Raw genomic sequence first — 55005 nt, forward strand, 5'->3', positions numbered from 1 at the left:
AGGCCCAGCCCCCTCGGGGGGCAGCGGACCTCGCGCAGCGGGGGAGCGTGGGGGCTTCCGGATCCGGCTCCGGGCCGCCCCAAGCCGGATCAGCCCCCTCGGGGGGCAGCGGACCTCGCGAAGCGGGGGAGCGTGGGGGCACGCAGATCCGGCGCCGGGCCGCCCCAAGCCGGATCAGCCCCCTCGGGGGGCAGCGGACCTCGCGAAGCGGGGCAGCGTGGGGGCCCTACTTCCGGTCCGGCAATTCGATCTTGACTTCCAGCACATCCAGGTTGTCCTGGCGGTCGAGCTGGACCTTGATGTCGTCCGGGTTGATCTTGATGTATTTGCTGATCACGGCGACCAGTTCACGCTGCAGCGCGGGCAGGTAGTCGGGTTCGGAGGCGCTTCGGCCGCTGCGTTCGTGGGCCAGGATGATCTGCAGCCGCTCCTTGGCCACGCTGGCGGTTTTTTTCTTCTCGCCGAGCAGAAAGGAAAAGATCGACATGCGTCACTTCCCCCCGAACAGGCGTTTGAAAAAACCGGCCTTCTCGGCCTCGATGAAACGCAGCGGCTTGTCTGCGCCCAGAAAGCGGTCGATCACATCGCTGTAGGCCTCGGCCACATCGGTGCCCTTGAGGTGGATCGCGGGCGTGCCCTGGTTGGACGCGGTCAGCACGTTTTCGCTTTCGGGGATCACGCCGATGAGCTTGATGCGCAGGATGTCCTGGATGTCCTCGAGCGAGAGCATCTGCCCGTCAGCCACGCGCGTGGGGTTGTAGCGCGTGATCAGCAGGTGTTCCTTGATGGGTTCCTTGCCTTCGATGGCGCGCTGCGTCTTGCTGCCCAGCATGCCCAGGATGCGGTCGGAATCGCGCACGCTGGAGACCTCGGGGTTGGTCACGATCAATGCTTCGTCGGCGTAGTGCATGGCCATGAGCGCACCGGTCTCGATGCCGGCGGGCGAATCGCACACGATGTACTCGAAGCCCATGGCAGCGAGGTCGTTGAGCACCTTGTGCACGCCTTCCTGGCTGAGCGCGTCCTTGTCCCGCGTCTGGCTGGCGGCCAGCACGAACAGGTTGTCGCACTGCTTGTCCTTGATCAGCGCCTGATTCAGGTTGGCTTCACCCTGGATCACATTGATCAGGTCATACACCACGCGCCGCTCGCACCCCATGATCAGGTCGAGGTTGCGCAGGCCGACGTCGAAGTCGATGACGGCGGTCTTGTGACCGCGCATGGCAAGGCCGGAGGCAAAGCTGGCGCTGGTGGTGGTCTTGCCCACACCGCCCTTGCCGGAGGTGACGACAACGATTTTGGTCATGGTGAAGGTCCTTCTGTTCGAAAAATGGGGGGTGTCAAACGCCGAGGGCGTCGATCACCAGCTTGTCGCCGTCGGGCCCGGGCAGCAGACGCACCTGGGCCGGCTTGCCCTGGATGGTGTCGGGCAAGGGCACTTCGCTGGTGCGGTAGATGCCGGCGATCGAGATCAGCTCGGGTGCCATGCCCAGGGCAAAGATGCGTGCATCGGTGTTGCCACGGGCGCCGGCGATGGCCTTGCCGCGCAGCGGTGCGTACACATGGATGTGGCCGTCGGCAATCACCTCGGCACCCGGGTTGACCATGGCCATCATCACCAGATCGCGCCCGCGGGCATACACCTGCTGGCCCGAGCGCAGGGGTTTGTCGATGACCAGCGCGCCGGGCGCGAACGCCGGGGTAGCGGGCGCTGCGGCGGCCACCGGCTCGGGCGGCACGACCATGTCGGTCGGCATCACGGACGGTGGTGCGCGCTGCACCGATGCGTCGGGTGTGTTGGTCAGACCGGCGGCCAGGGCCAGCCGGGTCTGTTCGATGGTGCCGCCGCGCACCGCCAGCGGCACCAGCCGGTACTGGCGCAACAAGGCCTGCAAGGCACCGAAATCGGGCAAGGCCTGGGCCTCGGCCACGTTCAGGGGGTGCAGGTCGATGACCAGTGGATCGTGGTCGAAAAAGTCAGGAATGTCGCCAAAGCGCTGGGCCAGTTCGAGTGCCAGGCGATCGAGGTCGGACGACTTGAGCATGAGCGCCACCAGGGGCAGGTGGGCGCTTTTGATTTCAAAGGTGGTGGGCGCGTTTCCTGCGAGGGCAACAGACATGGGCGGAACAGGCTCACAAAAAAGGCCGCCGGCCCGCGCGTCGCAAAGCGCCGGGGGTCGGTCATGAAGCGGCGCAGTTTAACAGCCGGGCTGCACGGCGCCGGCAAGCGCATGTGCCCAGGTGTCAGGGCATGTTTCCGCCGTTCGGACAACAAACCTGTGTATATCTTTTGAACAAGCCAGCACTTATCCACAGGGCGGTTGAAAACCTGGCGGTTATCCTTTTTTCGGCCGACCGGGCCAGGGGTGCTTCACACAGCCTTTGAACGGGGCCAAGTCCTTGATCGGACAAGAGAAAGGGCGCTTGTCCACAGTGGACAGCGCCCTCTACTACTACTGCTATCTTGTATTAAAGGAATCTATAAGAACAAGCGCAGAGAAGTCCCCCGGCTTGGGAGCCGGTCAGATCGTGCTGCCCATGCGGTGGTGTCCGCCGCCGTGGTGGTGGTTTTTGCCGTGACCTTTCATGCCGGCGCGCTGGTAACCCTGCATCTGCCTGGCATCGAACACCTTTTGCTGTTCGGCATTGAGTGCGGCGTAAAAACTCTTGATCGCGTCGTGGCGCTGGCCCATGCGGGCATCACGTTCGGCCTTCATGGCCGCCATCTTGTCGAGCCGCTGGGGTGTGGTCAGTGCCGACCAGTCTTCGCGCGGACCCTGACGCGCCGGTCGTGCCTGTGGCTGTGTGCGGGCCACAAAGGCGTTCCAGGCGGGCTCCTGGTCGGCGGTGATCTTCAGTTCGGCCTTCAGGGCCGCCTGACGCTCGGCCATGCGCTGCTGCATGCGGGCCATGCGCTCGGCGCGTTTTGCATCGCGCTGGCCATCCCTGGCGCCTTCCTGCGCTTGCTGGGTGGTGGTGGGTGCTGCGGGAGCCGCCGGGGTGTTCTGGGCGATGGCGGTGGCCGAGAGGCCGGCAAAGGCAGCTGCCAGGGCGGCAGCCATCAGTGCACGTTTGGGAATCGATGTCATGTTCACTCCTTGTGACCGTTGAAGAAAAATCACCACAGCCATGGGAAGCGGCTCTGGAATGGCTTCAGTGTGGTCGGGGGGTGTTTCTGCGCGGTGCGGCCGTTGTGGCGGGCTTGTAAAGTTTTGTTCCGCTTTTCGCGGCCGTTGCCGGCTCGTCGGGCGCATGCGCGAAGTTGTCCAGGATCGGACAGTCCGGGCGGCCATCGCCCGGGCACAGGTGCATCAGGCTGTCGAGCGTTCGCTGCATGGCCTGCAAGGCCTGGATGCGCTGCGCGAGTTCGTCCAGGTGCTTGCGGGTGATGCGTTTGACGGTCGCGCTGCTGCGCTTGCGGTTGTGCCACAGGCTCACCAGCTCCGCGATGGCGTCCAGGCCGAAGCCCATGTCGCGGGCGCGGCGGATGAAGCGCAGCGTGTGGACATCGGCCAGCGTGTACTGGCGGTAGTTGCTGTCGGTGCGCACCACGCCACCGAGCAGCCCCGATGCTTCGTAGTGGCGCAGCATCTTGGGTGAGATGCCGCTGAGCGCTGCGGCCTTGCCGATGTTGATCGGCCAGGCAATCCGCAGTTCGGGTGCTTCGTCCTGCAGGGTGTTCATGGCGCCGGCGGTGATCAGGCGGCCACCTGGTAGCCCTCTTCGCGAATGGCCTCGGCCAGCGCGTCGCGGTCTTGTGTGGTGTCGACTTCGACGCGGTTCTGTGCCCGGTCGATCGTGACCTGTGCCTTGGGGTCGAGTCGTCGGATGGCGATGGTCACGGCCTTCTCGCAGTGACCGCAGGTCATGCCTTGCACGGTGAAGATTTCGCTCATGGGAATTCCTTGATGGATTGGAGAGAGCGCATTGTCATCCTTGACACCATGTGAAGGTCAAGCGCAGACCCTGCTTGACCTTCCCATGGTGGTAAAGCTTATGCTGGCTCGATGAACACGATGACCACCACAGACACTTCCCAACCGCCCGGTCGAATCGACATCGGCATTGGCGGCATGACCTGCGCCTCGTGCGTGCTTCGCGTCGAGAAGGCGTTGAAGAAACAGCCGGGCGTGTCCGAAGCCACGGTGAACCTGGCCACCGAATCGGCCCGGGTGCTGATCGAAGGTGGCGATGCGCCCGCATCGCTGGCCCGCATCAAGCGTGCGGTGCGCGATGCGGGTTACGAGCCGCGCTCGATGGATGCCATCGAAGAGGCCGCCGTGGTTGGTTGGCTCGGCTTGCCACGCGATGTTCTGCCGGTGCTGATCGGCATCGTGCTGTCGGCACCCCTGGTGCTGCCCATGGTGGGAGACCTGTTCGGCGGGCACTGGATGCTGCCGGCGTGGATGCAGTTTGTGCTGGCCACGCCGGTGCAGTTCGTGCTGGGCGCACGCTTCTACCGCGCCGGCTGGCACGCCCTCAAGGCGCGCACCGGCAACATGGAACTGCTGGTCGCGATCGGCACCACGGCGGCCTGGGCGCTGTCCGTCTGGTTGTGGTGGCGTGCCGCTGCGGGCGACATGCCGCACCTGTATTTCGAGGCCTCGGCCGTGGTGATCACACTGGTGCTGCTGGGCAAGTGGCTTGAAGCGCGCGCCAAGCGCCAGACCACCAGCGCGATCCGGGCCTTGCAGTCCTTGCGTCCCGAGCGCGCGCACCTGTTGCCCGATGGCCTTGTGCGCACCGAGATCACCGATGTGGCGGTGGACGAGTTGTTGCCGGGTGACGTGGTGCGCGTGTTGCCGGGTGAGCGGTTCGCAGCCGATGGCACGGTGGTGCAGGGCAGCACGCAGGCCGACGAATCCATGCTCACGGGTGAGGCCATGCCGGTGCCCAAGGAAGTGGGTGACGGTGTGACCGGCGGTTCGCTCAACGGCGAAGGAGCGGTGGAGGTGAAGGTGCGCGCCATCGGTGCGCACAGCGTGCTCGCGCAGATCATTGCGCTGGTGCAGGACGCGCAGGCCGGCAAGGCGCCGGTGCAGCGGCTGGTCGACCAGGTGGCGGCCGTGTTTGTTCCAGTGGTGCTCGTGATTGCGCTGCTCACCATGCTGGGCTGGCTGTGGACCGGCACGCCCATGGAGGAAGCGTTGATCCACGCGGTGGCCGTGCTCGTGATTGCCTGCCCGTGTGCCCTGGGTCTGGCCACACCGGCGGCCATCATGGCGGGCACGGGCGTGGCGGCGAAGCACGGCATCCTGATCAAGGACGCACAGGCGCTGGAGATCGCGCACAAGGTCGACACCGTGGCGTTCGACAAGACCGGCACCCTGACCGAGGGGCATCCGCGCCTGTTGCTGATCGAAGCGGCCCCAGGCGTTGACGAGGTGTCGGTGCTGCAGACGGCGGCGGCCCTGCAGGCACAGAGTGCGCACCCGCTGGCCCGCGCTGTGCTGGATGCTGCCCACGCCCGTTCGCTGGCGGTGGCACCCGATGCGGCGCAGGACGTGCAGGCCGTGTCGGGCCGCGGCAGCCAGGGCACGGTGCAGGGCACCCGCCTGTCGCTGGGCAGTTTGCGCTGGATGGCGCAGCTCGGCATCGATCTGGGGCCACTGGCCGCGCGGGCCCAGGCGCTGCAGCAACAAGGGTCGACCGTGTCGGTGCTGGCCAGCCAGGCTGCCGGCGGCACCGGATGGTCTCCGCTGGCCTTGCTGGCCTTTGGCGACGAACCCAAGGTGGGTGCAGCCGCGGCCATCGCCGAACTGCGCGCGGCCGGCATGCGGCTGTTCATGGTGTCGGGTGACAACCAGGGCGCGGCCCTGGCCATGGCCACGCGCCTGGGTCTGCGCGCGGCCGACGGCGAGGTGATTGCCGAGGTGTTGCCGGGTGACAAGGCGGCGGTGGTCAGCCGCTTGAAGCAGGGCGGCCATGTTGTGGTCATGGTGGGCGATGGTGTGAACGATGCCCCCGCATTGGCGGTGGCCGATGTCGGCATGGCCATGAGCCACAGCCAGGGCGGCAGCTCCGACGTGGCCATGCACGCGGCCGGCATCACGCTGATGCGGGGCGACCCGCTGATGGTGGCGGCCGCGCTCGACATCTCGCGCCGCACCGTGAGCAAGATCCGGCAGAACCTGTTCTGGGCCTTTGCCTACAACGTGGCCGGCATTCCGCTCGCGGCGCTGGGTTTCCTGAGTCCGGTGGTGGCGGGCGCGGCCATGGCGCTGAGCTCGGTCAGCGTGGTGAGCAACGCCTTGCTGCTCAAGCGCTGGAAGCCGCCACAGCGCCGGGCCCCGGGCCCGATGCCTTGACCTGTGTCAAGGCAGGCCGGTGAATGCTGGGAGAAGCTCGGGACCTTGTTGAAGTGCATCCCAGGAGACAACCATGAACCACAGTGCCCTGCGCGTGATCCGTGACGAACACGCGAGCCTGGCCGCGATGCTGAAGTCGATGCTGCAGATGATCCAGCGAGGGCCCGACGCCGATGGCAAGCACGCGCCCGAACAGTACTTCGACGTGCTGCGCGCCATGCTGTTCTACATCGACGAGTTTCCCGAGAAGCTGCACCATCCCAAGGAGTCGGACTTGCTGTTCCCGCGTGTGGCACGTGTGGCGCCGCACGTGATGTCGACCATCGAACGCCTCGAGAGCGACCACATGAGCGGCGAGGTCCGGGTGCGCGGACTGATGCACCTGCTGATGGCCTGGGAGTACCTGGGCGAGAGCCGGCGCGCGGCGTTCGAGGAAGAAGCGCTGCGCTATGTGCAGTTCTACCTGGAGCACATGCGGCTCGAAGAATCGGTGCTCCTGCCGGAGGCCGAGAAGGGCCTGACCGAGGCCGACTGGCACGCACTCAACGTGGCCTTTGCCACCCACCGCGACCCACTTGACGAGAAGGGCGCGCGCGACCCGCAGTTCGACCGCCTGTTCACCCGGATCGTGATGCGGGCACCCGCTCCCGTGGGCCTCGGGGACTGAGGGAGGACTCCCCGCGACGCCGGTGCGGCCTGTGGGTGCTCAGGACCGCGCCAGGGCGTCCAGCCATTCGTCGAACACGCCCAGCAGCCGCGCCACATCGCTCGGGGTCGTGGCGGGTGAGATCAGCATCATGCTGTGGAAGGGCGTGAGCAGCACGCCCCGGTTGAGCATGAAAAGGTGGACGAGGGCCTCGAGCTCGCCTTGCGCCTGATCGCGCACGTCCTGGGCGTTGCGCGGGGTGTGCGCCATGAACTGCAGTTCCATGCGGGCGCCCAGTCGGGTGACGGTCCATGGCCTGCCGGCTGCGTGGATGCGCTCGCGCAGGCCCTGCTCCAGCGCGGCCGCCACAGTCAGCATGTGGCTGTAGCTGGCCTCGGTGTGCAGGTGGTCGAGCGAGGCCTGCAGCGCGGCCAGCGTGAGCGCGTTGCCGGCGAGCGTGGTGCCGATGCCGCTGTGGCCTTCGGGAGCCGCGTTCTTGGACCGCAGCATGCGTTCGGCCACGGCCTGTGTGAAGCCGTACACCGCACACGGCAGGCCGCCCGCCACCGCCTTGCCGACGACCATGAAGTCGGGGTCCAGCGCATGGGCACGGGCGTAGCCGCCGCGCGCGGTGGAGATGGTGTGGGTTTCGTCGCAGACGAAGAGCGCACCGTGCTCGCGGCACAGCGCGCGGGCCACCGCCCAGAAACCGGGCTCTGGCGGGACCAGGCCGAAGTTGGTGAGCGCGGGCTCGGCCAGCAGGCAGGCCACGTCGCCCTGCTTCAACGCCGTTTCCAGTGCATCCAGGTCGTTGAACGGCACCACGCGGGTGAAGGCGGCGTGGTTGTGCACCTGCCCCAGCACCGACGGACGTGCCAGCGTGGCGCCGCTGGACGGGTCCCTGTCGACCAGCGTGTCGTCGACCGCGCCGTGGTAGCAGCCGTCGAACACCAGCAGCTGGCTGCGGCCGGTGATGGCGCGCGCCCAGCGCAGCACGAAACGGTTGGCGTCGCTGGCCGACAAGGCCATCTGCCACATGGGCAGGCCGAAGGTGTTGGCGAGCGCTTCACCCACGTCGGCAGCGTTGGTGGCCGGCAGCATGCAGGTCAGTCCCCGAGCCGCCTGCGCGGCGATGGCCCGCGCCAGCGGCGGCGGGCTGTGGCCGAACATGGCGCCGGTGTCGCCAAGGCAGAAGTCGCTGTGGTGCAGGCCGTCGGCACAGGTCAGCGTGGCACCCTGCGCCTGTGCCACGAACAGGGTGGCCGGGCTGGGCCAGTCGCGCATCCAGTGCAGGGGCACGCCGAACAGGTAGTGCCGATGGGCGGCGCGTGCCAGCGCCATCGATTGCGGGTGGCTGGCGATGAAGCGTTCGCGCTCCGTGTGCAGCATCGCGCGCAGGGTGTCGGTGGCCAGTGGTTTCATGGCGGGCAGCTTAAGCCGGGCGCGGGGGCCGTGGGCGCCGCGCGCGCATTGGTTGTCTGCGGCGACCGTGAATTGGCACCGACAATGGCAGACCCATGCGCGCCACCCCCTCCCCCGCAGCGAACACCGCCGACCTCGCGTCCTGCATCCGCCTGGCGCTGGCGCTGTCGCTGGGCGCGGCCGTCTCGCTGGGCATCACGCGCTTTGCCTATGGCCTGCTGCTGCCGCCGATGCGCGACGACCTCGGCTGGAGCTACACCCTGGCCGGTGCCATGAACACCTTCAACGCGGTGGGTTACCTCATCGGTGCGCTCGCCACGCCCTGGCTCATGCGGCGGTTCTCGCCCACCGGGCTGTTGATCGCGGGGTCGCTGGGCGCATCGCTGTTCATGGGTCTGAGCGGGTTTTTCACGGCGCCTGCACCGCTGCTCGTGCAGCGCCTGCTGGCCGGTGTGGCCAGTGCGCTGGTGTTCATCGCCGGCGGGCTGCTGGCGGCGCGGCTGGGTGCGCGACAGCCGCAGCGCAGCGGTTTCCTGCTCGGCATCTACTACGGTGGCACGGGTTTGGGCATCGTGATCTCGGCGCTGGGCGTGCCGCCGGTGCTGGCCGCGGCCGCCGGGCAGCCGCACGGCTGGGCCTGGGCCTGGTGGGCGCTGGCGGCTGTGTGCCTGCTGGCCACGGCGCTGATGGCCTGGCCGGCGCGCGCGCTGGCGAACCAGCCGGCGCCCGTGGCCAGCACGGCCGCCGGCGGACAGCGCGCGTTCCGCCTGCGCGACTTCGCCTTCGCGCTGGCCGGCTACGCCGGCTTCGGCGTGGGCTACATCGGCTACATGACCTTTGTGATCGCGCTGCTGCGCGAGCAGGGCAGCTCCAGCGGCGCCATCACCCTGTTCTATGCCCTGCTCGGCCTGGCGGTGGTGGCGTCCTCGCGCATCTGGGCCGGCCTGCTGGACCGGCACCGCAACGGGCAGGCGCTGGCGCGCCTGAACGCGCTGCTGGGCCTCGCGGCAATCGTGCCGGCGCTCACCCGGGATCCTGTGTGGGTGATCGCCTCGGGCCTGCTGTTTGGTGGCGTGTTTCTGTCGGTGGTGGCGTCCACCACCGCGCTGGTGCGGCACAACCTGCCGCCGGCGCAGTGGGCGGCGGGCATCAGTGCCTTCACCATCGTGTTCGCGGCCGGACAGATCGTCGGGCCCACGGTGGTGGGCTTCATCGCCGACGGGTCCAGTGGCGCGCAGGGGCTGCGCGAAGGGCTGGTGTTTTCGGCGGTGGCGCTGTGGATCGGTGCGGCACTGGCGCTGCGCCAGCGCGCGCTCTGATCCGCTGGGCACAATCCGCCCATGCGTCGATTTTTCATCTGGACGGGGTCCGTGTCGGGGCTGGTGGTGCTGCTCTTGCTGTTGGCCGTGTGGGCCCTGGGCCAGTGGACCGGCAGCGACGGCTTTCGCCAGCGCGTGGAGCGCGAAGCCTCGGCCCGGCTCGGCCTGCCGGTGACGCTGTCGCGCGTGTCGGTGGATCTGTTCCTGCTGCCGTCCGTGGCGCTGGAAGGCCTGACCGTGCAGGCCAGTCCTGCCCTCACCGTGGCCCGTGCGCAGGCGCGCCCGGTGTGGTCGGCGCTGCTGCAGGGCCGGCTGGAGATGGCCACGCTGGTCGTGCGCAAGGCCGTGTTGCCGCAGACCACCCTGGTGCTGCTGGGAGCGCGTGCCCAGGATCCGGCCAGCACACCGGCCGCGCCCGGCCCCGATGACCCCGCCTCCGACCTGCGCTGGCTGCCGCGCCGGGTGGTGCTGGACAACGTGACCTGGATCGGCACGCAGGGCGGCAGCAGCACGGTGCAGGCCGAACTCGCACTCGACGAGGACGGTTGGCCGGCCCGGGCCACGGTGACGGTGCTCCGGGGTGCACTGGAAGGCGCCAGGGCGGTGTTGCAACGCCAGACCGATGCGGCGACCGCCTGGGACCTGAAGGTCGAGGTGGGCGGCGGCACGCTGCAGGGACCGCTGCGGCTGCGCTTGCCCGAGGCTTCGGCCCGGGCGCGCGACCTGACGTTCGAGGGCGCGCTGGAAACCCGGGGCGTGGAGGTGTTCGCGCTGACCGCACCGAGTCGCACGCTCACCGGCCGGCTCGACGCCAGCACCACGCTGTCGGCGCGCATCAACCCGGCGGCGGGCGCCGCCGCGGTGGCGCAGGCGCTGCGCACCCAGACCCGCTTCACGGTCAACAACGCCGTGCTGCAGGGCGTGGACCTGGCCCGCGCGGTGGCCACGGTGGGCCTGTCGCGCGGTGGCAGCACCGGGCTGGACACGCTGGCCGGGCAGGTGCGCACACGCGGGCAGCAGATCGAACTGACGAATCTGGTGGCCAGTTCGGGGGCGCTGGCTGCCACCGGCGCGGTGACGGTGGCACCGTCCGGCGCCCTGTCGGGTCGGGTGCGGGTGGACGTGACGCGCGGTGCGGGCGGGGACGTGGTGGGTGTGCCGCTGGTGGTGGGCGGCACGCTGGACGATCCGAGCCTGAGCCTGAGCCGCTCGGCCCTGCTGGGCGCGGCGATCGGCACCGCGCTCATGCCCGGTGTGGGCACGGGCGCGGGCGCCAACCTCGGCGACCGGCTCGGGGAGGGCCTGAAAGACCTGTTCGGCCAATGAGCACCGGCGTCGGTGGACGCTGGTCAGCCGACCGAATTGGACTCACGTGCCCCGTTCACGAGGGGTATCTTCTGGCTCCACTTCGCCACACTCCACCGAGGATCCACCATGGCCATGGGTCAGTTTGCCTACGCCAGCAACAGCAACCGATTCCTGGGTTGCGCACCGCTGACCGACCAGGCGTTTGCCATCTCCGGCGTGCCCTTCGACGGCGTGGTGACCAACCGCCCCGGCGCGCGTTTCGGTCCGCAGGCCATTCGCTCGGCCAGCCTGATGTTGTGCGACGGCATCCACCCGGTGTTCAACGTCTCGCCGCTGGAGCACCTGGGCGACGCGCTCGACATGCGCCTGCCCAACGCCTCGCCGCTGCCCGAAGTGCGACAGCACATCGAGGCCCAGGCCGCGGCCCTGATGGCCCGGCACCACTGCGTGTTCCTGGGAGGTGACCATTCGGTGACGCTCTCGCTGCTGCGCGCGGCGAAGGCCCGCCACGGCGGCGAGCCGCTGGCGCTCGTCCATTTCGACGCCCACTGCGACACCTGGAGCGACCATTTCGGCGAGCCCTCGGGCCACGGCACCTGGACCTTCGAGGCGCTGCAGCAAGGCCTGGTGAGCGCGACCCACACGGTGCAGATCGGCATCCGCTCCAGCGGCGAGCGCGCCGCGCGCGAGTACGTGGCCGACCAGGGTGGGCAGATCTTCACCGCACGCGCCCTGCGCGGGCTTGACGGCGCCGGGCTGCAGCCTGTCATCGACGCGATCCGTGCGCGCATCGGCGAGCGGCCGGTGTACCTCACGCTGGACATCGACTGCCTGGACCCCGCGTTTGCCCCCGGCACCGGCACACCCGAGCCCGGCGGCATGACAAGTTCGCAGGTGCTGACCCTGCTGGAGGAACTCGCCCCCTTGAACTGGGTGGGCATGGACTGCGTGGAAGTGGCCCCGGCCTACGACCACGCAGAGCTCACCAGCAACGCAGCGGCCACTTTCGTGTGGACCTACCTGAGTGGTCAGGTCGCCAAACACGAGGGAGCCTGAACATGGCCTCGTTGATCGGTTCCGACACCCAGCTCAACCAGAAGAGTTATTACGAGGCCAGCGTGCAGCGCCCGCCCGCCTGCGCCGCCTTGCGCGAGTCGCTGAGCGTGGACGTGGTGGTGGTGGGCGCGGGTTTCAGCGGGCTGAGCGCCGCGCTCGAACTCGCGCAGCGTGGCCTGAGCGTGGTGCTGCTGGAGGCCGAGCGCATCGGCAGCGGCGCCAGCGGGCGCAACGGTGGCCAGGCCATCGTGGGGTTTGCCAGCGGCCAGGGGCCTTTTGAAGACCAGCTGGGCGCCGCCGATGCCCGGCGCGCCTGGGACATGTCGCTGCAGGCGATCGACCTGATCGACGCGCGCATCGCTGGGCACGGCATCGAATGCGACCGGGTGCATGGCTATGTGTACGTGGCCGACTCGGCGCGCAAGCAGCGAGCGCTGATCGAGGAAGTGGACGGTCTGCGGCAGCGCGGCATCGAGGTGGACTGGGCCGAAGGCGCCGACCTGCCGCGCCTGATCGGCAGTCCGCGCTACGTGGCCGCCGCGCGCGAGCAGCGCTCGGGCCACCTGCACCCGCTGAAATACGCACTGGGGCTGGCGCGCGCGGCACAGGCCGCCGGCGTTCGCATCTTCGAACACTCACCGGTGACCGACCTGCAGCGCGGCGCCGCGCTCGTGGCGCGCACCGCGCAAGGGCAGGTGAGGGCGCGCTTCGCCGTGCTGGCCGGCAACTGCATGCTCCCCGAATACGGCCCGGCGGTCGCGCCCGAAATCGCGCCGCGCATCATGCCGGTGGGCACCTACATCGTTGGCACGGCGCCGCTCGATCCCGAGCTCTGTGCGCGCCTGATTCCGGGCAACGCAGCCGTGTGCGACAACAACTTCGTGCTCGACTATTTCCGTTTCAGCGCCGATCACCGCATGCTGTTTGGCGGCCGGGTGAGCTACACCACGCGCACGCCGGCCAGGCTGTCGGCCGTGATGGCGCACCGCATGGGCGAGGTGTTCCCGGCGCTGGCGCAGGCGCCGGTCGAGTTCGTCTGGGGCGGGTTTGTCGACATCAGCATGAACCGGGCGCCCGATTTCGGGCGGCTGGGTGACAACGTGTACTACCTGCAGGGCTTCAGCGGCCACGGCGTGGCGCTCACGGGCCTGGCGGGCCAGCTGGTGGCCGAAGCGGTGGCCGGGCAGGCCGGGCGCTTCGACGTGTTCGCCCGGCTGCAGCATCGCCGGTTTCCCGGCGGGTCGCTGCTGCGCACGCCCAGCCTGGCGCTGGGCATGCTCTGGCACCGCCTGCGCGACGCGCTCTGAGCCAGCGAACCGGCCGCTCGCGGGTCAGCGCGGCTCGTCGGGCTCACGCGGCTCGCCGCGCTCGTTGACGGTGATGCGGTTGCCGGGCGCAGCAGCGGTCTGAACGCGGTGCTCGGTGCCGCGGAATTGGTAGGTCACATCCCAGTACGCAGGTTGTGCGCCGCCGGGCACCGCCTCGCAGCGCTGCACGTCCTGCGTCGTGGGTTTGCCGTCGCGACCGAACTGGGCGCCGATCGCGCCCCCGGCCACCACGCCACCCACGGTGGCAACGTCCTGGCCGGTGCCGTTGCCGACCTGGTGACCCAGGATGCCGCCGAGCAGGGCGCCCACCACGGCGGCCGGGATGTTCGCACCGCCGCGCTCGGCCGGCACCTGCGTGCTCTCGACCCAGCAGCGCTGGCCGGAAGTGGCCAGCACGGCGCGCGACGAGCTGATCTCTGCCTCATACAGGCGCTCGCCGTTGCGGCGGCGTCCGTCGTAGGCCAGCATCGGGGCGGGCGCATAGCGGTCGTCGGCCACACGGGCGCTGCGCGCCACGGCGCGCACCGAGGAGACCTCGTCGTTCAGGCCCATGGCGGCCAGCGAGGGGTATGGCCCCGGCTTGAGCACCATGCACTGGCCCCTGTAGCGGTTGTTGTCGCAGACCTCCCAGCGCTCGCCCGACACCACGGCCGACTGGGCGCGCTCGTTGAAGCCGGTGCGGCGCAGGTTGGGCACCTGTCCGGAGGCGGTGTAGGAGCGACCCTGGAAACGCTCGCCCTCGAAGAAGGTGATGCTCACGGCGGCCGGCGCGGTGCCGGGCAGCGGCGCGTAGCGGTTCTCGCTCACGCGTTCGTCGGCGGCCAGCACGCGCGCCGAGGAAATGCCGTCTTCGATGCCGAGCTGCGACAGGGCGGTGTAGCGTCTCGGGCGCAACACCGTGCAGCGTCCCCGGAAGCTGTCGTCCTCGCACACCTCCAGGCGGTTGCCCACCACCACGATCGAGGACGCGCGATTGTCGAAGTTGTAGCGCTTGAGACTGGGCACCTGGTTGGTCATGCGCAGCGACTGTCCGGCGAAGTTGTCGTTGGCAAAGAGCGTGGCCTGGGCGGCCGCCTGCGTGCTCAGCGCCAGCGTGGAAGTGGTCAGCAAAAGGCCGAAAAAGTGTTTCATGTCAACGTCTCCTGTGGGGGTGACGCCGACATTGAGCGCAGCCCGCCGCAGGGTCTGTGCGTTGCCGCACAAGGCCGTGGCGCGAAACCTGCGGCGAGCAGGGTCTTTACCCGACAGACACGGAATGCGTGATGTCCGTCCGCCCGTCAGGCCCTCAGGGCCTGCCCCACCAGGCCGGCCAGCACCGGCCCGCAACGCGCGATGTCGGCCAGCGGTGCATAGCCGTAGCCGATCACCAGGCCCTTGAGGTCCTGGCGTTGCAGGCAGTAGGCCGAGAGCGGGCGCACGGTGAGGCCCTGCTGGGCGATGCGCTGGGCCAGCGCCCGGTCGTCGATGTCGCCGGGCAGCCGCAGGCACAGGTGCAGGCCCTGTTCGGCGCCGCTGATGTACGGGCCGCCAGGCGTGAGCACGGGTTTGAGTGCGCCCAGAAGGCACTGGCGGCGCTCGGCGTAGTTCTGCCGCGCGCGGCGCAAGGCGCTGGAGAAGTGGCCCATCTCGATGAACTCGGCGAGCGCGGCCTGCACCGGCATCTGGCCCGGGCGGTTGAGGTCGTAGTGGGCCTGCTTGAACGCCGCCACCAGCGGTTTGGGCACCACCAGGTAGCCCAGCTTCAGGCCGGGGTAGAGCACCTTGGAGAAGGTGCCCATGTAGAGCACGCGGCCGTCGGTGTCCAGGCCCTCCAGGCTGGAGATGGGTGGACCGCTGAAACGGTATTCGCTGTCGTAGTCGTCTTCCAGCACCCAGGCGTCGTGCGCGCGCGCCGTGGCCAGCAGCTGGTGGCGCCGCGGCAGCGTCATCACCGCGCCGGTGGGGTACTGGTGGGAGGGTGTCACATAAATCAGGCGTGGCGGGTGGGTGCTGTCGCCCGCACTCGGGCTGATGCCCTGCTCGTCCACCGGCACCGGGTGAATGGCCAGGCCCGTGGCCATGAAGGCCTTGACCGCGCCCCAGTAGGCCGGGTCCTCCACCCACACCGTGTCGCCGTGGTCGGCCAGCAGGCGCGCGCAGAGTTCGAGCGACTGCTGCGTGCCGCTGGTGATCACCACCTGGTCGGCCTCGAGGTGCACGCTGCGGAACACGCGCAGGTAGTCGGCGACAGCGCGGCGCAGCGGCGCGTAGCCGCCCGAGGTGTTGTAGTCCAGCATGTCCGGGTAGGTCATGCGCCAGTGCTTGTTTTGCAGCCGCTGCCACAGCGCGACGGGGAAGGCGCTGAAGTCGACCATGCCGGGTGTGAAGGGCTGCACCTCGAGCTCGGTGGCGCAGAAGGTGGTGGACAGCGCAATGCCCCGCGCGGACAGCCGCCCGGCCTGCAAGGTGGCGGGCTGGCCACCGCTGCGGGCACCCCGGCCGGGCGCGGCGCGCGGCACGTTGTCGTTCACATAGGTGCCGCTGCCCACGCGGCTGGCCAGATAGCCTTCGACACTGAGCTGGTTGATCGCCGCCACCACCGTGTTGCGGGAGAGCTGGAGGTCCTCGGCCAGGTCGCGGCTGGAAGGCAGGCGCTCGCCCGCGCCGAGCTTGCCGTCGAGCATGGCGCGGCGCAGCGCCTCGTACAGCTGGCGGTGCAGCGGCAGCGCGTCCTGGGTGCCCAGGCGGTTCATTTCGGCGAGCAGGAATTCGGACAGCATCTAAAGGATTCCAATTCAGAAGGCGGAGCGACGTGCCCCTTCCAGACACACCGCGGAACTGGCTCTGCCAGGCCGCAGGTGTGGTCCCCCCAGCAGGGGGAAGCCGCGAAGCGGCGCAGGGGGGCTTTCAAGTGGCACCACGGGGTGGGCTCAACTGGCCCTCAGTGTGAACCAATTGTGTCCTCACAATGGGTCCCATTGCATTGGAGAGAACATGAACAAGCCGCCGAGCATGGTCTGGCTGCCTGCCGACCACCGTCTGATGGGTGACCACGGTCACCAGATGCCCTTCTTGCTGCTGGGCGACAAGTACGCCCGGGCGGTCAAGGTGGGGGCGCAGGCCCAGCCGGTGATGTTCCCCCTGGCCGACACCGACCAGATCAGCGACCTGCTGGCGCTGGTGGACGGCGTGATGCTGACCGGTTCCCCCTCCAACGTGCACCCCTCGCACTTCGCCGAGGACGTGGCGGACCCGAGCCTGCCACTGGATGCCGATCGCGACCTGCTCACCCTCGCCCTGGTGAAGGCCTGCGTGCGCGAGGGCGTGCCGCTGCTGGGCATCTGCCGCGGCTTCCAGGAAATCAACGTGGCCCTGGGCGGCACGCTGCACCAGCGCGTGCAGGAGGTGCCCGGCCTGATGGACCACCGCGAACCCAAGACGGCGCCACCCGACGAACAGTACGCGCCGAGCCACAGCGTGCGCTTCGCCCCCGGCAGCGTGTTCGAGCAGTGGGCCGGCGGCCCCGAGACCCAGGTCAATTCGCTGCACGGCCAGGGCATCAACCGACTGGCCGAGGGCCTGGAGGCACTGGCCCACGCGCCCGACGGCGTGGTCGAAGCGTTCGGCGTGCGCGGCGCGCGCACCTTTGCCTACGCCGTGCAGTTCCACCCCGAATGGCGTTGCTGGGAAACGCCGTTCTACGCCGCCATCTTTGAAGCGTTCGGCCGTGCCTGCCGTTCGCGCAACAGCCTGCGCCTGCAGGCCGCCGACCTGTCGCGCAGCCCGGCCAGTTCGAGTGCCTGACATGAACACCGCATCCCGGGCCGGCGGAGCCGGGCCCTTGATGCCCCTGGACATTCTTTGCGACCACAACGGAGACGGCACATGACAGCCACTGACAAGAAAATGACCTTCAACGATCTGGAACGCTGGCTCAACGAGAACCGCGTGACCGAGGTCGAGTGCCTCGTGCCCGACCTGACCGGGGTGGCGCGCGGCAAGATCCTGCCGCGCGAGAAGTTCACCGAGGACCGCGGCATGCGTCTGCCGCAGGCGATCGTGGCGATGGGGGTGACGGGCGAGTTTCCGGCCAGCGGGCCGTACTACGACGTGATCGAGCCGACCGACCGCGACATGCAGTTGCGCCCGGACCCGACCACCGCGCGCATCGTGCCCTGGGCCACCGACCCCACCGCGCAGGTGATCCACGATTGTTTCGATCACGACGGCAAGCTGGTGCCTTTTGCGCCGCGCAGTGTGCTGCGCCACGTGTGCGAGCTGTTCGACGCCGAGGGCCTGAACCCGGTGGTGGCCCCCGAGCTGGAGTTCTACCTGACGGCGCGCAACACCGATCCGAACACGCTGCTCAAGCCGCCGATCGGGCGCAGCGGACGTGCCGAGACCTCGCGCCAGTCCTACAGCATCGACGCGGTCAACGAATTCGACCCGCTGTTCGAGGAGATCTACGACTACTGCGACAAGATGAAGCTCAACGTGGACACGCTGATCCACGAGGCCGGTGCCGGGCAGATGGAAATCAACTTCTTCCATGCCCATCCGCTGGGCCTGGCCGACGAGGTGTTCTTCTTCAAGCGCACGGTGCGCGAGTCGGCGCTGCGCCACGACATGTACGCCACCTTCATGGCCAAGCCGATCGCCGGCGAGCCGGGCTCGGCGATGCACGTCCACCAGAGCATCCTGAGCAAGGCCACCGGCAAGAACATTTTCAGCAACGACGACGGCACGCCTTCCGAATCGTTCTACCACTACATCGGCGGCCTGCAGCGCTACATTCCCGCGGCCATGGTGCTGGTGGCGCCGTACGTCAACAGCTACCGCCGTCTCTCGCGCCACACCGCGGCTCCCATCAACATCGAATGGGGCCACGACAACCGCACGGTGGGCATCCGTTCGCCAATCTCCAGTCCCGAAGCGCGCCGGGTGGAAAACCGGGTGATCGGCGCCGACGCCAACCCCTACGTGGCCATGGCGATGACGCTGGCCTGCGGCTATCTGGGCCTGAAGAACAAGATCAAGCCCAAGCCCGAGATGAAGGGCGACGCCTACCTCTCGCCCTATTCGCTGCCACGCAGCCTGGGCGAGGCGCTCGACTGGCTGCGCCGCGAGACCGACCTGCACGACGTGCTGGGCAAGGAATTCATCACCATCTACACCGAGATCAAGGAGCTCGAATTCGACGAGTTCATGAAGGTGATCTCGCCGTGGGAACGCGAGCATCTGCTGCTGCACGTTTGAACCAATCACGAAGGATCCCGTCATGAACGCACCGATCGACCCGAAGCACCTGAGCACGCAGGACATCCAGGCCCTGGACAGCGCGCACTTCATCCACCCCTTCACCGACCACGGTGACCTGGCCACACGCGGCGCGCGCGTGATCACCCACGCCGACAACATCTACGTGTGGGATTCCGAGGGCAACAAGATCATGGACGCCATGAGCGGCCTGTGGTGCGTGAACGTGGGCTATGGCCAGAAGGCCCTGGCCGATGCCGCGCACCAGCAGATGATGACGCTGCCCTTCTACAACAGCTTCTTCCAGACCACCAACGTGCCGGCGGTGCAGCTGGCGGCCAAGCTGGCCTCGCTGGCACCCACCATCGGCGGTCGCAGCTTCGAGCACGTGTTCTATTCGAGCAGCGGCAGCGAGAGCAACGACTCCAACGTGCGCATGGTGCGCCGCTACTGGGACCTGCTGGGCCAGCCGCAGCGCAAGGTCATCATCGGCCGGCTCAACGCCTACCACGGCAGCACCATGGCCGGTGCATCGCTGGGTGGCATGAGCGGCATGCACGCGCAGGGCGACCTGCCCATTCCCAACATCACGCACATCGGCCAGCCCTACTTCTTCGAGAACGCGCTGCCCGGTGAAAGCAAGGACGCCTTCGGCCTGCGCGCTGCCGGCTGGCTGGAAGAGAAGATCCTGGAACTGGGCGCCGACAAGGTGGCGGCCTTCATTGCCGAGCCGGTGCAGGGCGCCGGCGGCGTGATCATCCCGCCCGACACCTACTGGCCCGAGATCCAGCGCATCGTCGACAAGTACGGCATCCTGCTGATCTCCGACGAGGTGATCTGCGCCTTCGGCCGTCTGGGCCACTGGTTCGCCTACGAGAAGTTCGGCTACCGGCCCGACCTCATCACCTTCGCCAAGGCGGTGACCAGCGGCTACATCCCGCTGGGCGGCGTGATGGTGGGCGACCGTGTGGCCAAGGTGTTGATCGAGCAGGGCGGTGAGTTCAACCACGGCTACACCTACAGCGGCCACCCGGTGGCCTGTGCGGTGGCGCTGGCCAACATCGAGTTGATGGAGCGCGAGAACCTGCCGGGACGGGTGAAGGACGACATCGGGCCCTACCTGGCGCAGCGCTTTGCCGAGCTCAACGAACATCCGCTGGTGGGCGTGGCCGAAACCTGCGGCTTCGTCGCCGGGCTGGTGCTGGTGAAGGACAAGGCCACCGGCGCCAGCTTCGATCCGGACCTCGGCGTGGGCATGATGTGCCGTGCCCATTGCTTCAGGAACGGACTGATCATGCGCGCCGTGGGCGACCGCATGATCATCTCGCCGCCCCTGGTCATGACGCGGGTCCAGATCGACGAGATGATGGCGCTGATCCACACCTGCCTGGACGCCACTCTGGCCCAGTTGCGCGCCGCTGGTCAGCATGCGTGAATAGAATGCGCCTTGCAGCGCGCCGAAATGCACCGTTGAGGTGCCATTGCGGCAGCAGCGGGTCTGGAACTTGCTAGACGTTTGTTGAGTCATTTCCACGCCTTTCGGTTCGATTTGTCGTTGATCAACCCCTCTCAGGAGCGAGCCCCACCATGAAGAAACACGTACTGGTTATTGCGATGTCGGCCATCTTGCTGGCTGCCTGTGGCAAGAAGGAAGAACCCGTTGCCGCGCCGGCCGCGCCCGCGCCTGTGGCCGCCGCGCCGGCCGCGCCCGCAGCCCCTGCCGGCCCGGTGCTGGACGACGAGAAGATCCTCAACATCTACAACTGGCCCGACTACATCACCGAAACCCTGGTGGCCGATTTCGAGAAGGAGTTCGGCATCAAGGTCAACTACGACACCTTCGAGAACAACGAGGCCCTGCACGCCAAGCTGGTGGCCGGCAACTCGGGCTACGACATCGTGATCCCCACCGCCGGCTTCGCCAAGAAGCAGGTCGAGGGCGGCCTCTACCAGCCGATCGACAAGAGCAAGATCCCCAACCACGCCAACCTGGACACCGAGTTCATGGCCAAGATCGCCGGCGTGGACCCCGACAACAAGCACCTGGTGCCCTGGGCCTGGGGCTTCACCACGGTGGGCATCAACAAGCAGAAGGTCGAGAAGGCCCTGGGCGGCATGCCCATGCCCGAGAACGCGTGGGACCTGGTCTTCAAGCCCGAGTACTCCAGCAAGCTGCGCTCCTGCGGCATCGCCTACCTGGATTCACCCAGCGAGATCCTGCCGGTGGCGCTGAACTACGTGGGCAAGCCTGCGTACAGCGAGAACCCGGAAGACTTCAAGCTCGCCGGTGAGATGCTGATGAAGGTGCGCAAGGACGTGCGCCTGTTCTCCAGCACCATGATCGACGACATCGCCGGCGGCAAGGCCTGCGCCTTCATCGGCTGGTCGGGCGACATCAACATCGCTGCCGACCGCGTGAAGGAAACCGGCGGCAAGGACGAGATCATCCCGCTGCTGCCCACGGGTGGCGGTCTGGTGTTCATCGACACCATGGCCATCCCCAAGGACGCCAAGCACGTCAACAACGCGCACGCCTTCATCGACTTCTACCTTCGCGCTGCCAATGGTGCGGCCATGGCCAACGAGATGAACTACCCCACCGGCAACAAGGCTGCCCTGGCCGACATCAAGGACGAGGTCAAGAACAACAAGACCATCTTCCTGAGCGATGAAGACACCGCGCGCCTGATCCCCACCGGTGGCTACTCCAACGACATCGCCAGCACGCTCAACGACACCTACAACGCGTTCAAGCGCGGCAAGTAAGCGGGCCACGCGCAGGCTCCCGGGGCTGTTCTTCCACTGCGGTTGAACAGCCCTTTTTCATTGGGTCAGCTCGCTGGCAGCAGCGAAGAAACGGAATCCACGATGGCAGAGTCAACGGGTTATCTGGTCACCGAGAAACTGGTCAAGCGGTTCGACGATGCCACCGCGGTGGACGAGGTCTCGCTGTCGATCGGCAAGGGCGAAATCTTCGCGCTGCTGGGCAGTTCGGGCTGCGGCAAGTCCACCTTGCTGCGCATGCTGGCCGGCTTCGAGAAGCCGACCTCGGGATGCATCCTGCTGGGCGGCCAGGACGTGGCGTCCATGCCGCCCTACGAGCGCCCGGTCAACATGATGTTCCAGTCGTACGCGCTGTTTCCGCACCTGAGCATCTGGGAAAACGTGGCCTTCGGCCTGAAACGCGAAGGCCTGCCCAAGGCCGAGGTGAAACAACGCACCGACGAGATGCTCGCCCTGGTGCAGCTCACCCCGTTCGCCCAGCGCAAGCCGCACCAGCTCTCCGGCGGCCAGCAGCAGCGGGTGGCGCTGGCGCGCAGTCTGGCCAAGCGGCCCAAGATGCTGCTGCTGGACGAACCCCTGGGCGCGCTCGACAAGAAACTGCGCGAGCAGACCCAGTTCGAGCTGGTCAACATCATCGAGAAAGTGGGCGTGACCGTGGTGATGGTCACCCACGACCAGGAAGAGGCCATGACCATGGCGAGCCGCATCGCCATCATGAGCAAGGGGCGCGTGCTGCAGGTGGGCACACCCGAGGAGATCTACGAACACCCGGCCAACCGCTTCGTGGCCGACTTCATCGGCAACGTGAACCTGTTCGAAGGCAAGCTCAGCCAGGACGAGCCCAACCGCTGCGCGGTGCTGACCGCCATCGGCGAGATGCAGGTCGGCCATGGTGTGCCGGGCCACCTCAACATGCCGGTGGCCCTGGCCGTGCGGCCCGAGAAGATCGAGATCAGCAAGCAGCGCCCCGAAGGCGTGTCGGTCAACCTGTTCACGGGTGTGGTGAAGGAGATCGCCTACTTCGGCTCCTACAACACCTACATCGTTCAGGCCAGCGACGGCAGCAAGCTCAAGATCACCGAGGCCAACACCTCGCGCCAGGACCTCTCGGACATCACCTGGGAAGACACGGTGTATTTCTGGTGGAGCGATGTGGCCGGCGTGGTGCTCAGGGATTGACCCCCCTGCGCCGCTTCGCGGCCATCCCCCCTGGTAGGGGGACGGCGCGAGAGGCCCGGCGAAGCCGGTTCCTCCGCACCCCTGGTTGAAGGCCCTTTCGCCGACTGAAGTTCTGGAGCACAACGATGGCATCTTCACTTCCTGTTCCCGGCAAACGCTTCGTGATCGGCGTGCCCTTTCTCTGGCTGATCGTCTTCTTCTTTCTGCCGTTCCTGATCCTGCTCTACATCAGCTTTGTCGACATGGGCGGGGACATCAGCCCGTTCAAGCCGATCTGGGATCCGGTGACCGGCATCCTGAGCTTGAGGTACGAGAACTACCTCGCGATCTTCCGCACCGAGGAGGGCGCGCCGCTGTTCAAGACGCTGTATGTCGATGCCTACATCCGGTCCATCGGCTACGCGCTGGCCACGGCGTTTTTCTGCCTGGTGATCGGTTATCCGTTCGCCTATTTCATCGCCCGCTCGCCGGCCAGTGTCCGCCCGGCCTTGCTGCTCATGGTGATGCTGCCGTTCTGGACGTCCTTCCTGCTGCGCGTCTACGCCTGGAAGGGCATCCTGACCGACCAGGGCGTGCTCAACCGGCTGATGATGTCGCTGGGCATCATCGACGAGCCGATCCAGATGCTCTACACCAATGTGTCGATGCTGATCGGCATGACCTATGTGTACCTGCCCTTCATGGTGCTGCCGCTCTACGCCAACCTGGTGAAGATGGACTTCCGCCTGCTGGAGGCCGCTTACGACCTGGGCACCACGCCGTTCAAGGCCTTCTGGCTGGTCACCGTGCCGCTGTCCAAGGCCGGCATCGTGGCCGGCTTCATGCTCGTCTTCATTCCCTGCGTGGGTGAGTTCGTGATTCCGTCGCTGCTGGGCGGACCGGAAAACCTCATGATCGGGCGCGTGGTGTGGGACGAGATGTTCACCGCCAACGACTGGCCTCGCGCCACGGCGCTGGCGGTGGTGATGATCGCGCTGATCGTCGTTCCGCTGGCGATGTACTACCGCTCCACGGCAGACGACAAATGACCGCCCCGGGCCCATTCGCGAAGGACTCCCGATGAAACAACTGCTCGAGAAACATTTCGGCAAGGCCTGGCTGGCACTGGTGTTCGCCTTCCTGTACCTGCCGCTGCTGTTCATGATCGTGTTTTCGTTCAACAGCACCCGGCAGGACGCTCGCTTCACCGGTTTCTCGTTGCGCTGGTACGAGGCGCTGATGCGCGACTCCAAGATCGTCGATGCCTTCTGGCTGTCGATCAAGGTCGCGGCGGTCACCGGTGTGCTCTCGGCGGTGCTGGCCACCTTTGCCGCCTTCGTGCTGGTGCGCTACCGCCGCTTCATCGGTCGCACCGTCTTCAGTGGCATGGTGAACGCGCCGCTGGTGATGCCCGAGGTGATCATCGGCCTGTCGCTGCTGTTGCTCTTTGTGGGTGCGCAGAACCTGTTCGGCTGGCCGCAGCGCGGCCTGATCACCATCATCGCCGGCCACACGCTGCTGGGCATGGCCTACGGCATGGTGGTGATCCAGAGCCGGTTGATGGAGATGGACCGCTCCATTGAAGAGGCGGCCATGGACCTGGGCGCCCGGCCGCACCAGGTGTTCTTCCTGATCACGCTGCCCAACATCTTCCAGGCCATCCTGGCGGCCTTCCTGCTTGCGTTCACGCTCTCGTTCGATGACGTGGTGATTGCCGAATTCCTCTCCGGGCCGGGTGTGAACACCTTGCCGCAGGTGATCTTCGGCTACGCGCGGCGCGGCATCAACCCCACGGTCTATGCCGCGGCCACGCTGCTGATCGTGACGGTGACCATCGTGATCGTGGGCTATGCGGTGTGGGTGGCGCGCTCGACCAGAAAGCGCGAACGGGAAGTGGCGGCGGCGCTGCGGTCCTGAGCCCCACTGGATCGCTGGACGCCGGGCAAAGTGGCTTTGCAGCAGCGAGTGTTTCGGGCGTAGCATGAGGCCACTTGTTCACCCCCTCCGTTCGGGCTGAGCTTGTCGAAGCCCTCGCCATAGCGTTGGTGAGCCTTCGACAAGCTCAGGGCGAACGGGATTCACCACCGCCACCATGACCGCCATCTCGCCCCAGGCCTCAGCCCTTTCCTTCGACGGCCGCGCCTTCATCAACGGCGAGCGCACCGCTGCGCGCGACGGCCAGACCTTTGACTGCATTTCGCCGGTGGACGGTCGCCTGCTCACCGCTGTTGCGCGTTGTGGCGAGGCCGACATCGATGCGGCGGTGGCTGCCGGCCGTGCCGCCTTTGAAGACCGCCGCTGGAGCGGCATGGCGCCGGCGCAGCGCAAACGCATCATGATCAAGTTCGCCGAGCAGGTGAGCGCCCACGCCGACGAACTGGCCCTGATCGAAACGCTGGACATGGGCAAACCGATCAAGTACGCCAAGGGCGTTGACGTGAACAGCGCGGCCAACTGCATCCGCTGGTATGGCGAGGCGGTGGACAAGGTGTACGACGAGATCGCGCCCACGGGCCGCCAGGCGCTGGCGCTGATCACCCGCGAGCCGGTGGGTGTGGTGGGTGTGATCGTGCCCTGGAACTACCCCATGATCATGGCGGCCTGGAAGATCGCACCCGCGCTGGCCGCGGGCAACTCGGTGGTCTTGAAGCCCAGCGAGAAGAGCCCGCTGTCTGCCTTGCGCCTGGCCGAGCTGGCGCTGGCCGCCGGCATCCCGCCGGGGGTGTTCAACGTGGTGCCCGGCTACGGCCCCGAGGCCGGCAGCCCGCTGGCGTTGCACATGGACGTGGACTGCATTGCCTTCACCGGCAGCACGCGGGTGGGCAAGCAGATCCACGTGATGGCCGGGCAGAGCAACCTCAAGCGGGCCTGGACCGAACTCGGTGGCAAGTCGCCCAACATCGTGTTCGCCGACTGCCCCGACCTCGACCGCGCGGTGGAGGCCGCCGTGGGCAGCATCTTCTTCAACCAGGGCGAGAGCTGCAACGCGCCCTCGCGCCTGTTCATCGAGGCCTCGATCAAGGACGCGTTTCTGGAAAAAGCCCTGAAGCTGGTGCCGCAGTACCAGCCGGGCAACCCGCTGGACAAGGCCACCACCATGGGCGCCATCGTCGACAAGGTGCAGATGGACACGGTGCTGCGTTACATCGCATCGGGCAAGAGCGAGGGCGCCACATTGCTGGCCGGCGGCGAGGCCTCGATGCCGGTGGCCGGTGGCAACTACGTGCTGCCCACCATCTTTGACGGCGTGACGCCGCAGATGACGATCGCGCGCGAGGAAATCTTCGGCCCGGTGCTCTCGGTGCTCAGCTTCATCGACGCGGCCGAGGTGGTGCGCGAGGCCAACAACAGTGTGTATGGGCTGCAGGCTGCGGTCTGGACGCGCGACATCAACAAGGCGCACGGCGTGGCGCGTGCGCTGCGCGCCGGCACGGTGCATGTGAACCAGTACGACGAGGACGACATCACCGTGCCGTTTGGCGGCTTCAAGCAGAGCGGTGTGGGGCGGGACAAGTCGCTGCATGCGTTCGACAAGTACACCGAGACCAAGACCACCTGGATCCGGATCGACAGCCCGGTTTAACCGTCGCCCCCCGCGCCGCTTCGCGTCACCCCCCAGAGGGGGGCGGCACTGGCGGCCCGGCAAAGCCGGTTCCGCGGTGCCCTTGGAAAAGACACCTCGCAGCCCCTCGTTGGTATTTAAAGGAGACGCACCATGAACGCACCGCAAAAGTCCGAGCACCTGAACGCACCCCACACCAACGCCGCCTGGCACCAGCGCCGGCTCGACGCCACACCGCGCGGCGTGGGCGTGATGGGAGACTTCTTCATCGACAAGGCGAAGAATGCCGAGTTCTGGGACATCGAGGGTCGCCGTTTCATCGACTTCGCCGGCGGCATCGCGGTGCTCAACACCGGCCACCTGCACCCCAAGGTGCAGGCGGCGATCGCTGCCCAGTTGCAGCGCTTCACGCACAGCTGCTACCAGGTCGTGCCGTACACCGAGTACGTGGCGCTGGCCGAGCGCATCAATGCCATCGTGCCGATCGACGGCCCGGTGAAGACCGCGTTTTTCTCCACCGGCGCAGAAGCCATCGAGAACGCGATGAAGATCGCGCGCTACAGCACCGGGCGCACCGGTGTCATTGCGTTTGGCGGTGCGTTTCACGGCCGCAGCATGTTCTCGGTGGCGCTCACCGGCAAGGTCCAGCCCTACAAGGCCGGCTTCGGCCCGTTCCCGCCCGAGATCTACCACGTGCCGTTTCCGTGCCACTGCGCGTCGCTCGACGACACCAGGCACGCGATGGAGCAGCTCTTCAAGTGCGACATCGAGCCCAGCCGCGTGGCGGCCATCGTGTTCGAACCGGTGCAGGGCGAGGGCGGCTTCAACCCGATCCAGCCGGCGGCCGTGAAGTGGCTGCGTGAGCTGTGCGACCAGCACGGCATCCTGCTGGTGGCCGACGAGGTGCAAACCGGTTTTGCGCGCACCGGCAAGATGTTTGCCATGGAGCACTACGGCGTGAGCCCCGACCTCATGACCATGGCCAAGAGCATGGCCGGCGGCACCACGCTGTCGGCGGTGTCGGGCAAGGCCGCCATCATGGACGGTCCGGGCCCCGGCGGCCTCGGTGGCACGTATGCGGGCAACCCGCTGGCCATCGCCGCGTCGCACGCGGTGCTGGATGTGATGGCCGAGGAGCGCCTGCCCGAGCGCGCGCAGAAGCTGGGCGACCAGCTGATCGGCCACCTGATTGCGCAGCGTGCCGTGTACCCCAAGCGTCTGGGTGACGTGCGCGGCCTGGGCGCCATGGTGGCCTGCGAGTTCATCGACGCGACCGGCGCGCCCGATGCCGACACCACGAAGAAGGTGCAGGCTGCAGCACTCCGGCGCGGCCTGCTGCTGCTGACCTGCGGCGTGTATGGCAACGTGATCCGTTTCCTGTTCCCGCTCACCATTGAAGACAGCGTGTTCGCCGAAGGGCTGGCCGTGTTCGACGCAGCGCTGTCCGAGGTGCTCGCTTGAGCCTGTCGCTGGAAGACCGGATGGCGGCCCTGCGCGCGCAGGGCATCCACTCGGTGCTGACCACTTTCACCGACCTGCCCGGCGGCCCCAAGGGCAAGCTGGTGCCGCTCGACGGCCTGCCTGGTGCGGTGAGCGCGGGTGCCGGCTTCTCCGGCCCCAGCATCAGCGGCACCGGCCTGCCGCGCATGGGCGCACGCAGCGAGTACATGGGCCGGGTGGTGCCGCAGAGCCTGCGCCCCTTGCCTTTCATGCCCGGTGTGGCGCACGCGGTGTGCGACGGCTTTGCCGGTGGCGAGCCGCTGGACACCTGCTCTCGCCAGGTGCTCAAGCGCCAGGTCGAACGCCTCCGGGCTCGCGGCTGGACGCTGTGGGTCGGCATCGAGCCCGAGTTCTTCCTGCTCAAACGCGACGCACAGGGCCGCTGGCAGGTGGCCGATGCGCAGGACCTGCTCGCCAAACCCTCGTACGACCTGCAGGCCATCGGCCGCAACTTCGCGTTTCTCGAGGCGATGCGCCAGACGCTCACCGGGCTCGGTTTCCAGTTGCAGCAGATCGACCACGAAGACGCGTGTGGCCAGTACGAGATCAACTACCAGCACGACGAGGCGCTCGCCGCCGCCGACCGCTACCAGCTCTTCAAGCTCGCCGCGCAGGCGGTGGCGGCGCAGCATGGCGTGGTGTTTTCCACCATGCCCAAGCCGCTGGCGCACGCGCCGGGCAGCGGCTTGCATTTCCACCTGAGCCTGACCGATGACCAGGGTCGGGCGGTGATGTCCGACGCCAGCGGCGCGCTGGGCTTGAGCCCCACCGGTCACCAGTTTGCCGCCGGCCTGCTGCACCACGCCGACGCGCTGGCCGCGCTGTGCGCGCCCACGGTCAACAGCTACAAGCGGCTGGCCGCCAGCCGCAGCGCCTCGGGCACCACCTGGTCGCCGGTGTGGAAGGCCATCGGCGACAACAACCGCACCTGCCTCGTGCGCGCCGTGGCCGGGCGCATCGAATGGCGCCTGCCCGACCCGTCGTGCAACGTGTACGCCGCCATCGCCGCCACACTGGCGGCCGGTCTGTCGGGCATCGAGCAGTCGCTGCCGGCTGCCTCACCCTGCGCCGATGACCTGTACGAGGTGCATGCGCGTGGCGGTGCCCTGCCCGAAGCGCTGCCACGCGACCTGTTCGCCGCGCTGCAGGCGCTGGAGCGCGACGGGACGCTGCGCGCTGCCGTGGGCGAAGCCTTCTGCGCGGAATTCCTCGCGCTCAAACACGCCGAGTGGGCCAGCCACAGCCAGCAGGTGAGTGACTGGGAGTTGGAGCGCTACGGCAACGCAGCCTGACCGCCGGCACCCTGCGCCGCTGCCCCCGGGGGTTTTCGGGATAATCCGGCTGCTTGAACACCCCCGCCGCCACTGCCGCCCCGACCGCGTCCGCCAAGACCTGGACCAAGACCGCCGACCGGCCGCTGCGCAGCTGGCGCAAGTCCGCCAGCATCTGGCTGTTCGCGCATTTTGTCGGCGTGCCGGTGCCGTGGCACGCGGTGCGCCAGACCGATGGCGCCGAGCTGCTGGCCTTCGAGCACCAGCGCCTGCTGGACCTGGCCGCCGCCGGCGAGCGCGTTCCTGCCGTGCTGGCGTTCGATGGTTTTTCCCTCACCACCAGTGACATCGGTGACACGCTGGACCACGTGTTGCACCGGTCGCCCGGCACCGAGCGGCTGGCGCTGATGTGTGCGGCCAGCGCCGATCTCGCGGCATTCCACGCGCGCGGCCACTGGCACGGCGGCGCGCAGACGCGAAACCTCACCTGGAACGGCGAGCACTTTGCCCGGCTCGACTTTGAAGAGCGCCTGAGGCCCGGCATGGCGCTGGCGCTGGTGCAGGTCTACGACGCCTTGCAGTTGCTGCTGTCGCTGGCGCGCTACCTTCAGCCGCTGGGGCCGGATGCGGTGCGCGCGGTGCTGCAGGCCTATGCCGACGCCGGCACCGGCGGCCCGGCGCTGCACGACTTCATCGCCCACCTGCTGCCCCGCCTGGGACGGGTGTCCAGGCTGGCGGCGTTGTCATCCCGGCTGGACGGTTCGCGCGAGCTCATGCGCTTGCGCACGGTGCTCGAGGGCATGACCGCCTTCGTCGGTCGGGTCTAGGATTTGTAGCCCGCATCGAGCCGCTCGACCTTGCGCAGCAGCGCCGGCCAGGCCAGCTGCGACCCCAGCCCCGCAGTGGCCACGCGCATCACGTCGGCCATGTTGGCCAGGATGGCAGGGTCGACCTGGGTGAGTTCGGTGCCGCCGGCCAGCGCGTCGATCTGGATGCGGCAGGTGTTCTCCAGCGTGTACATGGCCAGGAAGGCGTCGGGGATGGTCTTGCCCACGGTGAGCAGGCCGTGGTTGCGAAGCACCAGGTGATTGGCGGTGCCCAGGTCGGCCTGCAGCCGCAGCTTCTCTTCGGAGCGCAGGGCCACGCCTTCGTAGGCGTGGTACGCGAGCGAGGCAAGCACGAAGGTGCTCTGCTGGCTGATGGGCAGGATGCCGGCCTTCTGTGCGCTCACGGCCACGCCGGCGCGCGAATGCGTGTGCATCACGCAGCCGGCCTCGGGCCGGGCTTCATGCACGGCGCTGTGGATCACGAAGCCCGCCGGGTTGACCGGGAAGGGCGAGTCCAGCAGCTTGTTGCAGGCCATGTCGACCTTGACCAGGCTGCTGGCCGTGATCTCGTCGAACGTGAGCCCGTACGGGTTGATGAGGAACTGGTGCTCGCCGCCGGTGACCGAATCGGGCAGCTTGGCGCTGATGTGGGTGAAGACCAGATCGCTCCAGCCGTAGGCAGCCACCAGCCGGTAGCAGGCGGCGAGGTCGCAGCGCAGCGCCCATTCTTCGGCGCTGACCACTTCCTTGAGGGACGGGATGTGCATGGTGTGTCTCCTGGCGCGCCCCGGGCGGGCGCGAGCCATGCACTGTATGCCGCTCAGGCGAACTTGTCGTGTCCCAGCGAGGACAAGTTCACCGGCGCGCTCACTTCTTCATCGAGCAGGTGTTGAAGCCCAGCATGGCGTAAGGGGGGCACCAGCCCACCAGGCCGGTGAGCAGGGGCACCACGCCGAGATAGCCCCACCAGCCCACGGTGCCGGTGGCGGCCGCGGCAATGAGGGCCAGGCCGAGGGTGATGCGAAGGCCGCGGTCGATGCCGCCGACGTTTTTGGTCATGGTGTTTCTCCGTTGAAAGAAGCCGCCCCGGGTTGAGGTGGCTTGAGGTCATTGGACCTGTGCGCGCGCTTCGGGTATGTGACCTGGGTCACACAGGCTGGCGGCGTTCAGCGGGGCTGCAGGGCGGCCAGCGAGCGCAGGGCGGCGCTGTCGCGCACGGTGATGCATTCGCGCGAGAGTTCCACCCAGCCATCGCGCTCGAAGCGGTGCAGCAGGCGGGTGACGATTTCGCGCACGGTGCCGAGTTCGTCGGCCAGCGCCTGGTGGGTGGCGTGCACCTGGGTGCCGTGGCCTAGCAGGGCAGCGGCCAGACGGCTGTCCAGGCGCTGGAAGGCGATGGCCTCGATCAGGCCGGTGAGGTCGGCCAGGCGCGCGGCGAACAGGCCGAGCACGAAGTCGCGAAAGCCGGGGTGGGCCAGCGCGTCGCGAAAGGCGGCGGGCGCCAGCAGTGCGAGCCGGGTCGGCTTGACCGTGACGCCGTGCGCGCTCAGCGGCTGGTCCACAAACAGGCACGACGACGACACCAGGCACATCTCGCCCGGCACCACGCGGTAGAGCTCGAGCTCGCGCCCGCTGCTGGCCGAGCGCGAGACCCGCACCTCACCGCTGAGCAGCAGCGGGAAGCCGCCGCAGCGCTCCTGTTCACGAAACAGGGTGGTTCCGGCCGGCGCGTCCATCACGGCCAAAGCCTCGGCTTCAGGGGCGGTCACCGCATCTTGCAGTGCGGGGTAGAGGTGGGCGAGGGTCTGCCAGTCGGAGGTGTTCATGGGACGAAGGGTTGGGTGGCGCGTTCCAGCCGGGTCAACCAGGCCATGGCGTCTTCGCGGCTGTTGCCGCACATGTCGGGACCGGGAGCGAGCGAACTGCACACCGCCGGGCGAGCGGGCAGACCGAAGAGTCGGCAGCGCAGGGCGCCGTCGAGGTGCGGACAGGCCATGCCGGCCGGTTTGCCCAGCGGCAGGCCGGGCAGCGGGCTGCTGATGGACGGGGCGGTGCAGCAGGCCGCACAGCCGGGTCGGCAGGTCAGGGAGGATCGGGCGGCCGCGACCATGGCCAGGCGTCAGGGCAGCAGGCGCTGGCCAGCCCACAGCACCTGGTCGACCACGCTGTGCAGGCCTTTGCGTGCGGCCTCGGAGGAGAGCTGGCCATCGGGGTCGAAGGCTTCGCCCGCGCGGGACAGCGCGAATTGCTCCGGCGCGACCCAGCACTTCAAATTCAGGAGCAGTGGCGTCAGGTGGGACAGGCTTCGCAGCCCACCCATGGCACCAGGCGAGGCACTCATCAGCCCCACCACCTTGCCCGCAAACGGCTTGGTGCCGCTGGACCAGAGCGGGTCTCCCTTGACGGGGCTGGAGACCCAGTCGATGGTGTTTTTCAAGAGGCCGGTGTAGCTGCCGTTGTACTCGGGCGAAGCGATGAGCCAGGCCGGATGGGCGTGAAAGAGCTCCTTGAGCCGGATGGCGGCGGCGGGCGTGCCGCGCGCTTCGAGGTCGGCGTTGTAGAGCGGCAGGTCGAAGTCGGCGAGTTCAAGGTGGGTGACCCGGGCCCCGGCGCGGCCGGCGTGCGCTGCGGCCGCGGTGGCGAGCTGTCGGTTGAAGGATTTTCCGCGCGTGCTGCCGGCGAAGACGAGGAGGTTCAGGGGTGTGCTCATGCGCCCATTGTGGCCGAGGCCTGCCGACCCCGAGGCCCCCGGGGCTGGCGCGGGCACAAACCGCGCGAAGGTGGGAAAATCGCGGGTTGCCTCAGCGAGGCCCCTGTTTGAATGGCGGACCCTCGCGGTCCCGGAGCACCACGGTCATGTTGTATCCCCAGGAATTTGATGTCATCGTCGTTGGCGGCGGTCATGCCGGCACCGAGGCCGCGCTCGCCGCCGCGCGCATGGGCCAAACGACGCTGCTGCTGACCCACAACATCGAGACGCTGGGCCAGATGAGCTGCAACCCCAGCATCGGTGGCATTGGCAAGGGCCACCTGGTCAAGGAGGTGGACGCCATGGGCGGTGCCATGGCGCTGGCCACCGACGAAGGCGGCATCCAGTTCCGCATCCTCAACAGCTCCAAGGGCCCCGCCGTTCGTGCCACCCGGGCCCAGGCCGACCGTGTGCTCTACAAGGCCGCCATCCGCCGGATGCTGGAGAACCAGCCCGGGCTCTGGCTGTTCCAGCAGGCGGTGGACGACCTGATGGTCGAGGGTGACCGCGTGGTGGGCGCCGTGACGCAAGTGGGCATCCGCTTCCGCAGCCGCACGGTGGTGCTCACCGCCGGTACCTTCCTCGACGGCAAGATCCATGTGGGCCTGAACAACTACGCCGCCGGCCGTGCGGGCGACCCGCCGGCGGTGTCGCTGTCGGCGCGCCTGAAGGAGCTCAAGCTGCCGCAAGGCCGCCTGAAGACCGGCACGCCACCGCGGCTCGATGGCCGCAGCATCGACCATTCCCTGTGCACCGAACAACCCGGCGATGGCGTGCCCGGCGGCATGAACGCCGACAAGCCCGTGCCGGTGTTCAGCTTCATGGGCAACACCGCCATGCACCCGCGGCAGGTGCCGTGCTGGATCACCCACACCAACGAGCGCACGCACGACATCATCCGCAGCGGCTTCGACCGCAGCCCCATGTTCACCGGCAAGATCGAGGGGGTCGGTCCGCGCTATTGCCCGAGCGTCGAGGACAAGATCAACCGCTTTGCCGACAAGGACAGCCACCAGATCTTTCTCGAGCCCGAGGGCCTGAGCACACACGAGGTCTATCCCAACGGCATCTCCACCAGCCTGCCGTTCGACATCCAGTACCAGCTGGTGCGCAGCATGAAGGGGCTGGAGAACGCGCACATCCTGCGCCCGGGTTACGCCATCGAATACGACTACTTCGATCCGCGCTCGCTCAAGAGCAGCTTCGAGACGAAACAGATCCAGGGCCTGTTTTTTGCGGGCCAGATCAACGGCACCACGGGATACGAGGAGGCGGCAGCGCAAGGCATGTTTGCCGGCATCAATGCCGCGCTGCAATGCCGGGGCGAGGGCGCCTGGCTGCCCGGGCGCGACGAGGCCTACCTCGGTGTGCTGGTGGACGACCTGATCACCCAGGGCGTGACCGAGCCCTACCGCATGTTCACCAGCCGGGCCGAGTTCCGGCTGCAGCTGCGCGAGGACAACGCCGACCTGCGCCTGACCGAAGCCGGGCGCCGCATGGGCCTGGTGGGCGATGCGCAGTGGGACGCTTTTTGCCGCAAGCGCGATGCGGTTTCACGTGAAACCGAGCGCCTGAAAGCCACCTGGGTGAACCCGCGCAACCTGCCTGCGGCCGAGTCCGAGCGGGTGCTGGGCAAGGCGATCGAACACGAGCACAACCTGTTCGACCTGCTGCGCCGGCCCGGCGTGGCTTATGCCGATCTGGTCGGGCTCGATGGCGGCAGACATGCCGGCGCGGACGTTTCACGTGAAACACTGGGTGTGCTGCTGGAGCCGGTGGTGGAGCAGGTGGAGATCGCGGCCAAGTACTCGGGCTACATAGACCGCCAGAAAACCGAGGTGGAGCGGGCTTCCCATTACGAAGGTCTGAAGCTGCCTGCCGATCTCGACTACCTGCAGGTGGCGGCCCTGTCCATCGAGGCGCGGCAAAAGCTGGCGAAACACCGGCCCGAAACGCTGGGACAGGCCTCGCGCATCTCGGGCATCACGCCCGCGAGCATTTCGTTGCTGCTGATCCACCTGAAGAAGGGCGGTTTCAAGGGCTTCGCCACCTTGCCGGTGGCGGCCGACCTTTCCAGCGACGTGGCGGCATGAGCGAACTGAGGGCCACCCTGCAGGCGGGTCTGCAATCGCTCCGGCTCGCGCTCGACGCGCGCCAGGTCGACCTGTTGCTGGACTACCTGGGCCTGCTCCAGAAGTGGAACAAGGTTTACAACCTCACGGCCGTGCGCGATCCGGCCGAGATGATGACCCACCACCTGCTCGACAGTCTGGCGGCCATCACACCCCTGCTTGAGCAGGTCGGCGATCGGCCGGTGAAGCTGCTCGACGTCGGCTCCGGTGGCGGGCTTCCTGGTGTGGTGATCGCCATCGCCTGCCCGCAGATTGAGGTGACCTGCGTGGACACGGTGGCCAAAAAAGCGGCGTTCATCCAGCAGGCCGCCGCCACCCTCAAGCTGCCCAACCTGCGTGGTCTGCACGCCCGCGTGGAAAGCCTCAACGCCTTGTCGGGGCAGGGCCATGACGTGGTGTGTTCGCGCGCCTTCGCTTCGCTCGTGGACTTCACCCGCTGGTCGCAGGCGGCGCTGAACCCGGGCGGCATCTGGATGGCCATGAAGGGCAAACACCCCGGCGACGAGCTGGCCACGTTGCAGGCAGAGGCCGGCGCCGTGGATGTGTTTCACGTGGAACAGCTCCGGGTGCCCGGGCTGGACGCCGAGCGCTGCATCGTCTGGATGCGGCCGGGGCCGCCGGCTGTGGCTTGAGGCGCACGAAACGCGGAGTTGAGCCCGGGGCCAGGAGACCCTTCACGTAAACTCGACCCTCCACATCCCGGGGGTTCTCCATGTTCGGCATCGCAGACCACGGCGCTTTTGTCGCCGCCATCGTCGTGTTCCTGCTCATTCCCGGCCCGGGCAATCTGGCGCTGGTGACATCCACCGGCAAGGGCGGCATCCGGGGCGGGCTGGCTGCCACCCTCGGCGTGATCGCCGGCGACCAGGTGCTGATGTGGCTTGCGGTCGCCGGGGTGGCGGCGCTGCTGACGGCATACCCCGCTGCCTTCGGGGCGGTGCAGTGGATGGGCGCGGCGTATCTGGCCTGGCTCGGGTTCAAGATGCTGGCCGCCAGGCCGGGCGACGCGCCCATCCTCAACATCCGCCCGCGCCAGTATTTCCAGCAAGCGATCGTCATCACCCTGCTCAACCCCAAGGCCATCGTTTTCTACATGGCTTTTTTCCCGTTGTTTGTGGACCCGGCACGTCACCAGGGCCTGGTGACCTTCAGCGCCATGGCCGCCACCATCGCGGTGCTCACCTTTGCCTACGGCCTCGCGGTCACCCTGCTCACCCATTTTCTCGCCGCCCGCATGCGCGCCAATCCCGTGATTGGCCGCATTCTCGAAAAGGTGGCAGGTCTGTTCCTCATCGGTTTCGGCATCAAGCTGGCCATCTCGAAGTAAGCACACATGGCCAAGATCTTTTGCATTGCGAACCAGAAGGGTGGCGTCGGCAAGACCACCACCACGGTGAATCTGGCGGCGGGTTTGGCCAAGGTGGGCCAGCGGGTGCTGATGGTCGATCTCGACCCCCAGGGCAACGCCACCATGGGCTCGGGCGTGGACAAGCGGCAGATGGCGCTTTCGGTGTACGACGTGCTGCTGGAGTCCGCCTCGGTGGCGGAGGCGGCGGTGTACTCGGAGAAGTGTGGCTACCACGTGCTGGGCGCCAATCGGGAGCTGGCCGGCGCCGAGGTGGAGCTGGTGGAGGTGGAGCGGCGTGAAAAGCGCCTGAAAACCGCGCTGGCCGAGGTGCTGGACAGCTACGATTTCGTGCTGATCGATTGCCCGCCGTCGCTGAGCATGCTCACCCTCAACGGCCTGTGCGCCGCGCACGGGGTGATCGTGCCCATGCAGTGCGAGTACTTCGCACTCGAAGGCCTGACCGATCTGGTCAACACCATCAAGCAGGTGCACGCCAACCTCAACAAGGATCTCGCCATCATCGGGTTGCTGCGGGTCATGTTCGACCCGCGCATCACACTCCAGCAGCAGGTGAGTGACCAGCTCAAGGCCCACTTCGGCGACAAGGTGTTCGACACGGTCATCCCGCGCAACGTGCGCCTGGCCGAAGCGCCCAGCTACGGCCTGCCGGGCGTGATCTTCGACCCCTCGGCACGCGGCAGCCAGGCGTTCGTGGCGTTCGCTTCCGAAATGGTGGCGCGCATCGGCAAGTTCTAGGGCCTGTTTCACGTGAAACCCCACAACGTCCTCATCCTGCCGGGTTGGCAGAACAGCGGCCCGGACCACTGGCAAAGTCGCTGGGAAGCCAGCCATGCCTACCGCCGGGTGGACCAGCACGACTGGATCCGGCCCCGGCGTGGCGACTGGATCGCCCGGCTGGAGGAGGTGCTGTTCACCTGCGACGAGCCGGCCGTGCTGGTGGCGCACAGCCTGGGTTGCCTGCACACGGCGGCCTGGGCCGCGCATTCGCAGAACACGTCCCGGGTGAAGGCTGCGCTGCTGGTGGCGCCCGGTGATGCCGAACACGAGTCGATGCGCCCGATCCTGCCCGGCTGGGCACCCATTCACACGCAGCGCCTGCCCTTCCCCAGTGTGCTGGTGGGCAGCCGCAACGACCCGTACTGCAGCTTCGAGCGCGCGCAAAGCCTGGCGGCCGCCTGGGGATCGCGCTTCGTTGACCTGGGCGATGCGGGCCACATCAACGCCGAGTCCGGCCTGGGTGACTGGCCCAGCGGCCATGCCGTGCTGGCCGAACTCATGAACCTCTGACATTTTTCGAAAGCACCACGATCCATGGTCACCAAAAAACCCAAAGGCCTCGGCCGCGGACTCGAAGCCCTGCTGGGCCCGAAGGTGGTGGACAGCGCACCGGCGGATCCGGGCAGCCTGCCCTCGAGCCTGCCCCTGAGCGCGCTGGTGGCCGGCCAGTACCAGCCCCGCACCCGCATGGACGAGGGCGCCCTCTACGAACTGGCCGAGAGCATCAAGGCCCAGGGCGTGATGCAGCCGATCCTGGTGCGTCAGCTCGCGAGCGGTCCCGACGCCGGCAAGTACGAGATCATCGCGGGCGAGCGCCGCTTCCGCGCTTCCCGGCTTGCCGGGCTCGAAAGCGTGCCCGTGCTGGTGCGCGATGTGCCGGACGAGTCCGCCGCGGCCATGGCACTGATCGAGAACATGCAGCGTGAAGACCTCAACCCACTGGAGGAGGCGCACGGCTTGCAACGTCTGGTGAAGGAGTTTGGACTCACTCACGAACAGGCGGCCCAGGCCGTGGGCCGCTCGCGCAGCGCCGCCAGCAACCTGTTGCGCCTGCTGCAACTGGCCGAACCGGTGCAGACGATGCTGATGGCAGGAGACCTGGACATGGGCCATGCACGCGCCTTGCTGGCGCTGGACAAGGCCAGCCAGATCACCGCCGGCAACCAGATCGCCGCCAGAAAGATGTCGGTGCGTGAAGCGGAAAGCCTGGTGAAGAAGCTCGGGGCGGAGTTTGCGCTTTCGCCCCAGAAGCTCAAGAAAGACAAGTCGCGCGACACCCGCCGCGTGGAGGAAGAACTGGCCGACCTGCTGATGGCCGAGGTCGAGGTGCGGGTGAAGAAGCGCGTCAAGCGCCACGGTCGCATCGAGGAGATGGGCGAAATCGCGATCCAGTTCGGCTCCCTCGACGCTCTCAACGGCCTGATCGACAAGCTGCGCGGCGGCGGGCACTGAGCGCGCGGGCCACCGCGCCCGCGTGGCCTTTCAGGCGGCGCTGCGGACGTCCGTGGTCGAGCCGTTGGCCTGAACCGACGCGATGCCCGCACTGCGGCTGGCCGCGGTGCTGTACATCTGGCTGGTGCCGATGACCTGGTGGTTGGCGGCCTTGAGGTTGAAGTAGAAGCGGCCGTCCGAGGCCTCGGCGCTCGCGTAGGCCGCCTCCATGGGACTGTTTTTCTGCACCGATGCGATCCCGCCGTCGGCGCCAGCGCGCGACTCGTAGAGTTCGCTGCGAAGAATGACCTCGCCGTTGCCCGCCTTGAGGACAAACGAAAACTGGCCCTTGGCGTTCTTGTTCACTTCGTACCAACCTGCCATGTGACCTCCGGGACGTGATGATGAAGGGAATGTCATCCTATCGGCGCCGGCAGCGGCCCGGGAGCGGGACATCCCGGGGGCCGTCACCGCGGCAGGCCGCCGCTCACATCGCGAAGATCTTGCCCGGGTTCATGATGTTGTCGGGATCGAGCGCGCGCTTGATGGTGCGCATCATGTCCACCGCGCCGCTGCCGGCCTCGGTGAGCAGGAAGTCCATCTTGTGCAGGCCCACGCCGTGTTCGCCGGTGCAGGTGCCTTCCAGCCGGAGTGCGCGCGCCACCAGCTGGTGGTTGAGCTGCTCGGCCAGGGTGTGCTCTTCGGGCTTGGTCGGGTCGATCAGATAACCGAAATGGAAGTTGCCGTCGCCCACGTGCCCGACCAGAAAGTAGGGCAGGCCGGCGGCGTCGGCCTCCAGCACGGAGTCGAGCAGGCAGTCAGCCAGGCGCGAGATGGGCACGCAGGTGTCGGTGCTGATCGCACGGCAGCCGGGCTTGCTCTGGATGGCGGCGAAGTAGGCGTTGTGCCGCGCGGTCCACAGCCGGGTGCGCTCCTCGGGGGTGTCGGCCCATTCGAAGGCCTGGCCGCCGAAGTCGCCCGCGATCTCCTGCACTGTTTCGGCCTGTTCCTTCACGCTCGCGGGTGAGCCGTGGAATTCCATCAACAGCATGTTTTCCTCGCGCAGGCCGAGCTTGCTGTGTGCGTTGACCATGCGCACCGTGTTGTGGTCGATCAGCTCGCAGCGCGCGATCGGCACGCCGAGCTGGATCACCTGGATGACGGTGCGCACCGCCGCCTCGATGTTCGGAAACGAGCAGGTGGCGGCCGAAATGGCTTCGGGCAGCGGGTAGAGCTTGAGCGTGACCTCGGTGATCACGCCCAGCGTGCCCTCGCTGCCCACCATCAGGCGCGTGAGGTCGTAGCCGGCCGATGACTTCCTGGCGCGCGTGCCGGTGCGAATGACCTCACCGCTGGCGGTGACCACCTGCAGCGCCAGCACGTTCTCGCGCATGGTGCCGTAGCGCACCGCGTTCGTGCCGCTGGCGCGGGTGGCCGCCATGCCACCGATGGAGGCGTCGGCACCCGGGTCGATCGGGAAGAACAGGCCCTCGCTCTTGACCGCCTCGTTGACCGCCTTGCGCGTCACGCCGGGCTGCACCGTCACGGTCAGGTCTTCGGCGTTGATGGCCAGCACGCTGTTCATGCGGCTCACGTCGATGCTGATGCCACCCTGCACGGCCAGCAGGTGGCCTTCGAGCGAAGAGCCCACGCCGAACGGGATCACCGGCACCCGGTGCGCCGCAGCCAGCTTCACCGCGTCGGCCACGTCCTGGGTGCTCTGGGCGAACACCACCGCCGCCGGAGGCGGCACCTCGTACACGGACTCGTCCCGTCCGTGCTGCTCGCGCACCACCAGCGCGGTGGAACATTGCGCGCCGAAGCGGGCCTGCAGCGCGCTGATCAGTTCGGGCGGCACCGCGCGCTGGTGGACTTGCGGGGCCAGGTGGCTGTGGGCGGTGGGGGCGTTCATGGGCGGTCTCCGGGCTGTTTTGTGCAGCCGGCCAGTTTAAGCCCGGCGTCCCGCGCAGGGGGTCTCGCACGGGCCCGTTCAGCTGCGGGCTTTCCCGCCCTGCAGCAACACCGCCGGGGCGCGTGTTGCGCCGGTGTTGCCGGAGGCGGCGGGGTGGCCGCCTGCGCCCGTGAGGCTGGTGGCCTGGCCGGTGATGCGCGCTGCCTGGCCGGGCGGCACGCTCGCCATGCCGGCCAGGCCCAGCGTGCAGGCGGCGATCAGTTGCACGCTGCGGGCTTCAAAGTCGGCGAGTCGTTGTCGGCGTTGCTTCATCGGTGTCTCCCGAAGGAATGAACAGGCGCCCATTAACGCTTGCCCCCGCGCCCCGTGCCAGCGGTTTTGCCCGTTGTTGCCTGATGGACAACTCGCTTGCACCAGACACAATCCCGCACAATTCACAGCTTTCGTCATTTCAAGGATCTCCCATGGGCAACCGCCTCACCCAGATCGCCACCCGCACCGGCGACGCCGGCACCACCGGCCTGGGCGACAACACCCGCGTCTCCAAGAACAGCCTGCGCGTGCACGCCATGGGCGAGGTGGACGAACTCAACTCCAACATCGGCGTGCTGCTGTGCGAAGACATGGCGCCCGAGGTCAGAGGCCTGCTGGTGGAGATCCAGCACCAACTGTTCAACCTGGGTGGCGAGCTGTCCATTCCAGGCTACGAGCTGCTCAAGCCCGAGGCCGTGATCGCACTCGACCAAGCGCTGGCCAACCACAACGAAACGCTGCCGCGCCTGCAGGAATTCATCCTGCCCGCCGGCACACGGGCCGCCAGCCTGGCCCACGTCTGCCGCACCGTGGCGCGCCGTGCCGAGCGCGCGGTCGTGGCCCTGGGCAACGAAGAGGCGCTGAAGGAAACGCCACGCCAGTACCTCAACCGCCTGAGCGATCTCATGTTCGTGCTGGCCCGCGTGCTCAACCGCATGAACGGCGGCGACGACGTGTACTGGAAGAGCGAGCGCATGGCCAAGGGCGCGGCCGAATGAAGGCGGCGCTGATGCTGGCGGGCGGGGTGGCCAGCGCGCTGTCGCTCGCGGCCGCAGCGCAGAACAAGGCGCCCGCCCAAGCCGCCCCCAAGGCCAGCGAAGTGACGCTGGTCTGCGAAGCGGTTTACCTGCCCGCCCGGACCACCTGGACGCGCACGGTCCTCATCGCTTACGACGACCGGCGGGTGCGATCGGTGCAGATCGACGGCGTGCCGGTGTACACCTTCGCGATCCAGGAGACGGTGATCCTCACCGCCATCGACAACGAACGCATCCAGATCGACACGGCCGCGCAGACCTGGAGCAGCGATTTCCGGGGTCAGGCGACGGCCCAGGGGCGCTGCGAACGCAGCTAACGCCCCCGGACGCTCAGGCCTTGCGGCGGCTCAGCAGCCAGTAGAGAAAAATCGCGCCGAAGGTGGCGGTTCCGATGCCGCCCAGGCCGAATTCGCCGAACTTCAGCGTGTACTCGCCGGTGCCCAGGATGATCGGGATGGCGGCCACCAGCAGGTTCCTGTTGTCTGAAAAGTCAACCTTGTTGTCGACCCAGATCTTGGCGCCGGCGATCGCGATCAGGCCGAACACCACGATCGACACGCCGCCCATCACGGCCAGCGGAATCGCCTGGATCAACGCGCCGAATTTCGGCGAGAAGCCCAGCACGATGGCGATGCAGGCGGCCACGACAAACATGGCGGTGGAATAGATCTTGGTGGCGGCCATCACGCCGATGTTCTCGGCGTAGGTGGTCACGCCGGTGCCGCCGGACGCGCCGCTGAGCATGGTGGCCACACCGTCGCCGATGAAGGCCCTGCCGAGATACGGGTTGAGGTCACGCCCGGTCATGGCGCTCACGGCCTTGATGTGGCCCAGGTTTTCTGCCACCAGGATCAGCGCCACCGGCGCGATCAGCAGGATGGCCTGGGCCTGGAACACCGGCGCGGCGAAGGTCGGCAGGCCGAACCAGGCGGCGTTGGCGATGCCCGACAGATCGATGGGTTTGCCCAGGCCCAGGCCATTGGTGAGCACGGCATAGACCACGCTGGCGGCGATCAGGCCGACCAGGATCAGCAGGCGCTGCGTCATGCCACGCGCGTACACGGCCACCAGCGCCACGCTGATGAAGGTGATGGCCTGCATCCAGGCGTCAAAGCCGGTGGGGGCCATGTTCTTGATGGGAATGGCCGCCAGGTTCAGGCCGATGACCGCCACCACGGTACCGGTGACCACCGGCGGCATGAGGCGCTCGATCCAGTGCACGGCTGCGCCTTCGTCCACCTCGTCCACTTCCATGCCGGCCATGGGTTGCGACTTGTGGTGCTTCACATTGGTGGCGTGCACGATGACGCCAATGACGGTGTAGACCAGGCCGCAGATGATGATGCCGCCCAGTGCCACGCCCAGGTTGGCGTTGGGGCCTGGCCCGGCGTAGCCGCTGGCGGCGATCACCACGCCGATGAAGGCAAAGCTGGAGCCGAGGTAGCTCGGCACCTTGCCGCCGGTGATGACAAAGAAGATCAGCGTGCCGATGCCGCTCATGAGGATGGCGACGTTGGGGTTGAAGCCCATGAGCAGCGGCGCCAGCACCGTGGCCCCGAACATCGCGATCACGTGCTGCACGCCCATGACGGTGGTCTGTGGCCACGGCAGGCGCTCGTCGGGGGCGATCACGCCTCCTTGGTCCAGCACCGAGGTGCTCTTTTCTGTCCAGTTCAACATGCCCATGGCGGTTCTCCGAGTCGATGATGGGTCGATCGTAGTCGGAGCCGGGCACGCCTCCTGCCCCCGGGCGCCACCTTTGCCCGAACGATCGCCGCACCACGCGCTGCGCTGCTACCCTTGCATGAAAAAGGACACCCGAATGAACGAGACAAGCACACCTCCCTTCACGCCACAGATCCGTCTGTACCAGCAGTGGCTGGCCGAGCAGCGCGGCCTGAGCTTCGACAGCTACGAGGCGCTCTGGCACTGGTCCACGACCGACCTCGACGCCTTCTGGCAGAGCATCTGGGACTATTTCGACATGCGCTCGCCCACCCCGCACACCGCGGTGCTGGAGCGCAACGTGATGCCCGGCGCCAGGTGGTTCCCGGGCGCCCAGGTCAACTACGCCCAGCAGGTGTTTCGCCACGTGCAGCCCGCGCACGAGGCCGGTTTCATGGCGATCGTGAGCCGCAATGAAAAGGGCCGGCATGTGGAGCTGAGCTGGCCCGAGTTGCGCCGCCAGGCGGCCTCGCTGGCCTTGCACCTGCAGGACCAGGGCGTCAAGCCCGGCGACCGCGTGGCCGCCTACCTGCCCAACATCCCCGAAGCGATGGTGGCGTTTCTGGCCACGGTGAGCATCGGTGGCGTCTGGAGCATCTGTGCGCCCGACATGGGCACCAACGCCGTGCTCGACCGCTTCCGCCAGATCGAGCCGGTGGTGCTGATCGCCTGCGACGGCGTGACCTATGGCGGGCGCGACTTCGACCGCCTGGCCGTGGTGGCCGAACTGCGCGCGGCCCTGCCCACGGTGCGGCATGTGGTGCTGCACACCAACCTGGCGGCCGACGCCGAGGATGTGGCCGAGGCCACCGACCGGGCCTTGCAGGCTGCCGCACCCTGCACCAGCTTCGCCGAGGCGCTGTCGCGCATGGACACGGCGGTGGCGCAGTTCCAGCCACTCTGGCTGCCCTTCGACCACCCGCTGTGGATCGTCTACTCCAGCGGCACCACCGGCCTGCCCAAGCCCATCGTGCACGGCCACGGCGGCACCACCATCGTGGCACTGGCACTGAAGATCCTGCACAACGACATCGGCTGCAGCTACGAGCCCAACAGCTGGGGCGAGCGCTACCACTGGTACAGCTCCACCGGCTGGGTGATGTGGAACGCCCAGGCCGGCGGGCTGCTGGGCGGCACCACCTGCGTGATCTTCGACGGCAACCCCGGCGGCTCCCGAGACAAGCCCGACTGGACCACGCTGTGGCGCTTCGCCGCCGAGCAGCGCGTGACTTTCTTCGGCGCAGGTGCGGCGTTCTTCGCCAACTGCCTCAAGGCCGGCGTGGACCTGTCGACCTGCGGTGATCTGTCGTCGGTGCGCGCGCTCGGAAGCACCGGCTCGCCGCTGTCGGAAGACGCGCAGAACTGGGGGACGCAGCAGTTCCGCAGGGTGCGCAAGCGCCAAGCCCTGTCCGTTCGCCCTGAGCCTGTCGAAGGGCTCCCTCATGCGGGGCTTCGACAGGCTCAGCCCGAACGGGGCGTGGCTCCGCTGGAGCAAGGGATGGCTCAGCCGGAGCAGGATCAGGACATCTGGTGGTGCAACATCTCGGGCGGCACCGACTTCGCCGGCGCCTTCATCGGCGGCAACCGCGATCTTCCCCAGACTGCCGGGCGCATGCAGTGCCGCCTGATGGGTTGCGCGGTGGAGGCCTGGAACGAGCAGGGCGAGCCGGTGGTCGACGAGGTGGGTGAGCTGGTGTGCACGCAACCCATTCCCTCGATGCCGCTGTACTTCGTGGGCGATGTCGGCAACCAGCGCCTGCTGGGCAGCTACTTCGACATGTATCCGCCCGGTCATGGGCGCAAGCCTGGAGGGGCTCTCCCTGTCTTGGGGCGGCCCGGCGACAGCATGGCTGAGCCCCCACGCTCCCCCGCTGCGCGAGGTCCGCTGCCCCCCGAGGGGGCTGATTCACCTTGGGGCGGCCCGGCGGTGAATCCTTCGCCCCAACACTCCCCCGCTGCGCGAGGTCCGCTGCCCCCCGAGGGGGCTCTCCCTGTCTTGGGGCGGCCCGGCGACAGGGATCTGGGCCCGGAGGCCGGTGCCGTCTGGCGCCACGGCGACTGGCTGCGCATCCACCCGGACGGCTCCTGCGTGATCTATGGCCGCTCGGACGCCACCATCAACCGCCACGGCCTGCGCATGGGCACCAGCGAGCTCTACAGCGCGGTCGAAGCCTTGCCCGAGGTGATGGACTCCATGGTGGTGGATCTCGAGTACCTCGGTCGCGAGAGCTACATGCCCTTGTTCGTGGTGCTGCGCGATGGCCTGGTGCTCGACGACGGGACACGTCAGCGCATCCACGACCGCATCAAGACCGCACTGTCGCCGCGCTTCGTGCCCAACGAGATCCTGCAGGTGGCCGAGATCCCGCGCACGCTCTCGGGCAAGAAGCAGGAGCTCCCGATCAAGAAACTGTTGCTCGGCCAGCCGCTGGAGAAGGTGATCAACAAGGAGGCCATGGCCAACCCGGGATGTCTGGCGTGGTACGAGGCGTTTGCGCAGCGCCATCTCGCGGGCGACTGAGGCGGTGAGCCCCTGGGGCAGGGCAGGAAGAACCGGGCGGGCCTCGCTAGCGTTTGCTGACCAGCACGATGCCGACCGCCACGCCCACCAGGGCCAGCACCAGCTGCAGCGTGAGCGGCTCGCCCAGCAGCACCACGCCGAACAGCAAGGCGAACACCGGTGTGAGAAAGGTGAAGGTCGACATCTGGGTGGCCGGGTACACGCGCAGCATCCACATCCAGGTGAGGTAGCTGGCGAAAGCGCCCACCACGGTCTGCAGGCCGATGGACGTCCACGCCCTGGCCGAGTAGTCCAGCGCCCAGGCCTCGCCCAGCGCCAGCGACAGGAAGGGCGCCACCACGGCCGTGACGGCCACCTGGTAGAACAGCGTCTTTTCGGCACTGGCCGTGGACAGGCGGGAGGCGCGGATGGTCAGCGTGGTCAGGCCCCAGAGCAGGCCGGCCGCCAGTCCCAGGGCGTCGCCGCGCCACTGGCCCGGGGCCGAAGGGGCCGTGAAGCCCTCGCTGAACGCCACCGCCACCGCCGCAAACGCCAGGCTCAGTCCGATCCACTGAATGCGCCGCAGCTTTTCACCCGGCACCACGCGCGGCAGCAGCAGCGCCACGACGAAGGGGCTGGTGTAGAGAAACACTGTGAGGCGTGACGCACTGGTGTGCATCAGGCCGAGGTAGATGCCGGCGAACTCACCGGCGAACAGCAGCCCGGCCAGCAAGCCGGCCTTGAGCGTGCCGTCGCGGTTGAACAGCGGCACACCACGGGCCCGGCACCACATCCACAGCAGCGCGGTGGCACCCCAGAATCGCAGCGAGGCCTGCCACAGCGGCGGCACTTCGCCCACCGTGGCCTTGATCAGGATCTGCTGAAAGCCCCAGAAAGCGCAGCACACCACCAGCAAGGTGATGGCCAGGGTGTCGAGGTGGGTTTTGCGAACGGTGGCGGGGCTCATGCAGGCGATTGTCGCGAGGTCGGTGCGCGTTGCCTGTCGCCCGGGCTCGCAGAGCCGGGCGGGCCATGACTCACAGCGGGTGTTCGGTGTAGAAACGCCCGCCGTGGAACAGCAGCGGCGGCGCTTCCGCCCGGTGGCTGCAACGTTCCACCTCGCCCACGAAGATCACGTGGTCACCCTCGGCGTACTGGCTGCGGTTGAAGCATTCGAAGGTGGCGGCGGCACCTTCGAGCAGCGGCGCGCCGTTGCCGCCCTCGCGAAACGCCACACCGGCCCAGCGGTCGGTGTCCTTGGCGGCGAACTGTTCGGCCAGCGCCTGCTGGTCGGCCGCCAGCACATTGATGGCGTAATGCAGGCCGTTGGAAAAGGCGGGCAGGGAGCCGGCCGCCCGGCCCAGGCTCCAGAGCACCAGCGGCGGATTCAGCGAGACCGAGTTGAACGAGTTGGCCGTCAGCCCCACCAGTTCGCCACGGTCGGTGCGGGCGGTGACGATGGTCACGCCCGTGGCGAACATCCCCAGCGAGGCGCGGAACTCGCGAGCCGAAAAATCGGGTGAGCGGGCCTGGAGGGCGGTGGATCGGTCAGAGGACATGCGAAAGAAGGCGTGGAGCGGCAGAGCGTTGATTCTCTGCGATCGGCGGCGGGTCGCGGTGCCGTCCCTGGAATGCCGTGATGCATCGACCCCACAGATGGCCTTCTGGCGGTATGGACGGATCGTTCTGCCGACCTGCAGCCTGTTCAGGCCTGGCCGGGTGGCTGGGCGACCCGCAGTCGCGACGAAACCGGAGTGCTGCGCCTCGTCGGCGGCATGCCCCGAAAGCCGAAGTCCATGGCGGGTTGCTCTCCATGGATCAGCTCGGCCAGCGCCTTGCCCGAGCCGGCGCCGTGGGTCCAGCCCAGGGTGCCATGCCCGGCATTGATCCAGAGATTCCTCAGCGGCAGCCGGCCAATCAGGGGAATGTTGGTCGGCGTGGCCGGGCGCAGGCCGCACCAGTATTGCGGGTCGCCGCCCTGCTCGGGCGTGCGGGTGTCGGCCACGCCGGGAAACACCTGCTCGATGCGGCGCACGAGCATGTCACAGCGCTTGCGCGCCAGCGGTGTCTCCAGCGACAGGTCGAACCCGCCCAGTTCAATCGTGCCGGCCACGCGCAGCTGGTTGCCCAGTCGGGAGACAGCGATCTTGAGCTGGTCGTCGATCATGCTCACCTCGGGCGCCCGCTCGGGCTTGAGCAAGGGCAGCGTGGCGCTGTAGCCTTTGCCGGGGTAGATCGGCACATCCACACCGATCGTCTTGAGCAGCGGCGTGGTGTAGGAACCGCAGGCCACCACAAACGCGTCGGACTTGAGCACGCGGACCTGGCCGCTCTGCCGGTCGCGCACCTGCACTTCGCGAATCTCGCGGCCATCGCTGTCCAGGCGTTGAATGTCGTGACCGAACATCAGCCGTGCGCCACGCTGGCCGCACAGGGTTGCGAGCTGCTGGGTGAAGCTGCGCGCATCGCCCGACTCGTCGCTCTGGGTGTAGGTGCCCCCCACGATGTGCTCGGCAAAGGCGCCCAGCGCGGGCTCGATCTTGAGCAGTTCGCTGAGCGAGACCACCCGGCGCTTGACGCCGAAGCGCTGCATCACGGCGGCGGCTTCGGCCGCGCCGTCAAAGGATTTCCGGTCGGTGTAGTAGTGCGCGATGCCGCGCTCAAGGCGGTTGTATTCGATGCCGGTGTCGGCCACCACCGCCTTCAGGGCGGCGTGGCTGTAGGAGCCCAGGGCCACCAGCTGCGCCACGTTGCGCTCGAACGCCGCGTCGTTGCATTGCGCGAGAAACTGCAGGCCCCAGCGCCACTGTGCCCAGTCGAGTTGCGGACGGAACAGCAGCGGTGATTCGTCCGAGAACATCCACTTCAGGGTTTTGAGCGGCGCGTCCTTGTTGGCCCAGGGCTCGCAGTAGCTCACCGAGATCTGTGCTGCATTGGCAAAGCTGGTCTCCAGCGCCGCGTCGGCCTGCCGGTCGACCAAGGTGACCTCGTGACCGCGCTGCATCAGGTGCCATGCGGTGCTGACGCCGATGATGCCTGCGCCCAGAATGGTGACCTGCATGAACTGCTCCTCAGGGTATTGAACTGGGTGCAGTATCTGAAGAAGGCTCTGCGAAGTGAAGCGCAATTAAACTAAAATTTTGGGCATCAGATCTGCTTATATGACCAGCGAGCACCCATGAGCACTTTCGATCCCGATGCCCTCGAATGTCTGGCCGCCATCATTGAAGAGGGCGGATTCGAACGTGCTGCGCAGCGGCTGTCCATCACGCAGTCGGCGGTGTCGCAGCGATTGCGTGCCCTGGAGGCACAGGTCGGCACCGTGCTGATCGTGCGCAGCCGCCCGCTCAAACCCACGCCGGCCGGGCAGCTCATGCTCAAGCACGCCAAGATGATGCGGCTGCTGCGCGCCGATCTGGAGAAAGACCTCAAGGAGCTCGCGCCCAGCTCCACCGGCAGCGGCCGCGAAGAAGAGCGGATCTCGGTGGCCATCAACGCCGACAGCATCGCCACCTGGGCATTGCCGGCGCTAGACGCGCTGGCGCAGAACGGCCTGCCGATCGAAATCATCACCGACGACCAGGAGTTCACCCACGAGTGGCTGCGGGAAGGCCAGGTGCTGGGCTGTGTCACGTCGCTGGGGCAGGCGCTGCGCGGCTGCAAGATGGAAGCCCTGGGGTCGATGGACTACGTGGCCGTGGCGCAAGCCGACTTCGCCGCGCTGCATCTGCCCAAAGGCCTGACCGCACACAACTTCCACAAGGTTCCGTTCGTGGCTTTCAACCGCAAGGACAACCTGCAGCATGGGTTCGTGACCAAAGCCTTCGGTCTGCCACGGGTCATGTTGAAACAGCTGTTCGTGCCATCCAGCGAGGGGCAGGTGCGCGCGGTGCAGGCTGGCTGGGGTGTGAGCGTGCTGCCCGAATTGCGGGTGCGGGGGCTGATCGAGTCGGGTGAACTGGTCAATCTGGCCCCGCGCCACCGGCTCGGTGTGGCGCTGTACTGGCACTGCTGGAACCTGAGCTCCGACGTGCTGGACGGACTGAGCAAGGCCTTGCGCGTGGCGGCCAGCAACAATTTGCGGCCAGTGGCCTGACGAAAAAAGCCCCGCGCGTGCGGGGATTTTTGAGAGCAAGTGCCAACTTATTTGGGCATGATGACGGTGTCGATCACATGGATCACGCCGTTGTCGACCGCGATGTCGGTCTTGACGACGTTCGCGGCGTCCACTTTCACGCCACCCATGGTGGCCACCGTGATCGAGCTGCCCTGAACGGTTTTCACCATGCCGGCCTTCACGTCGGCGGCCATCACCTTGCCAGGCACCACGTGGTAGGTCAGCACCTTGGTCAGGGCGGCCTTGTCCTTCAGCAGTGCATCCAGCGTGGCCTTGGGGATCTTGGCGAAGGCCTCGTCGGTCGGTGCGAACACGGTGAACGGGCCCGGACCCTTGAGCGTGTCGACCAGCCCGGCAGCCTGCACCGCCGTCATCAGGGTCTTGAAGGAGCCGGCGGCCACAGCGGTGTCCACGATGTCGGCGGCCTGTGCGGAGCCCAGCGCGCCCAGGGCGAGGATGGAGGCGATCAATGTCTTTTTCATGGGAGTCCTTGTTTCGGGTTGAGGAGGGGGTAGCGCATGTCAACAGCGGCTTTGGCTGCTGTCCGGAGCGGATGCTATCCCGACTGGTTGATAAATAGACTGAATAGTCTGTAACATTACTTTTCGGTAGGGATATCGACGGGATCGTCGAACTCGGGCAGAATCGCGTCCGTCCCAAAAGGTTGTCCATGACCAGCGCAGTCCCGAAATCCCCTGACGAAACCCCTCTGAAACGCAGCTTCCGCCAACAGATGCACCTGGCGCGCGAAGACGCGATCGTCTCGGCCGTGAACCGGTTGCTGGCCGAAAAAGGGTTTGACGCCATGACGGTGGACGAGGTGGCGGCCGAGGTCGGCATCGCCAAGGCCAGCCTCTACAAACATTTCCCCAGCAAGGAAGATCTGGCGGCTGCGGCCATGGTCCGCGTCATGGACCGGGCGCGTGCCTTCCTGGACAGCCTGGAAGGACGCGCGAACCAGCAGCCGATCGAACAGTTGCGTGCCGTGGCCCGTTGGACCATGGAGGTACAGCTGGCTGGCGAGATGCCGTCGCTGCCGAGCGAAAACTCCAGCCTGCGCGCCTCGCTGACGACCAACAAGGCCTACGTTGATGGCCTCATGGACGTGAGCGAGCGGCTGGGCAACTGGATCACCCTCGCCCAGGCCGACGGCAGCCTCAACAACACCTTGCCCGCCATCGCCGTGCTCTACACCCTGTTCGCCCGCGCCTGCGATCCGGTGCTCGGCTTTCTCAAGGGTTCGGGGCAGTACGGCAACGACGAGATCATCGACATGGTGCTGAGCACCTGTTTCGACGGGCTGAAATCCCGCTGACCGCGCCGCCCGGCTGCAACGAAAAAGGCCGCGGTTGCGGCCTTTTCAGTGGGCGAAGCAGGCCTCAGCGAACCAGCAGCACCGGCACGCTGCAGTGCGCCAGCACCTTGGTGGCCACCGAGCCCATCACGAGGTTGCCCAGGGCGCTGTGGCCGTGCGAGCCCATCATCAGCAGGTCGAACTTGCCCTCGTTGGCGACCTTGGCGATCAGCTCTCCCGGTGTGCCCACCTTGGACACGACCGTGGGCTCCATGCCGTGGCGCTTGAGGAACTTGACGACGGGTGCCGTGACCTTGGCCGACTCGTCGGCGTAATAGCCGTTGGCGATGTCGGCACCCACGGCCGCGCGGGCACGCGGCGGCAAAGGCAGCTGCACGGTCACCAGGGTGATGGTGTTGTTGGTGCCGAACATCTCGTCGTGCGTGGCGAGGTAGGCCAGCATCTTCTTGGTGTACGCGCTGCCATCGACGGCGAGCAGGATCTTCATGGCGGTCTCCTTGGGTTTCGATGAGGTTCTCACCGAGTTTAGGGGCATCGCGCGCCGTTTTCTTGCGCTGGCTCAAACTGCTGGCGGGTGAACAGGAGCCACCCCCTCCGCGCTCACATCGATGCATCGCGCCGGCACGAATGACGCCTGCTCGTTCTTGTCGTGGTAGCCGAGTGGATTGGCGACGATGCGGCATCGCCCCACCTGCACGTCGGTCGGGCAATGCAGGTGACCGTGCAGCCAGAAGTCGGCGTGCGAAAGCAAATCGTCCAGGCCGTTGCAAAAGCCCGCCGTGCCCGGCGTCATGCCGTAGCGCGGGTCCATGCTGTGCAACGTGGGCGCGAAGTGGGTGACGACCACCGTGGGCCCGTCAAACGGTTCGGCCAGCGCAGCGCGCAGCCAGTGCTGGCAGTCCAGAGCCAGCGAGCGCATGGCTTCGGCGTCGAACAGCCGCCCGTTGCGCTGGCTGGCCATCGTCTGCAGATAGTGATTGGCCGCGCGAAAGGCCTTCTCGCGCTGGCGCAGGCGGTGCGTCAGAGGGTCGGGTGCGCGCTTCAAGGCCACCGCACCGGCGCGGCTGTGCCGCGCGGGCGTGGGCGTCGGGGCATGGTCGGCCAGGGCATCGAAATCACTCCAGAGGGTGGTGCCGATGAGGCGAACGCCGTGCGTCTGGAGGCTTTCCCGCTCCAGCCACTGGATGCCGAGGCGTTCGCAAGCCTTCCGCAACGCGGCGTGGGTCTCGTCCACGTCCAGCGCGTCGTACTCGTGGTTGCCCGGAACAAAGACCACCGGCACCGGCCAGCCGGCGTGACCCGGCAACGGGGAAAACCGCTGCAGACCCCAGTCGGGCTCGTTCATCACGCTGCCGTCCCGGCGGGTCTGGTAGGAGCCGATGTCACCGGCGAGCACCAGCAGATCGGCCTCGGGCGCCGGGACCGCGACGAATCCGGGATTGGCTTCCAGGTGCAGGTCGCTGAGCAGTTGGATCTTCATGCGGGCATTGTCGGCCAGCCCTGTCAAACGGAATCTGGCGGCTTGCGTGTTCGGCGCCGGGACGGTTTGGAAGCGGAGGATTCGGCACTGCGGAACCCGACCGCCGACGCCCGTTCCACCACCTGGCGCAACCAGCGGTGGCCACTGCTGTGGGTCGCCTGGCGGTGCCACAGCGCGTCCACATGCACGGCGGGCACCGGCAGGGGCAGGTCCAGCAGGGCCAGTTCGTGCTCGATCCCGGTGGCGCCGACGAAGTGGCGTGGCAGCACGGTGAGCAAGTCGGTGGTGGCCACCACACGGCCGGCGGTGAAGAACTGGTTGACCGTGAGCACGACGCGCCGCTGTCGCGAGAGCGCGGCCAGCGACTCGTCCACGAAACCGAACGGCCGCCCGGAGAAGCTCACCAGCAGGTGGCGTGCGTCGCAGTAGGCGTCCAGGGTCAGCGGCTGCCCGGCCAGGGGATGGCCCTTGCGCATGACCACCACGTACTCGCCGTCGTACAGGCGCTGATGCAGGAACTGCGGGTTGTTCTCCTGCAGGTGCAAGGCGCCGAGTTCGGCGAGCACGCCCGGAAAATGCCCGATGGCCAGGTCGGCCGAGCCGTCTTCGAGCAGACCGCGTGGATCGCGCGTCGTGAGCGGCACCACCCGCAGGTTCACACCGGGCGCCTCGGTTTCGAAAATGTCGATCAGGCCGGGCACCAGCTTGGCGGCCGTGGCGTCCGCCATCGCCAGCACGAATGCGTTGTGGGCGCTCAGCGGGTCGAAGGTGCCCGGCGCCAGCGACTCTCGCAGCAGGTGCAGCGCGTCCCGAACGGATGGCCACAGGCTCAATGCCAGCGGCGTGGGCTCCACGCCATAGCCCGACCGGCGCACCAGATCGTCGCCAACCACCTCGCGCAGGCGACGCAGGGCGTTGCTCACCGCCGGCTGCGTCATCGAGAGACTGTGGGCGGCCCGGGTGAGGTTTCGCTCGGTCATCACCTCGTCGAACACACGCAGCAGGTTCAGGTCGAGGTTGCGGAAGTTCAGGCTATTCATCACCCTGATGAATGTAAGACATCACAAAGATAAATTGGCGTGAAATGCGGGTTAACCCTAGTATTGCGTGGTCCAAAAGACATTCTTTCCTTCAGGAGCCCGCCATGAGCACCCTCGCATCCAACCCCACTGTTTCCATTGGCCTCGGCCGCACCTCCCCGGCTGGCCGCCAGCCGCGCCGAGCCGACAGCTCGCGTGGCCTGGCCGCCCTGTTGCTCGCCGCTGTGGTGGCCGCCATGGTCATCCTTGCCGACCGCCTGATCAGCACCTGGGCCGATGGGCATCTCTTCCTGGCCTGGGTGTTGCTGTGGGTGGTGGTGTTCGCCGGTCTGGCGCTGTTTGCCGACTCGGCCCGCCGCCTCGCCCGTCGCGGCATCGTGGTGCTGGACAGCTGGTCGCAGTCGCTGGCCGAGGCGCGTGCCGAAACCCGCCTGTGGGAAATGGCCCGTCACGACCCGCGTCTGATGGGCGAGTTGACGCTGGCCCGCACCCGCGCCGAAGCGGACGAGCCCGCCGGCACCTTCGACACCGCGCTCGCTCCGCTGGGCCTGCCAGTGGCGTCCGGCGCCGCGGCACCGACCGCATCTTATTGGGAGCGTCTGGGCCAGGCCCGCGCCGCGCGCCACATGCACAACCACTACCTCTGAACGCCCGTTTGCCGGGCGCCCACAAAAAAGCCACCGGGTGCGGTGGCTTTTTTTTCGTCCGGGCTTCTTGGCCCGGGGTGCGGCGGTGGGTGGCAGATCGTGCCGCCCGACCGTGTCGGGGCCGGCGGCCTCAGGCGGCCAGGCGCTTCTCGATCTTCGTTTTTGTCTCCTCGAGTTCCCTTGGCAAATGGTGGGCGAGCTGGGTGAACAGCTCGCTGTGCAGCGCAAGCTCCGTGCTCCATGCTGCGCGGTCGATGTGTGTGACCGTCCGGTACTGTTCGGCCGAGAAATTCAGGCCGTCCCAGTGGATGTCTTCAAAACGCGGGCTCACGCCAAAGGCGTGTTCGACACCCTGGCCGCGACCTTCGAGGCGGTCGATCATCCACTTGAGCACGCGCATGTTTTCGCCGAAACCGGGCCAGACGAACTTGCCCGCCTCGTCCTTGCGGAACCAGTTGACGCAGAAGATGCCCGGTAGTTTGGCGCCCTGGGCTTGCAGTTTCGCGCCCATGTCCAGCCAGTGCTGGAAGTAGTCGCTCATGTTGTAGCCGGTGAAAGGCAACATGGCGAACGGGTCGCGGCGCACCACGCCTTGCGCGCCGAAGGCGGCAGCGGTGGTCTCGGAACCCATGGTGGCGGCCATGTACACGCCTTCGGTCCAGTCGCGGGCTTCGGTCACCAGTGGCACGGTGGTCGAGCGGCGTCCGCCGAAGATGAAGGCATCGATCGCCACGCCGGCGGGGTCGTCCCAGGCCGCATCGAGCGCCGGATTGTTGGTCGCGGCCACGGTGAAACGGGCGTTCGGGTGCGCAGCCTTGGCGCCTGTTTCCCTGGCGATCTGCGGCGTCCAGTCCTTGCCTTGCCAGTCGATGGCGTGCGCCGGTGCATCGCTCATGCCTTCCCACCACACGTCGCCGTCGTCGGTCAGGGCCACGTTGGTGAAGATCACGTCGCGGTCCAGGCTGGCCATGCAGTTGGGGTTGGTCAGGGTGTTGGTGCCCGGGGCCACGCCGAAGT

General features: G+C 67.5%; 55 protein-coding genes (1 of these 55 only partly in view). 29 read left to right on the plus strand and 26 right to left on the minus strand.

Annotation, left to right across the window (positions count from 1 at the left end; genetic code table 11):
* Window positions 1-226 precede the first annotated feature (226 nt).
* The 6 genes from minE to QUV35_RS08625 all read right to left on the minus strand — a co-directional run bounded on the left by minE (window position 227) and on the right by QUV35_RS08625 (window position 3896).
* Window positions 227-487 carry a cell division topological specificity factor MinE gene (gene minE, locus QUV35_RS08600; protein WP_069048370.1) on the minus strand — a complete coding sequence of 87 codons (261 nt, stop codon included), beginning with the start codon at window positions 485-487 and terminating at the stop codon, window positions 227-229.
* A gap of 3 nt (window positions 488-490) precedes the next feature.
* Window positions 491-1306: a septum site-determining protein MinD gene (gene minD, locus QUV35_RS08605; protein WP_300872714.1), complete on the minus strand. Its 816-nt coding sequence runs from the start codon at window positions 1304-1306 to the stop codon at window positions 491-493.
* A 34-nt stretch (window positions 1307-1340) separates the two neighbouring features.
* Window positions 1341-2120 (minus strand): septum site-determining protein MinC, encoded by a 780-nt coding sequence (gene minC, locus QUV35_RS08610; protein ID WP_300872716.1) that lies wholly within the window; start codon window positions 2118-2120, stop codon window positions 1341-1343.
* 402 nt (window positions 2121-2522) lie between these two features.
* On the minus strand, window positions 2523-3089 hold the full coding sequence (locus QUV35_RS08615) for a Spy/CpxP family protein refolding chaperone (protein WP_300872717.1): 567 nt from the start codon (window positions 3087-3089) through the stop codon (window positions 2523-2525).
* A 64-nt stretch (window positions 3090-3153) separates the two neighbouring features.
* Window positions 3154-3684: a Cu(I)-responsive transcriptional regulator gene (gene cueR / locus QUV35_RS08620; RefSeq protein ID WP_300872719.1), complete on the minus strand. Its 531-nt coding sequence runs from the start codon at window positions 3682-3684 to the stop codon at window positions 3154-3156.
* Between the two features lie 14 nt (window positions 3685-3698).
* Window positions 3699-3896, minus strand: a complete 198-nt coding sequence (locus QUV35_RS08625) for a cation transporter (protein ID WP_300872721.1) — start codon at window positions 3894-3896, stop codon at window positions 3699-3701.
* A gap of 111 nt (window positions 3897-4007) precedes the next feature.
* On the opposite strand from QUV35_RS08625, the gene QUV35_RS08630 reads away from it, so the two are divergent.
* Entirely contained in the window at window positions 4008-6308 is a 2301-nt protein-coding gene (locus tag QUV35_RS08630) for a cation-translocating P-type ATPase (protein ID WP_300872723.1), read from the plus strand.
* A 73-nt stretch (window positions 6309-6381) separates the two neighbouring features.
* A complete protein-coding gene (locus QUV35_RS08635; protein WP_300872725.1) occupies window positions 6382-6975 on the plus strand; it encodes a hemerythrin domain-containing protein in 594 nt (197 codons plus the stop codon).
* A 39-nt stretch (window positions 6976-7014) separates the two neighbouring features.
* On the opposite strand, the gene QUV35_RS08640 is transcribed toward QUV35_RS08635, so the two are convergent.
* Window positions 7015-8376 carry an aspartate aminotransferase family protein gene (locus QUV35_RS08640; RefSeq protein WP_300872727.1) on the minus strand — a complete coding sequence of 454 codons (1362 nt, stop codon included), beginning with the start codon at window positions 8374-8376 and terminating at the stop codon, window positions 7015-7017.
* Window positions 8377-8471: 95 nt separating this feature from the next.
* Between QUV35_RS08640 and QUV35_RS08645 the strand changes: the two genes are divergently transcribed.
* The 4 genes from QUV35_RS08645 (at window position 8472) to QUV35_RS08660 (ending at window position 13366) form a co-directional block, all read left to right on the plus strand.
* On the plus strand, window positions 8472-9695 hold the full coding sequence (locus QUV35_RS08645) for a YbfB/YjiJ family MFS transporter (protein WP_300872729.1): 1224 nt from the start codon (window positions 8472-8474) through the stop codon (window positions 9693-9695).
* A gap of 21 nt (window positions 9696-9716) precedes the next feature.
* The gene (locus tag QUV35_RS08650; RefSeq protein ID WP_300872731.1) at window positions 9717-11021 is read left to right on the plus strand and encodes a hypothetical protein; all 1305 of its coding nucleotides are present in this window, start codon (window positions 9717-9719) and stop codon (window positions 11019-11021) included.
* Between the two features lie 108 nt (window positions 11022-11129).
* Entirely contained in the window at window positions 11130-12059 is a 930-nt protein-coding gene (speB, locus tag QUV35_RS08655) for an agmatinase (protein WP_300872733.1), read from the plus strand.
* A gap of 2 nt (window positions 12060-12061) precedes the next feature.
* Window positions 12062-13366, plus strand: a complete 1305-nt coding sequence (locus QUV35_RS08660; RefSeq protein ID WP_300872735.1) for an FAD-binding oxidoreductase — start codon at window positions 12062-12064, stop codon at window positions 13364-13366.
* A gap of 24 nt (window positions 13367-13390) precedes the next feature.
* Here QUV35_RS08660 and QUV35_RS08665 read toward each other — a convergent pair whose 3' ends face one another.
* Complete coding sequence (locus QUV35_RS08665) at window positions 13391-14518, minus strand: beta/gamma crystallin-related protein (RefSeq protein WP_300872737.1); 1128 nt, start codon at window positions 14516-14518, stop codon at window positions 13391-13393.
* A gap of 146 nt (window positions 14519-14664) precedes the next feature.
* The gene (locus tag QUV35_RS08670) at window positions 14665-16146 is read right to left on the minus strand and encodes a PLP-dependent aminotransferase family protein (RefSeq protein WP_300872739.1); all 1482 of its coding nucleotides are present in this window, start codon (window positions 16144-16146) and stop codon (window positions 14665-14667) included.
* 214 nt (window positions 16147-16360) lie between these two features.
* Here QUV35_RS08670 and QUV35_RS08675 point away from each other — a divergent pair, with 214 nt between their 5' ends.
* The 11 genes from QUV35_RS08675 (at window position 16361) to QUV35_RS08725 (ending at window position 29724) form a co-directional block, all read left to right on the plus strand.
* Window positions 16361-17170: a gamma-glutamyl-gamma-aminobutyrate hydrolase family protein gene (locus QUV35_RS08675; protein ID WP_300872741.1), complete on the plus strand. Its 810-nt coding sequence runs from the start codon at window positions 16361-16363 to the stop codon at window positions 17168-17170.
* An 81-nt stretch (window positions 17171-17251) separates the two neighbouring features.
* Window positions 17252-18622, plus strand: coding sequence for a glutamine synthetase family protein (locus tag QUV35_RS08680; RefSeq protein WP_300872743.1), 1371 nt, complete (start codon window positions 17252-17254; stop codon window positions 18620-18622).
* Window positions 18623-18644: 22 nt separating this feature from the next.
* Window positions 18645-20057, plus strand: coding sequence for an aspartate aminotransferase family protein (locus QUV35_RS08685; RefSeq protein ID WP_300872745.1), 1413 nt, complete (start codon window positions 18645-18647; stop codon window positions 20055-20057).
* A 152-nt stretch (window positions 20058-20209) separates the two neighbouring features.
* A complete protein-coding gene (locus QUV35_RS08690; RefSeq protein WP_300872747.1) occupies window positions 20210-21388 on the plus strand; it encodes an extracellular solute-binding protein in 1179 nt (392 codons plus the stop codon).
* A 102-nt stretch (window positions 21389-21490) separates the two neighbouring features.
* On the plus strand, window positions 21491-22585 hold the full coding sequence (locus QUV35_RS08695) for an ABC transporter ATP-binding protein (RefSeq protein ID WP_300872749.1): 1095 nt from the start codon (window positions 21491-21493) through the stop codon (window positions 22583-22585).
* A 125-nt stretch (window positions 22586-22710) separates the two neighbouring features.
* On the plus strand, window positions 22711-23613 hold the full coding sequence (locus QUV35_RS08700) for a putrescine ABC transporter permease PotH (RefSeq protein WP_300872752.1): 903 nt from the start codon (window positions 22711-22713) through the stop codon (window positions 23611-23613).
* A 31-nt stretch (window positions 23614-23644) separates the two neighbouring features.
* Window positions 23645-24481, plus strand: coding sequence for an ABC transporter permease (locus QUV35_RS08705; RefSeq protein ID WP_300872754.1), 837 nt, complete (start codon window positions 23645-23647; stop codon window positions 24479-24481).
* A 175-nt stretch (window positions 24482-24656) separates the two neighbouring features.
* Complete coding sequence (locus QUV35_RS08710; protein ID WP_300872756.1) at window positions 24657-26147, plus strand: aldehyde dehydrogenase; 1491 nt, start codon at window positions 24657-24659, stop codon at window positions 26145-26147.
* 132 nt (window positions 26148-26279) lie between these two features.
* Window positions 26280-27587, plus strand: a complete 1308-nt coding sequence (gene gabT / locus QUV35_RS08715) for a 4-aminobutyrate--2-oxoglutarate transaminase (RefSeq protein WP_300872758.1) — start codon at window positions 26280-26282, stop codon at window positions 27585-27587.
* Complete coding sequence (locus QUV35_RS08720) at window positions 27584-28918, plus strand: type III glutamate--ammonia ligase (protein WP_300872760.1); 1335 nt, start codon at window positions 27584-27586, stop codon at window positions 28916-28918. The genes gabT and QUV35_RS08720 overlap by 4 nt, the downstream gene beginning before the upstream one ends.
* A gap of 53 nt (window positions 28919-28971) precedes the next feature.
* Window positions 28972-29724, plus strand: coding sequence for a hypothetical protein (locus QUV35_RS08725; protein WP_300872762.1), 753 nt, complete (start codon window positions 28972-28974; stop codon window positions 29722-29724).
* On the opposite strand, the gene QUV35_RS08730 is transcribed toward QUV35_RS08725, so the two are convergent.
* The 5 genes from QUV35_RS08730 to QUV35_RS08750 all read right to left on the minus strand — a co-directional run bounded on the left by QUV35_RS08730 (window position 29721) and on the right by QUV35_RS08750 (window position 32434).
* Window positions 29721-30491, minus strand: coding sequence for a class II aldolase/adducin family protein (locus QUV35_RS08730; protein ID WP_300872764.1), 771 nt, complete (start codon window positions 30489-30491; stop codon window positions 29721-29723). The genes QUV35_RS08725 and QUV35_RS08730 overlap by 4 nt on opposite strands.
* Before the next feature lie 100 nt (window positions 30492-30591).
* Window positions 30592-30783: a DUF2892 domain-containing protein gene (locus tag QUV35_RS08735; protein WP_300872766.1), complete on the minus strand. Its 192-nt coding sequence runs from the start codon at window positions 30781-30783 to the stop codon at window positions 30592-30594.
* Between the two features lie 107 nt (window positions 30784-30890).
* Window positions 30891-31550, minus strand: a complete 660-nt coding sequence (locus QUV35_RS08740; protein WP_300872768.1) for a Crp/Fnr family transcriptional regulator — start codon at window positions 31548-31550, stop codon at window positions 30891-30893.
* A complete protein-coding gene (locus tag QUV35_RS08745; protein ID WP_300872770.1) occupies window positions 31547-31834 on the minus strand; it encodes a YkgJ family cysteine cluster protein in 288 nt (95 codons plus the stop codon). The genes QUV35_RS08740 and QUV35_RS08745 overlap by 4 nt, the downstream gene beginning before the upstream one ends.
* Window positions 31835-31843: 9 nt before the next feature.
* Window positions 31844-32434: an NAD(P)H-dependent oxidoreductase gene (locus tag QUV35_RS08750; RefSeq protein WP_300872772.1), complete on the minus strand. Its 591-nt coding sequence runs from the start codon at window positions 32432-32434 to the stop codon at window positions 31844-31846.
* A 146-nt stretch (window positions 32435-32580) separates the two neighbouring features.
* Between QUV35_RS08750 and mnmG the strand changes: the two genes are divergently transcribed.
* The 6 genes from mnmG to QUV35_RS08780 all read left to right on the plus strand — a co-directional run bounded on the left by mnmG (window position 32581) and on the right by QUV35_RS08780 (window position 38203).
* On the plus strand, window positions 32581-34566 hold the full coding sequence (mnmG, locus tag QUV35_RS08755) for a tRNA uridine-5-carboxymethylaminomethyl(34) synthesis enzyme MnmG (RefSeq protein ID WP_300872774.1): 1986 nt from the start codon (window positions 32581-32583) through the stop codon (window positions 34564-34566).
* Window positions 34563-35237, plus strand: coding sequence for a 16S rRNA (guanine(527)-N(7))-methyltransferase RsmG (rsmG, locus tag QUV35_RS08760; RefSeq protein ID WP_300872776.1), 675 nt, complete (start codon window positions 34563-34565; stop codon window positions 35235-35237). Before mnmG ends, rsmG begins: the two co-directional genes overlap by 4 nt.
* Before the next feature lie 80 nt (window positions 35238-35317).
* Window positions 35318-35932 carry a LysE family transporter gene (locus QUV35_RS08765; RefSeq protein ID WP_300872778.1) on the plus strand — a complete coding sequence of 205 codons (615 nt, stop codon included), beginning with the start codon at window positions 35318-35320 and terminating at the stop codon, window positions 35930-35932.
* 6 nt (window positions 35933-35938) lie between these two features.
* On the plus strand, window positions 35939-36709 hold the full coding sequence (locus tag QUV35_RS08770) for an AAA family ATPase (protein ID WP_300872780.1): 771 nt from the start codon (window positions 35939-35941) through the stop codon (window positions 36707-36709).
* Window positions 36710-36721: 12 nt separating this feature from the next.
* Window positions 36722-37261, plus strand: a complete 540-nt coding sequence (locus tag QUV35_RS08775) for an alpha/beta hydrolase (protein WP_300872782.1) — start codon at window positions 36722-36724, stop codon at window positions 37259-37261.
* 24 nt (window positions 37262-37285) lie between these two features.
* Window positions 37286-38203 carry a ParB/RepB/Spo0J family partition protein gene (locus tag QUV35_RS08780; RefSeq protein WP_300872784.1) on the plus strand — a complete coding sequence of 306 codons (918 nt, stop codon included), beginning with the start codon at window positions 37286-37288 and terminating at the stop codon, window positions 38201-38203.
* A gap of 30 nt (window positions 38204-38233) precedes the next feature.
* Here QUV35_RS08780 and QUV35_RS08785 read toward each other — a convergent pair whose 3' ends face one another.
* The 3 genes from QUV35_RS08785 to QUV35_RS08795 all read right to left on the minus strand — a co-directional run bounded on the left by QUV35_RS08785 (window position 38234) and on the right by QUV35_RS08795 (window position 40406).
* Window positions 38234-38566: a YegP family protein gene (locus tag QUV35_RS08785; protein WP_300872786.1), complete on the minus strand. Its 333-nt coding sequence runs from the start codon at window positions 38564-38566 to the stop codon at window positions 38234-38236.
* Window positions 38567-38669: 103 nt separating this feature from the next.
* Window positions 38670-40094, minus strand: a complete 1425-nt coding sequence (locus tag QUV35_RS08790; protein ID WP_300872788.1) for an FAD-linked oxidase C-terminal domain-containing protein — start codon at window positions 40092-40094, stop codon at window positions 38670-38672.
* A gap of 78 nt (window positions 40095-40172) precedes the next feature.
* Window positions 40173-40406, minus strand: a complete 234-nt coding sequence (locus tag QUV35_RS08795; protein WP_300872790.1) for a hypothetical protein — start codon at window positions 40404-40406, stop codon at window positions 40173-40175.
* Window positions 40407-40558: 152 nt separating this feature from the next.
* Here QUV35_RS08795 and QUV35_RS08800 point away from each other — a divergent pair, with 152 nt between their 5' ends.
* Both QUV35_RS08800 and QUV35_RS08805 read left to right on the plus strand, forming a co-directional pair.
* Complete coding sequence (locus QUV35_RS08800) at window positions 40559-41125, plus strand: cob(I)yrinic acid a,c-diamide adenosyltransferase (protein ID WP_300872792.1); 567 nt, start codon at window positions 40559-40561, stop codon at window positions 41123-41125.
* Window positions 41122-41481 carry a hypothetical protein gene (locus QUV35_RS08805; RefSeq protein ID WP_300872794.1) on the plus strand — a complete coding sequence of 120 codons (360 nt, stop codon included), beginning with the start codon at window positions 41122-41124 and terminating at the stop codon, window positions 41479-41481. Before QUV35_RS08800 ends, QUV35_RS08805 begins: the two co-directional genes overlap by 4 nt.
* Window positions 41482-41494: 13 nt before the next feature.
* Here QUV35_RS08805 and QUV35_RS08810 read toward each other — a convergent pair whose 3' ends face one another.
* A complete protein-coding gene (locus tag QUV35_RS08810) occupies window positions 41495-42850 on the minus strand; it encodes a solute carrier family 23 protein (RefSeq protein ID WP_300872796.1) in 1356 nt (451 codons plus the stop codon).
* A 136-nt stretch (window positions 42851-42986) separates the two neighbouring features.
* Here QUV35_RS08810 and QUV35_RS08815 point away from each other — a divergent pair, with 136 nt between their 5' ends.
* On the plus strand, window positions 42987-45410 hold the full coding sequence (locus tag QUV35_RS08815) for an acetoacetate--CoA ligase (protein WP_300872798.1): 2424 nt from the start codon (window positions 42987-42989) through the stop codon (window positions 45408-45410).
* A 46-nt stretch (window positions 45411-45456) separates the two neighbouring features.
* On the opposite strand, the gene QUV35_RS08820 is transcribed toward QUV35_RS08815, so the two are convergent.
* The 3 genes from QUV35_RS08820 to QUV35_RS08830 all read right to left on the minus strand — a co-directional run bounded on the left by QUV35_RS08820 (window position 45457) and on the right by QUV35_RS08830 (window position 48450).
* On the minus strand, window positions 45457-46356 hold the full coding sequence (locus QUV35_RS08820) for a DMT family transporter (protein WP_300872800.1): 900 nt from the start codon (window positions 46354-46356) through the stop codon (window positions 45457-45459).
* Between the two features lie 70 nt (window positions 46357-46426).
* Window positions 46427-46948: a flavin reductase family protein gene (locus QUV35_RS08825; RefSeq protein WP_300872802.1), complete on the minus strand. Its 522-nt coding sequence runs from the start codon at window positions 46946-46948 to the stop codon at window positions 46427-46429.
* 146 nt (window positions 46949-47094) lie between these two features.
* Entirely contained in the window at window positions 47095-48450 is a 1356-nt protein-coding gene (locus QUV35_RS08830; protein ID WP_300872804.1) for a D-amino acid dehydrogenase, read from the minus strand.
* A gap of 117 nt (window positions 48451-48567) precedes the next feature.
* Here QUV35_RS08830 and QUV35_RS08835 point away from each other — a divergent pair, with 117 nt between their 5' ends.
* A complete protein-coding gene (locus QUV35_RS08835; protein WP_300872806.1) occupies window positions 48568-49485 on the plus strand; it encodes a LysR family transcriptional regulator ArgP in 918 nt (305 codons plus the stop codon).
* A 47-nt stretch (window positions 49486-49532) separates the two neighbouring features.
* Here QUV35_RS08835 and QUV35_RS08840 read toward each other — a convergent pair whose 3' ends face one another.
* Window positions 49533-49988 carry a fasciclin domain-containing protein gene (locus QUV35_RS08840; protein ID WP_300872808.1) on the minus strand — a complete coding sequence of 152 codons (456 nt, stop codon included), beginning with the start codon at window positions 49986-49988 and terminating at the stop codon, window positions 49533-49535.
* 188 nt (window positions 49989-50176) lie between these two features.
* Between QUV35_RS08840 and QUV35_RS08845 the strand changes: the two genes are divergently transcribed.
* Window positions 50177-50821 carry a TetR/AcrR family transcriptional regulator gene (locus tag QUV35_RS08845; RefSeq protein ID WP_300872810.1) on the plus strand — a complete coding sequence of 215 codons (645 nt, stop codon included), beginning with the start codon at window positions 50177-50179 and terminating at the stop codon, window positions 50819-50821.
* Between the two features lie 64 nt (window positions 50822-50885).
* On the opposite strand, the gene QUV35_RS08850 is transcribed toward QUV35_RS08845, so the two are convergent.
* The 3 genes from QUV35_RS08850 to QUV35_RS08860 form a co-directional block, all read right to left on the minus strand.
* Window positions 50886-51308: a universal stress protein gene (locus tag QUV35_RS08850; RefSeq protein WP_300872812.1), complete on the minus strand. Its 423-nt coding sequence runs from the start codon at window positions 51306-51308 to the stop codon at window positions 50886-50888.
* Between the two features lie 72 nt (window positions 51309-51380).
* A complete protein-coding gene (locus QUV35_RS08855) occupies window positions 51381-52301 on the minus strand; it encodes a metallophosphoesterase (RefSeq protein ID WP_300872814.1) in 921 nt (306 codons plus the stop codon).
* Window positions 52302-52324: 23 nt separating this feature from the next.
* Complete coding sequence (locus QUV35_RS08860) at window positions 52325-53341, minus strand: LysR family transcriptional regulator (protein ID WP_300872816.1); 1017 nt, start codon at window positions 53339-53341, stop codon at window positions 52325-52327.
* 104 nt (window positions 53342-53445) lie between these two features.
* Between QUV35_RS08860 and QUV35_RS08865 the strand changes: the two genes are divergently transcribed.
* Window positions 53446-53988 (plus strand): hypothetical protein, encoded by a 543-nt coding sequence (locus QUV35_RS08865; RefSeq protein ID WP_300872818.1) that lies wholly within the window; start codon window positions 53446-53448, stop codon window positions 53986-53988.
* A gap of 130 nt (window positions 53989-54118) precedes the next feature.
* On the opposite strand, the gene QUV35_RS08870 is transcribed toward QUV35_RS08865, so the two are convergent.
* Window positions 54119-55005: the 3' portion of a phosphoenolpyruvate carboxykinase (GTP) gene (locus QUV35_RS08870; RefSeq protein ID WP_300872820.1), read on the minus strand. The gene runs 970 nt beyond the window's last position; 887 of the gene's 1857 nt are visible here — the last part of the coding sequence; the start codon falls outside the window, past its right edge; it ends in the stop codon at window positions 54119-54121.

The organism is Hydrogenophaga sp. (assembly GCF_030373225.1).
Taxonomy (GTDB): Bacteria; Pseudomonadota; Gammaproteobacteria; order Burkholderiales; family Burkholderiaceae_C; genus Hydrogenophaga.

Bases quoted from the DNA above. Each gene is read 5' to 3' on its own strand.
- minE (WP_069048370.1), bottom strand. From the start codon at position 487: ATGTCGATCTTTTCCTTTCTGCTCGGCGAGAAGAAAAAAACCGCCAGC.
- minD (WP_300872714.1), bottom strand. From the start codon at position 1,306: ATGACCAAAATCGTTGTCGTCACCTCCGGCAAGGGCGGTGTGGGCAAG.
- minC (WP_300872716.1), bottom strand. From the start codon at position 2,120: ATGTCTGTTGCCCTCGCAGGAAACGCGCCCACCACCTTTGAAATCAAA.
- QUV35_RS08615 (WP_300872717.1), bottom strand. From the start codon at position 3,089: ATGACATCGATTCCCAAACGTGCACTGATGGCTGCCGCCCTGGCAGCT.
- cueR (WP_300872719.1), bottom strand. From the start codon at position 3,684: ATGAACACCCTGCAGGACGAAGCACCCGAACTGCGGATTGCCTGGCCG.
- QUV35_RS08625 (WP_300872721.1), bottom strand. From the start codon at position 3,896: ATGAGCGAAATCTTCACCGTGCAAGGCATGACCTGCGGTCACTGCGAG.
- QUV35_RS08630 (WP_300872723.1), top strand. From the start codon at position 4,008: ATGAACACGATGACCACCACAGACACTTCCCAACCGCCCGGTCGAATC.
- QUV35_RS08635 (WP_300872725.1), top strand. From the start codon at position 6,382: ATGAACCACAGTGCCCTGCGCGTGATCCGTGACGAACACGCGAGCCTG.
- QUV35_RS08640 (WP_300872727.1), bottom strand. From the start codon at position 8,376: ATGAAACCACTGGCCACCGACACCCTGCGCGCGATGCTGCACACGGAG.
- QUV35_RS08645 (WP_300872729.1), top strand. From the start codon at position 8,472: ATGCGCGCCACCCCCTCCCCCGCAGCGAACACCGCCGACCTCGCGTCC.
- QUV35_RS08650 (WP_300872731.1), top strand. From the start codon at position 9,717: ATGCGTCGATTTTTCATCTGGACGGGGTCCGTGTCGGGGCTGGTGGTG.
- speB (WP_300872733.1), top strand. From the start codon at position 11,130: ATGGCCATGGGTCAGTTTGCCTACGCCAGCAACAGCAACCGATTCCTG.
- QUV35_RS08660 (WP_300872735.1), top strand. From the start codon at position 12,062: ATGGCCTCGTTGATCGGTTCCGACACCCAGCTCAACCAGAAGAGTTAT.
- QUV35_RS08665 (WP_300872737.1), bottom strand. From the start codon at position 14,518: ATGAAACACTTTTTCGGCCTTTTGCTGACCACTTCCACGCTGGCGCTG.
- QUV35_RS08670 (WP_300872739.1), bottom strand. From the start codon at position 16,146: ATGCTGTCCGAATTCCTGCTCGCCGAAATGAACCGCCTGGGCACCCAG.
- QUV35_RS08675 (WP_300872741.1), top strand. From the start codon at position 16,361: ATGAACAAGCCGCCGAGCATGGTCTGGCTGCCTGCCGACCACCGTCTG.
- QUV35_RS08680 (WP_300872743.1), top strand. From the start codon at position 17,252: ATGACAGCCACTGACAAGAAAATGACCTTCAACGATCTGGAACGCTGG.
- QUV35_RS08685 (WP_300872745.1), top strand. From the start codon at position 18,645: ATGAACGCACCGATCGACCCGAAGCACCTGAGCACGCAGGACATCCAG.
- QUV35_RS08690 (WP_300872747.1), top strand. From the start codon at position 20,210: ATGAAGAAACACGTACTGGTTATTGCGATGTCGGCCATCTTGCTGGCT.
- QUV35_RS08695 (WP_300872749.1), top strand. From the start codon at position 21,491: ATGGCAGAGTCAACGGGTTATCTGGTCACCGAGAAACTGGTCAAGCGG.
- QUV35_RS08700 (WP_300872752.1), top strand. From the start codon at position 22,711: ATGGCATCTTCACTTCCTGTTCCCGGCAAACGCTTCGTGATCGGCGTG.
- QUV35_RS08705 (WP_300872754.1), top strand. From the start codon at position 23,645: ATGAAACAACTGCTCGAGAAACATTTCGGCAAGGCCTGGCTGGCACTG.
- QUV35_RS08710 (WP_300872756.1), top strand. From the start codon at position 24,657: ATGACCGCCATCTCGCCCCAGGCCTCAGCCCTTTCCTTCGACGGCCGC.
- gabT (WP_300872758.1), top strand. From the start codon at position 26,280: ATGAACGCACCGCAAAAGTCCGAGCACCTGAACGCACCCCACACCAAC.
- QUV35_RS08730 (WP_300872764.1), bottom strand. From the start codon at position 30,491: ATGCACATCCCGTCCCTCAAGGAAGTGGTCAGCGCCGAAGAATGGGCG.
- QUV35_RS08735 (WP_300872766.1), bottom strand. From the start codon at position 30,783: ATGACCAAAAACGTCGGCGGCATCGACCGCGGCCTTCGCATCACCCTC.
- QUV35_RS08740 (WP_300872768.1), bottom strand. From the start codon at position 31,550: ATGAACACCTCCGACTGGCAGACCCTCGCCCACCTCTACCCCGCACTG.
- QUV35_RS08745 (WP_300872770.1), bottom strand. From the start codon at position 31,834: ATGGTCGCGGCCGCCCGATCCTCCCTGACCTGCCGACCCGGCTGTGCG.
- QUV35_RS08750 (WP_300872772.1), bottom strand. From the start codon at position 32,434: ATGAGCACACCCCTGAACCTCCTCGTCTTCGCCGGCAGCACGCGCGGA.
- mnmG (WP_300872774.1), top strand. From the start codon at position 32,581: ATGTTGTATCCCCAGGAATTTGATGTCATCGTCGTTGGCGGCGGTCAT.
- rsmG (WP_300872776.1), top strand. From the start codon at position 34,563: ATGAGCGAACTGAGGGCCACCCTGCAGGCGGGTCTGCAATCGCTCCGG.
- QUV35_RS08765 (WP_300872778.1), top strand. From the start codon at position 35,318: ATGTTCGGCATCGCAGACCACGGCGCTTTTGTCGCCGCCATCGTCGTG.
- QUV35_RS08770 (WP_300872780.1), top strand. From the start codon at position 35,939: ATGGCCAAGATCTTTTGCATTGCGAACCAGAAGGGTGGCGTCGGCAAG.
- QUV35_RS08780 (WP_300872784.1), top strand. From the start codon at position 37,286: ATGGTCACCAAAAAACCCAAAGGCCTCGGCCGCGGACTCGAAGCCCTG.
- QUV35_RS08785 (WP_300872786.1), bottom strand. From the start codon at position 38,566: ATGGCAGGTTGGTACGAAGTGAACAAGAACGCCAAGGGCCAGTTTTCG.
- QUV35_RS08790 (WP_300872788.1), bottom strand. From the start codon at position 40,094: ATGAACGCCCCCACCGCCCACAGCCACCTGGCCCCGCAAGTCCACCAG.
- QUV35_RS08795 (WP_300872790.1), bottom strand. From the start codon at position 40,406: ATGAAGCAACGCCGACAACGACTCGCCGACTTTGAAGCCCGCAGCGTG.
- QUV35_RS08800 (WP_300872792.1), top strand. From the start codon at position 40,559: ATGGGCAACCGCCTCACCCAGATCGCCACCCGCACCGGCGACGCCGGC.
- QUV35_RS08805 (WP_300872794.1), top strand. From the start codon at position 41,122: ATGAAGGCGGCGCTGATGCTGGCGGGCGGGGTGGCCAGCGCGCTGTCG.
- QUV35_RS08810 (WP_300872796.1), bottom strand. From the start codon at position 42,850: ATGGGCATGTTGAACTGGACAGAAAAGAGCACCTCGGTGCTGGACCAA.
- QUV35_RS08815 (WP_300872798.1), top strand. From the start codon at position 42,987: ATGAACGAGACAAGCACACCTCCCTTCACGCCACAGATCCGTCTGTAC.
- QUV35_RS08820 (WP_300872800.1), bottom strand. From the start codon at position 46,356: ATGAGCCCCGCCACCGTTCGCAAAACCCACCTCGACACCCTGGCCATC.
- QUV35_RS08825 (WP_300872802.1), bottom strand. From the start codon at position 46,948: ATGTCCTCTGACCGATCCACCGCCCTCCAGGCCCGCTCACCCGATTTT.
- QUV35_RS08830 (WP_300872804.1), bottom strand. From the start codon at position 48,450: ATGCAGGTCACCATTCTGGGCGCAGGCATCATCGGCGTCAGCACCGCA.
- QUV35_RS08835 (WP_300872806.1), top strand. From the start codon at position 48,568: ATGAGCACTTTCGATCCCGATGCCCTCGAATGTCTGGCCGCCATCATT.
- QUV35_RS08840 (WP_300872808.1), bottom strand. From the start codon at position 49,988: ATGAAAAAGACATTGATCGCCTCCATCCTCGCCCTGGGCGCGCTGGGC.
- QUV35_RS08845 (WP_300872810.1), top strand. From the start codon at position 50,177: ATGACCAGCGCAGTCCCGAAATCCCCTGACGAAACCCCTCTGAAACGC.
- QUV35_RS08850 (WP_300872812.1), bottom strand. From the start codon at position 51,308: ATGAAGATCCTGCTCGCCGTCGATGGCAGCGCGTACACCAAGAAGATG.
- QUV35_RS08855 (WP_300872814.1), bottom strand. From the start codon at position 52,301: ATGAAGATCCAACTGCTCAGCGACCTGCACCTGGAAGCCAATCCCGGA.
- QUV35_RS08860 (WP_300872816.1), bottom strand. From the start codon at position 53,341: ATGAATAGCCTGAACTTCCGCAACCTCGACCTGAACCTGCTGCGTGTG.
- QUV35_RS08865 (WP_300872818.1), top strand. From the start codon at position 53,446: ATGAGCACCCTCGCATCCAACCCCACTGTTTCCATTGGCCTCGGCCGC.